At 42.1% G+C, this 57,671-nt stretch carries 47 protein-coding genes and 1 tRNA gene (2 of these 48 cut by a window edge); 23 read left to right on the top strand and 25 right to left on the bottom strand.

Annotated features, from left to right (window positions below):
• Positions 1–576: the beginning of a beta-mannosidase gene (locus tag C9J48_RS20355; RefSeq protein WP_006228315.1), read on the bottom strand. The gene continues 1,863 nt to the left of window position 1, outside the view; 576 of the gene's 2,439 nt are visible here — the first part of the coding sequence; the start codon lies at positions 574–576; the stop codon falls past the left edge of the window.
• 228 nt (positions 577–804) lie between these two features.
• Positions 805–1,212 (bottom strand): ribonuclease E inhibitor RraB, encoded by a 408-nt coding sequence (gene rraB / locus C9J48_RS20350; protein WP_006228316.1) that lies wholly within the window; start codon positions 1,210–1,212, stop codon positions 805–807.
• A gap of 747 nt (positions 1,213–1,959) precedes the next feature.
• Between rraB and C9J48_RS20345 the strand changes: the two genes are divergently transcribed.
• The 9 genes from C9J48_RS20345 to C9J48_RS20305 all read left to right on the top strand — a co-directional run bounded on the left by C9J48_RS20345 (position 1,960) and on the right by C9J48_RS20305 (position 12,287).
• Complete coding sequence (locus C9J48_RS20345; protein ID WP_006228317.1) at positions 1,960–3,405, top strand: YfcC family protein; 1,446 nt, start codon at positions 1,960–1,962, stop codon at positions 3,403–3,405.
• Between the two features lie 1,233 nt (positions 3,406–4,638).
• Entirely contained in the window at positions 4,639–5,859 is a 1,221-nt protein-coding gene (arcA, locus tag C9J48_RS20340; RefSeq protein ID WP_006228318.1) for an arginine deiminase, read from the top strand.
• Between the two features lie 119 nt (positions 5,860–5,978).
• Positions 5,979–6,890 carry a carbamate kinase gene (gene arcC / locus C9J48_RS20335; protein WP_006228319.1) on the top strand — a complete coding sequence of 304 codons (912 nt, stop codon included), beginning with the start codon at positions 5,979–5,981 and terminating at the stop codon, positions 6,888–6,890.
• A gap of 125 nt (positions 6,891–7,015) precedes the next feature.
• Positions 7,016–8,026, top strand: a complete 1,011-nt coding sequence (locus C9J48_RS20330; RefSeq protein WP_006228320.1) for an ornithine carbamoyltransferase — start codon at positions 7,016–7,018, stop codon at positions 8,024–8,026.
• Between the two features lie 461 nt (positions 8,027–8,487).
• Positions 8,488–9,417 carry an aspartate carbamoyltransferase gene (pyrB, locus tag C9J48_RS20325; RefSeq protein ID WP_006228322.1) on the top strand — a complete coding sequence of 310 codons (930 nt, stop codon included), beginning with the start codon at positions 8,488–8,490 and terminating at the stop codon, positions 9,415–9,417.
• Between the two features lie 16 nt (positions 9,418–9,433).
• The gene (gene pyrI, locus C9J48_RS20320; protein WP_006228323.1) at positions 9,434–9,898 is read left to right on the top strand and encodes an aspartate carbamoyltransferase regulatory subunit; all 465 of its coding nucleotides are present in this window, start codon (positions 9,434–9,436) and stop codon (positions 9,896–9,898) included.
• Positions 9,899–10,111: 213 nt separating this feature from the next.
• Positions 10,112–11,101, top strand: a complete 990-nt coding sequence (locus C9J48_RS20315) for a S1 family peptidase (RefSeq protein ID WP_006228324.1) — start codon at positions 10,112–10,114, stop codon at positions 11,099–11,101.
• 171 nt (positions 11,102–11,272) lie between these two features.
• Positions 11,273–11,752 carry an arginine repressor gene (locus tag C9J48_RS20310; protein ID WP_036802331.1) on the top strand — a complete coding sequence of 160 codons (480 nt, stop codon included), beginning with the start codon at positions 11,273–11,275 and terminating at the stop codon, positions 11,750–11,752.
• A gap of 148 nt (positions 11,753–11,900) precedes the next feature.
• Complete coding sequence (locus C9J48_RS20305) at positions 11,901–12,287, top strand: RidA family protein (RefSeq protein ID WP_006228326.1); 387 nt, start codon at positions 11,901–11,903, stop codon at positions 12,285–12,287.
• A gap of 289 nt (positions 12,288–12,576) precedes the next feature.
• Here the strand turns inward: C9J48_RS20305 and idi are convergent, their stop codons facing one another.
• The 8 genes from idi to nudF all read right to left on the bottom strand — a co-directional run bounded on the left by idi (position 12,577) and on the right by nudF (position 21,178).
• Complete coding sequence (idi, locus tag C9J48_RS20300) at positions 12,577–13,116, bottom strand: isopentenyl-diphosphate Delta-isomerase (RefSeq protein ID WP_006228327.1); 540 nt, start codon at positions 13,114–13,116, stop codon at positions 12,577–12,579.
• 137 nt (positions 13,117–13,253) lie between these two features.
• The gene (locus C9J48_RS20295; RefSeq protein ID WP_006228328.1) at positions 13,254–13,979 is read right to left on the bottom strand and encodes a 1-acylglycerol-3-phosphate O-acyltransferase; all 726 of its coding nucleotides are present in this window, start codon (positions 13,977–13,979) and stop codon (positions 13,254–13,256) included.
• 195 nt (positions 13,980–14,174) lie between these two features.
• Positions 14,175–16,445: a DNA topoisomerase IV subunit A gene (gene parC, locus C9J48_RS20290; protein WP_006228329.1), complete on the bottom strand. Its 2,271-nt coding sequence runs from the start codon at positions 16,443–16,445 to the stop codon at positions 14,175–14,177.
• A 136-nt stretch (positions 16,446–16,581) separates the two neighbouring features.
• A complete protein-coding gene (parE, locus tag C9J48_RS20285; RefSeq protein ID WP_006228330.1) occupies positions 16,582–18,465 on the bottom strand; it encodes a DNA topoisomerase IV subunit B in 1,884 nt (627 codons plus the stop codon).
• Positions 18,466–18,586: 121 nt separating this feature from the next.
• The gene (yqiA, locus tag C9J48_RS20280) at positions 18,587–19,165 is read right to left on the bottom strand and encodes an esterase YqiA (RefSeq protein WP_006228331.1); all 579 of its coding nucleotides are present in this window, start codon (positions 19,163–19,165) and stop codon (positions 18,587–18,589) included.
• Entirely contained in the window at positions 19,166–19,990 is an 825-nt protein-coding gene (gene cpdA, locus C9J48_RS20275; protein WP_006228332.1) for a 3',5'-cyclic-AMP phosphodiesterase, read from the bottom strand.
• 31 nt (positions 19,991–20,021) lie between these two features.
• Entirely contained in the window at positions 20,022–20,450 is a 429-nt protein-coding gene (locus C9J48_RS20270; protein ID WP_081450062.1) for a DUF1249 family protein, read from the bottom strand.
• A gap of 95 nt (positions 20,451–20,545) precedes the next feature.
• Complete coding sequence (nudF, locus tag C9J48_RS20265) at positions 20,546–21,178, bottom strand: ADP-ribose diphosphatase (protein ID WP_006228334.1); 633 nt, start codon at positions 21,176–21,178, stop codon at positions 20,546–20,548.
• A 254-nt stretch (positions 21,179–21,432) separates the two neighbouring features.
• Here nudF and tolC point away from each other — a divergent pair, with 254 nt between their 5' ends.
• The gene (gene tolC, locus C9J48_RS20260) at positions 21,433–22,719 is read left to right on the top strand and encodes an outer membrane channel protein TolC (protein WP_006228336.1); all 1,287 of its coding nucleotides are present in this window, start codon (positions 21,433–21,435) and stop codon (positions 22,717–22,719) included.
• Positions 22,720–22,879: 160 nt separating this feature from the next.
• On the opposite strand, the gene hldE is transcribed toward tolC, so the two are convergent.
• The 3 genes from hldE to C9J48_RS20245 form a co-directional block, all read right to left on the bottom strand.
• Positions 22,880–24,310, bottom strand: a complete 1,431-nt coding sequence (gene hldE, locus C9J48_RS20255) for a bifunctional D-glycero-beta-D-manno-heptose-7-phosphate kinase/D-glycero-beta-D-manno-heptose 1-phosphate adenylyltransferase HldE (protein ID WP_006228337.1) — start codon at positions 24,308–24,310, stop codon at positions 22,880–22,882.
• A 160-nt stretch (positions 24,311–24,470) separates the two neighbouring features.
• Positions 24,471–27,344: a bifunctional [glutamate--ammonia ligase]-adenylyl-L-tyrosine phosphorylase/[glutamate--ammonia-ligase] adenylyltransferase gene (gene glnE / locus C9J48_RS20250; RefSeq protein ID WP_006228338.1), complete on the bottom strand. Its 2,874-nt coding sequence runs from the start codon at positions 27,342–27,344 to the stop codon at positions 24,471–24,473.
• Between the two features lie 187 nt (positions 27,345–27,531).
• Positions 27,532–29,133 carry a methyl-accepting chemotaxis protein gene (locus tag C9J48_RS20245; RefSeq protein ID WP_006228339.1) on the bottom strand — a complete coding sequence of 534 codons (1,602 nt, stop codon included), beginning with the start codon at positions 29,131–29,133 and terminating at the stop codon, positions 27,532–27,534.
• A gap of 182 nt (positions 29,134–29,315) precedes the next feature.
• On the opposite strand from C9J48_RS20245, the gene C9J48_RS20240 reads away from it, so the two are divergent.
• Positions 29,316–30,107: a potassium channel family protein gene (locus C9J48_RS20240; RefSeq protein ID WP_006228340.1), complete on the top strand. Its 792-nt coding sequence runs from the start codon at positions 29,316–29,318 to the stop codon at positions 30,105–30,107.
• Between the two features lie 93 nt (positions 30,108–30,200).
• Here the strand turns inward: C9J48_RS20240 and C9J48_RS20235 are convergent, their stop codons facing one another.
• Positions 30,201–31,718 carry a CYTH and CHAD domain-containing protein gene (locus C9J48_RS20235; protein WP_006228341.1) on the bottom strand — a complete coding sequence of 506 codons (1,518 nt, stop codon included), beginning with the start codon at positions 31,716–31,718 and terminating at the stop codon, positions 30,201–30,203.
• Between the two features lie 185 nt (positions 31,719–31,903).
• Here C9J48_RS20235 and C9J48_RS20230 point away from each other — a divergent pair, with 185 nt between their 5' ends.
• From C9J48_RS20230 to C9J48_RS20220, 3 genes are all read left to right on the top strand, one after another.
• The gene (locus C9J48_RS20230; RefSeq protein WP_006228342.1) at positions 31,904–32,584 is read left to right on the top strand and encodes a TIGR00153 family protein; all 681 of its coding nucleotides are present in this window, start codon (positions 31,904–31,906) and stop codon (positions 32,582–32,584) included.
• A gap of 31 nt (positions 32,585–32,615) precedes the next feature.
• The gene (locus C9J48_RS20225) at positions 32,616–33,884 is read left to right on the top strand and encodes an inorganic phosphate transporter (RefSeq protein ID WP_006228343.1); all 1,269 of its coding nucleotides are present in this window, start codon (positions 32,616–32,618) and stop codon (positions 33,882–33,884) included.
• A 113-nt stretch (positions 33,885–33,997) separates the two neighbouring features.
• Positions 33,998–34,615, top strand: coding sequence for a TIGR04211 family SH3 domain-containing protein (locus C9J48_RS20220; RefSeq protein ID WP_006228344.1), 618 nt, complete (start codon positions 33,998–34,000; stop codon positions 34,613–34,615).
• Between the two features lie 85 nt (positions 34,616–34,700).
• Here the strand turns inward: C9J48_RS20220 and C9J48_RS20215 are convergent, their stop codons facing one another.
• Positions 34,701–35,648, bottom strand: a complete 948-nt coding sequence (locus tag C9J48_RS20215) for a general secretion pathway protein GspB (protein WP_006228345.1) — start codon at positions 35,646–35,648, stop codon at positions 34,701–34,703.
• Positions 35,648–37,315 (bottom strand): ExeA family protein, encoded by a 1,668-nt coding sequence (locus C9J48_RS20210; protein WP_036802300.1) that lies wholly within the window; start codon positions 37,313–37,315, stop codon positions 35,648–35,650. Before C9J48_RS20210 ends, C9J48_RS20215 begins: the two co-directional genes overlap by 1 nt.
• 325 nt (positions 37,316–37,640) lie before the next feature.
• Between C9J48_RS20210 and C9J48_RS20205 the strand changes: the two genes are divergently transcribed.
• Entirely contained in the window at positions 37,641–38,876 is a 1,236-nt protein-coding gene (locus C9J48_RS20205; RefSeq protein WP_006228347.1) for a multifunctional CCA addition/repair protein, read from the top strand.
• Positions 38,877–39,005: 129 nt separating this feature from the next.
• Here C9J48_RS20205 and C9J48_RS20200 read toward each other — a convergent pair whose 3' ends face one another.
• The 3 genes from C9J48_RS20200 to folB are packed head-to-tail and all read right to left on the bottom strand — an operon-like array spanning position 39,006 to position 40,665.
• Positions 39,006–39,809, bottom strand: coding sequence for an undecaprenyl-diphosphate phosphatase (locus tag C9J48_RS20200; RefSeq protein WP_006228348.1), 804 nt, complete (start codon positions 39,807–39,809; stop codon positions 39,006–39,008).
• A gap of 17 nt (positions 39,810–39,826) precedes the next feature.
• A complete protein-coding gene (folK, locus tag C9J48_RS20195; protein ID WP_006228349.1) occupies positions 39,827–40,315 on the bottom strand; it encodes a 2-amino-4-hydroxy-6-hydroxymethyldihydropteridine diphosphokinase in 489 nt (162 codons plus the stop codon).
• Positions 40,312–40,665, bottom strand: a complete 354-nt coding sequence (folB, locus tag C9J48_RS20190) for a dihydroneopterin aldolase (protein ID WP_006228350.1) — start codon at positions 40,663–40,665, stop codon at positions 40,312–40,314. The genes folK and folB overlap by 4 nt, the downstream gene beginning before the upstream one ends.
• Positions 40,666–40,899: 234 nt before the next feature.
• On the opposite strand from folB, the gene plsY reads away from it, so the two are divergent.
• Positions 40,900–41,511: a glycerol-3-phosphate 1-O-acyltransferase PlsY gene (gene plsY, locus C9J48_RS20185; RefSeq protein WP_006228351.1), complete on the top strand. Its 612-nt coding sequence runs from the start codon at positions 40,900–40,902 to the stop codon at positions 41,509–41,511.
• An 80-nt stretch (positions 41,512–41,591) separates the two neighbouring features.
• Here the strand turns inward: plsY and tsaD are convergent, their stop codons facing one another.
• The gene (gene tsaD / locus C9J48_RS20180; RefSeq protein ID WP_006228352.1) at positions 41,592–42,611 is read right to left on the bottom strand and encodes a tRNA (adenosine(37)-N6)-threonylcarbamoyltransferase complex transferase subunit TsaD; all 1,020 of its coding nucleotides are present in this window, start codon (positions 42,609–42,611) and stop codon (positions 41,592–41,594) included.
• A 251-nt stretch (positions 42,612–42,862) separates the two neighbouring features.
• On the opposite strand from tsaD, the gene rpsU reads away from it, so the two are divergent.
• The 7 genes from rpsU to C9J48_RS20145 all read left to right on the top strand — a co-directional run bounded on the left by rpsU (position 42,863) and on the right by C9J48_RS20145 (position 50,696).
• On the top strand, positions 42,863–43,078 hold the full coding sequence (rpsU, locus tag C9J48_RS20175; protein ID WP_005301411.1) for a 30S ribosomal protein S21: 216 nt from the start codon (positions 42,863–42,865) through the stop codon (positions 43,076–43,078).
• A gap of 26 nt (positions 43,079–43,104) precedes the next feature.
• Positions 43,105–43,548, top strand: coding sequence for a GatB/YqeY domain-containing protein (locus C9J48_RS20170; RefSeq protein ID WP_006228353.1), 444 nt, complete (start codon positions 43,105–43,107; stop codon positions 43,546–43,548).
• A 130-nt stretch (positions 43,549–43,678) separates the two neighbouring features.
• Complete coding sequence (gene dnaG / locus C9J48_RS20165) at positions 43,679–45,430, top strand: DNA primase (protein WP_107281227.1); 1,752 nt, start codon at positions 43,679–43,681, stop codon at positions 45,428–45,430.
• A gap of 92 nt (positions 45,431–45,522) precedes the next feature.
• Positions 45,523–47,361, top strand: coding sequence for an RNA polymerase sigma factor RpoD (rpoD, locus tag C9J48_RS20160; protein WP_006228355.1), 1,839 nt, complete (start codon positions 45,523–45,525; stop codon positions 47,359–47,361).
• Positions 47,362–47,544: 183 nt separating this feature from the next.
• Positions 47,545–47,620 (top strand) — tRNA-Ile (locus C9J48_RS20155).
• 670 nt (positions 47,621–48,290) lie between these two features.
• Positions 48,291–49,703 (top strand): pyruvate kinase PykF, encoded by a 1,413-nt coding sequence (pykF, locus tag C9J48_RS20150; RefSeq protein WP_006228356.1) that lies wholly within the window; start codon positions 48,291–48,293, stop codon positions 49,701–49,703.
• Between the two features lie 369 nt (positions 49,704–50,072).
• A complete protein-coding gene (locus tag C9J48_RS20145) occupies positions 50,073–50,696 on the top strand; it encodes an FCD domain-containing protein (RefSeq protein WP_006228357.1) in 624 nt (207 codons plus the stop codon).
• 503 nt (positions 50,697–51,199) lie between these two features.
• Here the strand turns inward: C9J48_RS20145 and ilvN are convergent.
• From ilvN to C9J48_RS20120, 5 genes are all read right to left on the bottom strand, one after another.
• Positions 51,200–51,697: an acetolactate synthase small subunit gene (ilvN, locus tag C9J48_RS20140; RefSeq protein ID WP_006228359.1), complete on the bottom strand. Its 498-nt coding sequence runs from the start codon at positions 51,695–51,697 to the stop codon at positions 51,200–51,202.
• Complete coding sequence (locus tag C9J48_RS20135; RefSeq protein ID WP_006228360.1) at positions 51,697–53,415, bottom strand: acetolactate synthase 3 large subunit; 1,719 nt, start codon at positions 53,413–53,415, stop codon at positions 51,697–51,699. Before C9J48_RS20135 ends, ilvN begins: the two co-directional genes overlap by 1 nt.
• Positions 53,416–53,971: 556 nt before the next feature.
• A complete protein-coding gene (locus C9J48_RS20130; RefSeq protein ID WP_006228361.1) occupies positions 53,972–55,786 on the bottom strand; it encodes an AMP-dependent synthetase/ligase in 1,815 nt (604 codons plus the stop codon).
• A gap of 363 nt (positions 55,787–56,149) precedes the next feature.
• Complete coding sequence (gene leuO, locus C9J48_RS20125; RefSeq protein WP_006228362.1) at positions 56,150–57,106, bottom strand: transcriptional regulator LeuO; 957 nt, start codon at positions 57,104–57,106, stop codon at positions 56,150–56,152.
• 345 nt (positions 57,107–57,451) lie between these two features.
• Positions 57,452–57,671, bottom strand: partial view of an MJ1255/VC2487 family glycosyltransferase gene (locus C9J48_RS20120; protein WP_006228363.1) — the 3' end only. It continues 893 nt past the right edge of the window; only the last 220 of its 1,113 coding nucleotides appear in the window; its start codon lies beyond the right edge, outside the window; it ends in the stop codon at positions 57,452–57,454.

Raw genomic sequence — 57,671 nt, 5'->3', positions numbered from 1 at the left:
CACCTGTTGAATAGGCTGAAGCAGAATGTCGCCATAAATACCAATAACAGATAAACAAAGCCCCCAATCCCACCCTGTATGGCATTGGGTTTTACGGAGGGTATTCATATGAGGGATCTGGTTGTTACCCACCGCCCATGGGATAGGGAACGGTAAACGATCTGCACGGTTTTTAGCAGCAATATCTGCGCGATGTAATACGATTTCAATCCTATTATTACCCACCAATAAGCAGGGTAAAATATTCACTTTATGACGCATAAACATATTTTGAAAATCAGCAACACTGTGACCATTTACTCGTATTTCAGCCACGGTATCGAGATTATCTAACACCAAATCTAAAGCCTTGCAGGCTATATCATCTTCTGTCAGTTCAAAATGGCGTGAGACAACCCAATCACACTCACTGACCCATTGTACTTTAGCTTCATTATCAGCCCAGTACGGTTCAGGAATAATGCCGACATCCAGCAAGGCTGAATGTACGTCACCTGGAAATGAAATAGCGATATCTTGAATCGAGTTACGCTGCACACAAGCCAGTAACCACTGACCATTTAAAGAGATTGTCATTACGTGCTCCAGAAAAACCAACAACAACATAATAAGATGAGAATGAGATTAAAATGAGGGGCAAACGCAAGCTATAAGACATTAATAGATCGAAATAGAGGTGAGAATTGTATCTCTGTGAGCCGAGTAAAAGTTTGACAAAATTAACGACGTTAACCGATGTTCTAATCAAATTACAGACAAAAAAAAGCCGACTTCAGTCGGCTTCTTTTTAACTAACGATAAGTATTAAGCTTCTGGCTTATCTTCCGACTCATCTTCATCATCATCTTCATCAGACTCGAAGTAAGTACCCCAACCGTCATAATCAATATCATGTTTATCAGCAAGTGCAATTAGCTTTTCAGTTTGCTCGTCAATCAGTTCAGCATTCAGTGCTGACTCCATCACGGCATCAAAGCAAACAACTTTGCCGCCACCATCTTCAGGAGCTAGCTCAAGTTCTTCTGCTTCGAGTACTTCAAAGCCCATTTTAAATGCTTCTACTGCAGCAGCTTCTAGCTCAGCAAATGTATCTGCCGAGAAGTGGTGCTCAATCGTATAAAGTGCTTCAGGCTCACTGCCATCTTCCAGCAATGCTGCAATAATATCGCGGGTTTCTTCCTTTTGCTCTTCAATCAGTTCTGCATAAGACATGGGATAACTCCAATAGAGGAATAAATTTGCAGGCAAATATCGCATGGATTGATAGTAATTACCATCGGTTAGTCATACCGTTCAATAAAATTGATATTTATCAATGTTTCTTCTGATTTATGCCCTACCTTTCGCACACTTTTACCCATAAGCAGAGTGCATAAAGTTCCACCCTATTCACTTTTAAAAAACTTAAAACCTACGACTTATTGAAAAAAAACGCATAGACACGCGCTTAGTGATAACAACATAAAAAGACATAAACGCCTTATAATCACCGCTTAGCTGCATATACCCATTTCGTATTACGCATAAAACCAATTACCATAAAATATGACTAAAAGCATATTCACCCAGTAATTGTCGCAAAATACCCTAAACAACAAGCATCATCATCGGTTAAGTCAAAATGCAGTGCCAGAAAAATGTGAACAACCCCAAAGATAACGTGGCACCAGAAGACTAAAATCAGGGCGCAAAACAAAAACAGACTCGATGGCAATTAAGACTATTGAGCTACAAATAAATACAGAGAGATACAATCATGAATACATCAGATGCCGATCCTGAGGCTGAGCAGTTACACTGCATAACTGATCCCATAGGGTAAGAACCCCACCCTCGACATCCAGAATACTTTTACTGAGCAGTATGCTTAGCAAGCCCTTTTACGCCTAATTTCTGATGTGGCGTGCTGGTTTACACCGAATGCTAAAAATAATAAGCATAAGGTGCAAGGAGACAATTATGACGACTCAAACCGTAAACAAGGAAGAAAAAGGTGGCTTCTTTGCCAACTTTAAATTCCCTTCAGCCTACACAATATTATTTGGTCTTATCGCCGTAGTCGCACTACTTACTTGGATAGTGCCTGCCGGTCAATATGATCGTGAAATGAATGAAAGCCTTGGAAAAGAAGTGCCAATTACAGGTACTTATCATGCGGTTGAGGGTAACCCACAAGGTATTGTCGATGTATTGTTAGCGCCTATTGATGGCTTCTATGATCACAATAGCTACGAAGCAGCAGCGATTGATGTCTCTTTATTTATTTTGATCATCGGTGGTTTTCTTGGTCTAGTTACTAAGACTGGTGCTATTGATGCAGGTATCGAGCGCGTTACAGCCCGATTGGATGGGCGTGAGGAGTTAATGATACCGATTCTTATGGCATTGTTTGCGGCCGGCGGTACCATCTATGGTATGGCAGAAGAATCGTTACCTTTTTACACGTTACTTGTTCCAGTAATGCTAGCTGCACGTTTTGACCCTGTTGTCGCCGCTGCAACCGTTTTATTAGGTGCAGGTATTGGTACACTTGGTTCAACCATTAACCCATTTGCCACTGTTATTGCAGCAAACGCAGCGGGTATTCCATTCACTGATGGTATCGGTCTACGTATCGCAATGTTGGTTGTGGGCTGGTTAATCTGTGTTGCTTACGTTATGCGTTATGCAAAAATGGTTCGTGCAGATAAAACTAAATCAATTGTTTATGATAAGTACGAAGAAAACATTTCACACTTCCTAGGTAATCGCTCTAGCGAAATGCTTGAGTTCACAACAACACGTAAAATTATCTTAGCGCTTTTTGCTGTCTCTTTCGGCATCATGATTTACGGTGTGTCTGTTGCAGGTTGGTGGATGGCTGAAATTTCAGCGATGTTCCTTGGCGCAACCATCATCATCGGTATCATCGCTCGCATGAGTGAAGAAGAGTTCACCACCAGCTTCATTGATGGTGCTCGTGACCTACTGGGTGTAGCACTGATCATCGGTATCGCACGTGGTATCGTGGTTATCATGGACCGCGGTATGATCACTGATACCATTCTAAACTCTGCAGAGCATGCTGTAACAGGTCTGTCTTCTGTTGTGTTCATCAACGTGATGTACTGGTTAGAAATCTTACTATCATTCCTTGTCCCATCATCTTCAGGTCTTGCTGTATTAACCATGCCTATCATGTCGCCATTGGCTGACTTCGCAGGTGTTGGACGTGAACTTGTTGTGACTGCATACCAATCAGCATCTGGGGTCGTTAACCTAGTAACACCAACCTCTGCTGTTGTTATGGGTGGCTTGGCTATCGCTCGTGTTCCTTATGTGCGCTGGGTTAAATGGGTCGCTCCTCTACTTGGTATTCTTATTGTTCTTACAATGGTTATGTTAAGTGTTGGCGCAATGCTATAACCCTTAATAGAAAAGATTTATAACCTATAAATCCTAACGTTAAAGCCACCTCTGGGTGGCTTTGTTATTTCTATTCATTATCAACTCATGCCTTCACCTTCCTAATGCACTCCGTCTCTTTCCTTATGACCAAAGCATCGCTTTATACCCAAGTCACCTCAAGATGCAGGATTCAGAGTGGCCTCAACGTGTTTAATTCAAAGAAAGTATGTGTGGGAATGGCATTCCCTTTCAAACACATTTGACACGGAAGTAGACACGTTAAGTCACTCCCGAAGGGCGAGTTTTATTGGGTTTTATACAGCGTTGCTAATTTTTAACGTAGAACCAGGTCTATAAATTAGCGCCTTTCCTAAAGCCCAATAAATTCTCGCTGAAACGAACATCTTGAGGTAACTTGGGTATAGACATATCTGCCTGCTTATTAAACCCTCCCCACGATCATGCACAATAACAGGCGGTAAAGAACCAAGTGCTTTTATATTTTAGAATACTCACGCTCATCATTGTTAAATCGCACACTATTGGCAATACTACCAATAAAAATGAAACTGTTACTTACGATAAAATAAAGTCGCTATTCATCCCCCTCCCTGCACAATAAAATAAAGTCATCTTATTTAATAAATAATTTACGCTAATAAAATCACCACCAACATTTCAAATTAAAATAAAAACCAAATTAATAATTAAAGGTAAGTACAACCATTACAACAAATAATAACTACAAGTAAAAAGCGGTTGTTTAATGCATAGAATAATCATGTATTAAAACTACAAAAACGTGTCACAACAAAATAAAAAGAAAAATATTTGTTACTATTATATTAAATGTAACCTTTTATCTATATAAGCAACCACTTTAAGTGCATAAGATTATTTTTTATACAAAATCAAACTAATATCAGTATTGAATAAAACACCCAACAAAAAACCAATAACACCAAATATCAATAACTTACACGGTCAACTTTACGCATTAAGTTGATTTAATCACATAAAAACCCACGTCTGAAAACCACATACAAATGCATGAATAATGTTAATAAAACCGACACCTTAGCTTAGTGTATTAATAGGTAAAGTGTGACAAACCTCTAAGACTCTTATTAGTGAAAGAGTAGAATAAATTACAGAAACGAAGCGAAGGATTTAATTAAATAAACTTTCGACCTCGCAAAAACAAATAAAGCTGACGGTATTAAGTCGGCATAATAATAGAGAGATACGATCATGAGTAAGTTCTATGTAGGTTCTGAAGTAGGTCAATTACGTCGCGTTCTTGTTCACCGTCCAGAGCGTGCCCTAACTCACCTAACACCATCAAACTGCCACGACCTATTATTTGATGATGTACTAGCTGTTGAACGTGCTGGCGAAGAGCATGATGTGTTTGTTAAAACACTTCGTGATCAAGGCGTAGAAGTAATGCTTCTTGGTGACCTTCTTGCAGATACATTAGCAGTACCTGAAGCGAAAGAGTGGCTTCTTACTACTCAAATCTCTGATTACCGTTTAGGTCTAGCATTTGCAAATGACGTACGTTGTTTCCTTGCAGACCTGCCAAATACTGAATTATCTTCAATTCTTCTTGGCGGCCTTAGCTACGCAGAGTTACCAGTAAAATCTGCTTCAATGATGCAAGGTATGCACGAACCTACTGATTTCATCATTGAACCATTACCAAACCACCTATTTACTCGCGACACATCTTGCTGGGTATACGGCGGCGTATCAATCAATCCAATGGCGAAAGCGGCTCGTCAACGCGAAACAAACCATGTTCGCGCAATCTACCGCTGGCACCCAACGTTCGCTGGTCAAGACTTTATCAAGTACTACGGCGACGAAGAAAAAATGTACGACAACTCAACGATTGAAGGCGGCGACGTACTGGTTATCGGTAAAGGCGCAGTGCTTATCGGTATGTCAGAGCGTACTACACCACAAGGTGTTGAGCAGCTAGCATCTAGCTTATTCAAACACGGTGAAGCAAAGCAAATTATTGCAATGCAACTACCTAAGCACCGCTCTTGCATGCACCTAGACACAGTGATGACACACATGCGTGAAGATACTTTCTCTGTTTACCCAGAAGTTGTGCGTAAAGACGTGCAGTGCTGGAGCCTAACAGGTGATGAGTCTGGCGCAGTAAATGTGAAAGAAGAAGGTTACTTCGTTACTGCAATCGAGAAAGCACTTGGTGTTGATCAACTAAACCTAATCACTACTGGTGGTGACAGCTTCGAAGCTGAACGTGAGCAGTGGAATGATGCAAACAACGTACTAACTGTTAAGCCTGGTGTGGTTATCGGTTACGAGCGTAACACTTACACTAACGAAAAATACGACAAAGCAGGTATCACAGTTCTACCTATCCCAGGTGACGAACTAGGCCGTGGTCGTGGTGGTGCTCGCTGCATGAGTTGCCCAATCGAACGTGACGGTATCTAAGCCATAGTCAAGAAACCTTGAGCCATAAAAAGCTCAAGTGCAAAGCAGTAATGCTAAGCAAAAAATATGGCCGGTAGAAAATACCGGCCAATAAAAATAAAACCAAGAGAGACGATCCCATGACCAAGCAAACTGTTGTTGTTGCACTTGGTGGTAACGCCCTATTACGTCGCGGCGAGCCACTAGAAGCAGATATTCAGCGTCAGAACATTGCTACGGCAGCAAAATCCATCGCAGAAATTGCGAAAGAATATAACGTAGTGTTAGTACACGGTAATGGCCCACAAGTTGGCTTATTAGCACTACAGGGGCTGGAATACACGAAAGTAAGCCCATACCCACTCGATGTACTAGGTTCAGAAACCCAAGGCATGATTGGCTATATCTTAATGCAAGAGTTGAAGAACATTCTGCCAGAGCAGAACGTATCTTGCCTTGTAACACAGATGAGCGTAGATCCTGAAGATCCAGCGTTTGCAGACCCAACAAAACCAATTGGCCCTGTTTACAATGAAGCAGAAGCACGCGAATTGGCAGAAAAATACCACTGGACAGTAAAACCAGATGGTGAGTACTTCCGCCGTGTTGTGCCAAGCCCACAACCAACAGGCATTATTGAAGATGACGCTATCACAGCCTTAATTAACCTACAGCATCTAGTGATCTGTACGGGCGGTGGCGGCATCCCAGTGAAAAAAGAAAACGGTAAGTTAGTTGGTGTAGAAGCAGTTATCGACAAAGACATGTCAGCAGCATTCTTAGCTAAACAACTTAATGCCGATGCACTGTTAATTTTAACCGATGCAGACGCAGTGTTCCTTGATTGGGGCAAACCAACACAAAAAGCATTACGCAGCACAACACCAAGCGAATTAGCGCAATACGCCTTTGATGCGGGCTCTATGGGTCCAAAGATTGATGCTTCATGTGAGTTCATCAATCAAGGCGGAAAATTAGTCGGTATCGGCTCACTGGAAGCAGGTTTACGCATCCTTAAAGGTGAAGCTGGCACAAATATTATTGCAGAATAATGGAATAGTTATTCACAAATGCGCAATAGTACGATAAACAATACATAATACCGACCGACATTTTGCATTGTCACACATTAGACAGCTTGTCGGTCAGTAAAACTGATTCTTAAGAGGAAAACATCATGGCTTTTAATCTTCGCAACCGTAACTTCCTGAAATTACTAGATTTTACTCCACGTGAAATTCAACACATGCTAGAACTAGCTGCTGAGTTGAAAAAAGCGAAGTACAACGGTTACGAGCAGCCTCGCCTAAAGGGTAAGAACATTGCGCTTATCTTTGAAAAAGCGTCAACTCGTACTCGCTGTGCATTTGAAGTTGCTGCATATGACCAAGGCGCTAACGTAACTTACTTGGGCCCTGCTGGTTCTCAAATCGGTTACAAAGAATCAATGAAAGACACTGCTCGTGTACTAGGCCGTATGTACGATGGCATTGAATACCGTGGCTTCGGTCAAGAAATCGTTGAAGACCTAGGCGCTTACGCTGGTGTTCCAGTATGGAATGGTCTTACTGATGAGTTCCACCCAACTCAAATTCTTGCTGACTTCCTAACTATGCAAGAGCATGGTCGTGGCAAACAACTACACGAAATGACATTCGCTTACCTAGGTGATGCACGCAACAACATGGGTAACTCTCTAATGGTTGGTGCTGCTAAAATGGGTATGGACATCCGTCTAGTTGCTCCTAAAGCATTCTGGCCTGAGGAAGCACTAGTTGCTCAATGTCGTGAAATCGCTGAAGAAACTGGCGCTAAAATCACAATGACTGAAGACGTTCAAGAAGGCGTTAAAGGTTGTGATTTCCTATACACTGACGTTTGGGTATCAATGGGCGAAGCAAAAGAAGCTTGGGCTGCACGTATCGACCTAATGATGCCTTACCAAGTAAACATGGATATGCTAAAAGCAACTGGCAACCCACATGTTAAATTCATGCACTGCCTACCTGCATTCCACGGTGAAGACACTGTTGTTGGTAAAGAGCTTGCTCAAGAATACCCAATGCTTAAAGACGGCGTTGAAGTAACGGATGAAGTGGTTGAATCTAAGCACTCTATCGTATTCGACGAAGCTGAAAACCGTATGCACACCATCAAAGCAATTATGGTAGCAACATTAGGTCAGTAATCGACTCTCTTGAGTTTTAAAGATTTGACGTAGAAAGCCTTAAAACTCTTATAATTAATGCCGCCCTTCTGGGCGGCATTTGCATTTTATGCCAACAATCACATATCAAAATAGCACTATAAATACCCACGTATTCAGTAAGTTATTACTCATTATCTGCTGATAATAATACGCAGTATTTTTGCATAAAATCCCATAAAATGAATAGTTTACGCAAACGCTTGCGTTGACAAAGAATGGGCGTATAATTCTTCGCAATTTGTCAAAACAGAGAGATAACATGAACCAACTAGTTAAATATCATTTAACTCAGTACCGCCGAAAATTGGCGTTGGTTTTATTTTCTTTTGTTTCTATTTATTTTAAAAAGAGCCTCCTTTTTTAAGGGGGCTTTTTTTTGTCCGCTTTTTGCGTGAGAGCGGACATATTTCGTAACTGTATCTATATAGGGAAGAGAAGCCATGGCGAACTCGTTGTTTCAAAAGCACATCATCTCCATTCCGGAATTAAACCGAAGTGAACTTGAACTTATTGTTGAGACTGCTGGAAAACTAAAAGCAGAACCAAATCCAGATCTACTTAAAAACAAAGTAGTGGCGAGCTGCTTCTTTGAACCATCAACACGAACGCGTCTGTCTTTTGAAACGGCAGTACAGCGCCTAGGTGGTACAGTTATCGGTTTTGATAACGGTGGTAATACATCACTGGCAAAGAAAGGTGAAACTCTAGCTGACTCAGTTCAGGTTATCTCTTCTTATGTTGATGCCTTTGTTATGCGCCACCCACAAGAAGGGGCTGCGCGTCTTGCTTCTGAATTTTCAAACGGTGTACCTATCGTCAACGGTGGTGACGGTGCAAACCAACATCCAACACAAACCCTACTCGATTTATTTAGCATCTTCGAAACACAAGGCCGCTTAGATAACTTGAATGTTGCTTTCGTAGGTGACCTTAAATACGGTCGAACGGTACACTCTCTGACGCAAGCATTATCAAAGTTCAACAACATTAAGTTCTTCTTTGTAGCTCCTGAAATTCTAGCGATGCCAGATTACATTTGTGAAGAGCTGGATGATGCAGGCATCAGCTACAGCCTTCATGCATCGATGGAAGAAGTTATTCCTGAACTCGATGTTCTCTATATGACGCGCGTACAAAAAGAGCGTTTTGATGAGTCAGAATATGCACACATGAAAGCGGCATACATCCTAACAGCAGACATGCTGGCAGAAGCGCGTGATAACATGAAAATTCTGCACCCATTACCACGTATTGATGAAATCACAGTAGACGTTGATAAAACGAAGCATGCTTATTACTTCCAGCAAGCTGAAAACGGTGTTTACGCACGTGAAGCACTGCTAGCACTTGTACTTAACGAACAACTTTAAGCCGGAGATAACAATAATGACTAAGGAAACGCAACTACAGGTTGAAGCAATCAAAAATGGTTCTGTTATCGACCATATCCCTGCTAACGTAGGCATTAAAGTACTCAAGCTGTTCAAACTTCATAAAACGAATCAGCGCGTAACAATTGGCTTGAATTTACCATCATCAGCGATGGGTGCTAAAGATCTGATTAAGATTGAAAACGTCTACGTTAGCGAAGAGCAAGCAAACCAATTGGCACTGTATGCACCCCATGCAACAGTAAACCAAATTGAAAATTATGAAGTTGCAAAAAAATTAGCACTCAAGTTACCTAAAAAAATCAATGCTATTTTCGAATGTCCAAATAGTAACTGTATAACGCATAACGAGCCTGTCGATAGTAGCTTTAAGGTTATCAACAAGAATGATGATATCCAGCTAAAATGTAAATACTGTGAAAAAGTATTCTCTCGCGAAATCGTCACAGAACGAAACTAAAGTAAGCCAACGAGCTTATTCTTACGCAAGACAACATTGGCACTTGAATCTCTTATAACAAGGATTTAGGTGCACATATAAGAATGTTTACTCAGTGATGAGTAAACATTTTTTTTCTCATTTTCAACGCTAAACGTCCCCCCCGTCACCTCTACCTTTAGGTCACACGATAAAAAAGCATTTGGCTTTCATTTTTATCGAAAGGACCTAAATATGACTTTTTCTACTCGCCCATTATCACGGCTTATTAAATACAGCTTACCTTTCGCAGCCATCATTGTTATAGCAGGATGTATTCAATCTAATGGCAGTGTTAGCCATGCTGACTCAAATGAAGCCAATCATTTAGTCATTATTGGCGTGCCAATGTTACTAGGCGGGTTTGGCTCTTCAGTGCCAGTCAATGAGGAGTATCAGATCACGGCACGGCATGTTGCTCAAGTATCTTGGGATTTAGATGTAATTCATCATCCTCGCTGTGATTTATCCCTCGTTCGAGCATCATCAAGCCGTATTCCCAAATGGGGGCTGATCTACCCAGACGAAAAAGTGATCCATGAAGGGCATTCATTACTAGGCAATAAAGTGAAAGGAGAAGGGAAATACCTACAAGATGTATTCGATACTAATACAGATTGCTTATATTCCCTCAGTGACGCCCCCGTTATGTCAGGGATGAGTGGTGGGCCCGTTTTTAATGAAAAAGGGGAAATTGTTGGTATTACCGTCGCGATAGTCAACAACCCAGAAGATCTTACCAATCTTCGACCAGCAGAGCGATACAGTCAATTTGTACCTGCGACCCTTATTTTTGATTGGCTAAAACAACTCGGCGTCGATACCCGATACGCCAGCCCTGAATTAGCCAGTATCGAAGTGGCTCCCTTAATTTCTCAGCTAAATCAATACCCAGAATATAATCAACAAAATATAGAATCAGATCCAACTCTTACACAGAGTCCAACGAATTACACTTTACTTCCTTTCTCAACATTCAACCATTACGCTGCAATCAAACCCATTTTTCAGGCATCTGAGAAACAAGGTATCCAAACCAACAGCACTGTTTTGTTATCTGGTGTACAAACAGAAATTGCAACTGTATCCGAGCCAGAGATGTCACAAAAACAAGACAAAAAACACAATAAAATCAATAACAAAAATCTCATAAATGAAATGGGATATAATGCTTCTTACTGGTAGATTTATTGGTTTATTATTTGGTGACAAGGGTCAAATAACCGCACATCAGTTGCTGATATTATCCTTATGAAAGATTATGCATCATGTGCATAAATAATTTAAAGAAAACAATAACGATACGATCTTTGTCTCTCATATAATAATAAGGAGTTGCCCGTGAATGGATACGATATGCACGGCGCGATAGATTTAACAGCTGCTGACGAAAGCATTACTAGTGCATGTAAACGCTTGTTACAACAGCAAAGTTTCACAACACAAGACGACATTCGGCATCGACTAATTGAGCTAGGTTACGATGATGTTAGTCAATCAACGGTGTCACGTTTATTGTCTCGCCTAAGCGTTGCAAAAGTACCTAATGCTTATGGTAAGAAAGTTTACTGCTTAACCGTTGAGAATGAACCCGTTCAAGTCGGCTCATCAATATCATCACAAATTGAATTCATTACTCACAACCAATTGGTCGTTGTAGTAAAGACACATCCTGGTGGCGCGCAATTAGTCGCACGCTTAATCGATATTCAGCCTCACGCTGAGATACTAGGCACCGTGGGTGGTAATGATACCGTGATGGTGGCACCCAAAGATATCATGCGTATTGAAGAGTGCGAAAAGGTTGTCAAAACCCGACTGGGCATACCCGCTTAACTTACGTCACAGAACGTTGATATAGATGCATTACATCGTTTTTGCTTTGACCTAAGCGATATTGAGTTGCACACTAAGAACACTTTTAGCCAGTAATTCGATTGCTGGCTTTCATCTTTAGTTGTGAATGACTGAATAAGGATAACCAATGACTCAAGTTCTACATACAGATCAAGCTCCTGCTGCTATCGGCCCTTACGTACAAGGTGTTGACCTTGGTAATATGGTGCTTACTTCTGGTCAAATTCCAGTAAACCCTGTAACAGGTGAAGTGCCAGAAGCTATTGCAGAGCAAGCACGTCAGTCTCTAGAAAACGTAAAAGCCGTTGTAGCGTCTTCTGGTCTTAGCGTTTCAGATATCGTAAAGATGACTGTCTTTGTCAAAGATCTTAATGATTTTGCAGCGGTAAATGAAGTTTATGGTCAGTTTTTTGATGAGCACAACGCACCGTACCCAGCACGTTCATGTGTTGAAGTTGCGCGTTTACCAAAAGATGTAAAAATTGAAATTGAAGCAATTGCCGTTCGTAAGTAATTCGCTTGAATCTTGATTTATGAAACCAATAAAAAAAAGCTGCCTTTGGCAGCTTTTTTTGTTTTTCTATTCTATTAGAATGAATCGATGATTATACCATTCTGGATAAGTAAATGGTCAAATAATTGCGTAGAGAAAATGGATAATAACAAGACAGAAATTGTAGTAACTAGTGGTTCTAATTATAAAATTTCTAACGTAGTTATAAGTTATTTTAACCAGCAAGGATGATCAGATAATTGCCTAAATTGGTATTAGATACTTTCTTCGCTTGATACTACTGCTATTACTAACTTGATAACTCATTAATTACATACTGTAATACTTGAGGAAACCAAGCCGTAAATAGTTCTGGGGTATCTGCTAGCCCTAACTCAAGATCTGCTTTAGACCACCAGCGATAAGACTTCACTTCTTCAGAATTAGGAATGATCACTAATTCAGCCCCGTTGGCGATCAATACATGATCCAACTCATGCTCGATTAATTGATTATCAAGTTTTGCACGATAAACAAAGCTTGCAATATCATCCAATGATTCTAAGCCGACAATGCCCATCTCTTCGGTTAAACGACGCAAACCTGCTTGCTCTAACGTTTCACCTTGCCTAGGGTGAGAGCAACATGTGTTGGTCCATAAACCGCCACTGTGATACTTACCCAGGGCTCGCTGCTGCATGAGAAATTCTATGCCCTGCGTCGTCTCACGATACAACAAAACAGAAAAAGCCAAATGCAAAGCTCCATCACGGTGAGCTTGCATTTTTTCCTGCAAACCTAGTGCTCGCCCCTGCTGATCGACCAATACAACCTGTTCTTCAATTATCATGAGCTCTATCTTCTACACATTAAAAACAAAAAGGACATGCGAATACTCATCTGCATGTCCTTGTTAAATAGTGGCACTTTTTTATTCGAGGTCAATATCTAGCCCCGTTACTCTACAAGCCCTGCTAGATGAACCTTTTACTTTCCTGTGCGTGTCGCGACTTCTGCATCAAGCTCTATTAGCTTGTCTTTCATCATGTCGCGGCATGTCTTTAATAGCTCACGCACATCTTCTCTTGTTAGCCCTTCCGTCGATACAGGTGGCATAATTTCAACAATCACAACACCATTATTCCAACGGTTTAATTTAATCTTATCTGTTGAACTACACACGATAGGTACAACGGGTACTTCTGCACCAATTGCCGCGTGGAAAGCACCAGTCTTAAACGGTAATAAACCTCGACCTCGAGAGCGCGTACCCTCAGGGAACATCCAGACAGACACTTTTTGTTCTTTAATTTTACTGACTATTTGCCCAATTGTACCAGCGGCTTTACTACGGTTAGCACGGTCAATCAAAATGTTGCCTGTTAGCCAATAGAATTGACCAAATAGCGGCATCCACACCAAGCTTTTTTTACCGACAGTCACAGTTTTAGGCATAATTGCGCCTGAAACAGTAAACAAATCATAATTATTTTGATGATTGGCAACATACACTTTCGCTCCCGAATCATTGACACCGGCAGCATGGCGAACTTCGAGTTTTACCCCTAATATACGTGTCATCTTGCTAAATAAACGGCCTAACGTATACACATGTTTAGGGTTTCGTGGGCTAAATAAGCAGTAACCACAACCAAATACAAACATGAAAACGGCAAAAATTGCGATGGCTACAATGCGCAATAAAAATATCATGGAGCTCTCCTCAGCGTACAAGCGTTCGCTAGTATACTCAGGCAAAGAGAAATTACATCAATTATGTGTATTAATTGAACATAAACCTATTTACACGACTTTCTAGCAAACGAAACTGTTAACTGACAGACAAATAAAAAGAACAAACCCTCCATGATGAAGGGTTTGTATATAGATTAATTTCTCTAATCAGGCTTATTCAGGACTATCTGACGCCTGTGCTGTAGAGGTGATTTCCAAGCGGGTAACATTTTGAAGACCACGAGGCAGCATCGTGCCTCGGCGACCACGTTCACCACGGAAGTTATCAAGATCACTTGCTTTTAAGCCCATCTTTCGCTTACCAGCATGTATCGTGACTTGCTCTCCTTGTGGTAACACAATGAGTTGTGACAAGAACTCTTCACGCGACTTAGAACGAGCCGATGGAATATTAATGATCTTATTTCCCTTCCCTTTACCTAATTGCGGTAAATCTTTGATTGGGAATAACAACATTCGGCCTTCATTGGTAATCACTAAAATCTCATCGGTATCAAGATTCGAGATAGGCTGTGGAGCCATCACTTTTGCTTTTTCTGGTACTGTCAGTAACGCCTTACCACTCTTGTTCTTCGAGACCATATCGGTACTCTTACAAATAAAGCCATAACCCGCATCAGAGCCCATTAGCCACATCTGTTCATCATCGGCCATAAGTACTTGCCGAAGATTAGTACCTGGGGTTAAATTAAGTCGCCCTGTTACTGGCTCACCTTGGCTACGAGCCGAAGGCAAAGAGTGCGATTCCAACGCATAGCTACGACCATCAGAACCAATTAAAATCGCCGGTAGGTTACTCTTACCACGCGCATGAGCTAAGTAGTTATCGCCTGATTTATAACTCAAGCTTGTTGGGTCAACGTCATAGCCTTTCGCATGACGAATCCAACCTTTCTCAGACAATACAACCGTAATGGCTTCGCTTGGGATCAAATCTCGCTCAGTTAACGCTTTTGCTTCTGCTCGCTCAACCAATGGAGAGCGACGATCATCGCCATACTTCTCTGCATCGGCTTGAATTTCTTTTTTAATTAGAGTGCTTAAGCGGCGCTCTGACCCTAGAAGTTTCTCAAGATAATCACGCTCTTTGGCGAGCTCATCTTGTTCACCACGGATCTTAATTTCTTCTAATTTTGCCAACTGACGCAGTTTAATTTCTAAAATGGCATCCGCTTGAATAACGCTAAGTTCAAAGCGAGACATTAGCTCCGCTTTGGGGTTCTCTTCATTACGGATGATCTCAATAACTTCATCAATATTAAGATAAGCCGCGAGTAAACCTTCCAAAATATGTAAGCGCGCAACCACTTTATCTAAACGATACTGTAGACGACGGCGCACTGTTGAACGGCGGAAAACCAACCACTCAGTGATGATCTCAAGTAAGCCTTTCACCCGAGGACGGCCATCAAGACCCAACATATTAAGGTTTACACGGAAACTTTTTTCTAAGTCTGTTGAAGCAAACAAGTGGTTCATTAATTGTTCGCTATCAATGCGGTTTGAACGCGGCACAATAACGATACGGGTTGGGTTTTCGTGATCAGACTCATCACGCAAATCTTCAACCATTGGCAATTTTTTGGCTCGCATCTGGTTCGCGATTTGTTCTAATAACTTCGCACCAGACACTTGGTGTGGCAATGCAGTAATAACAATATCGCCATTTTCTTTATGCCATATCGCACGCATTCGAATACTACCACGACCACTTTTATACACTTTCTTTAGATCATGAACTGGGGTAATAATTTCTGCTTCAGTTGGATAATCCGGCCCTTTAACAAATTCCATTAATTCATCAAGATCAGCTTTCGGATTATCAAGTAAATGCACGGCTGCGTTGGCCACTTCACGAGCATTATGAGGTGGAATATCTGTCGCCATACCAACGGCAATACCCGTTATTCCGTTTAGCAAAATATGCGGTAAGCGCGCCGGTAACATTTTCGGCTCATTCATGGTGCCATCAAAGTTTGGCACCCAGTCAGCCGTTCCTTGCCCTAATTCGCTCAGTAGCACCTCTGAAAAGCGCGATAAGCGTGATTCGGTGTAACGCATTGCCGCAAAGGATTTAGGGTCATCAGGTGCCCCCCAGTTGCCTTGACCGTCAACAAGCGGATAACGATATGAAAATGGCTGAGCCATTAATACCATTGCTTCATAACAAGCAGAATCACCGTGCGGGTGGAATTTACCGAGTACATCACCAACAGTACGCGCTGACTTTTTATATTTAGCCGTCGCATTTAGACCCAGCTCAGACATGGCGTAAATAATACGACGTTGAACCGGTTTCAAGCCATCGCCAATGAATGGTAAGGCACGATCCATGATTACATACATGGAGTAATTTAAATAAGCGTCTTCGGTAAACTTCCTAAGCGGAAGCTGTTCTACGCCATCCATTGAGACATCAGTCATCGTGGGTTAATCCGTTTAATATATTTATTTTTACGGGCTGTTTGAGCACTACAAACGTACTCCAACAACCCATAAACTCAATCTTATGCATGCCGACACACAATAAAAACGTTATTAAAAGCTAGGTCTAATCAAATTAGACTTCTGCCATATCGCCTTTATCTTGCAACCAAAAACGACGGTCTTCTGCACGCTTTTTACCTAGCAGCATATCCATCATTTCATTGGTTTTTGTATCATCATCAATCGTTAACTGCACCAAACGTCGTGTATTTGGATCCATTGTTGTTTCACGCAATTGCAGTGGGTTCATTTCACCCAGACCTTTGAATCGCTGAACGTTCACTTTGCCACGCTTGGTACTTAAGCGATCCAAAATACCGTTCTTTTCGTCTTCATCCAGTGCGTAATACACTTCTTTAGCTAAATCGATACGGTACAGTGGCGGCATTGCAATATACACATGCCCAGCACGTACTAAGGTTTCGAAATGCTTCATGAACAAAGCACACAACAAGGTTGCGATGTGTAACCCATCGGAGTCGGCATCGGCAAGCACACAAATTTTACCGTAACGTAAGCCGCTAAGATCATCGCTGTCTGGGTCAATACCCAAAGCAACAGAAATATCATGCACTTCTTGTGATGCCAGCACTTGATCAGCAGACACTTCCCAAGTATTTAGAATTTTACCGCGCAATGGCATGATCGCTTGGAACATACGATCACGAGCTTGCTTCGCTGAACCGCCCGCCGAATCACCTTCCACTAAAAAAAGCTCGGTGCGATTAAGATCTTGTTGAGAACAGTCGGCCAATTTTCCTGGAAGAGCTGGTCCTGAAGCGATTTTTTTACGAACCACTTTTTTGCTGGCACGCATACGTCGATGCGCATTCGCAATACACGTTTCTGCTAGTTGCTCTGCAAGTTGTGGTCGTTCGTTCAACCAAAGGCTAAAGGCATCTTTTACAACACCAGACACAAAGGCTGCACATTGACGCGATGACAAACGCTCTTTCGTTTGCCCTGCAAACTGAGGATCTTGCATTTTAACCGATAGAACATACGCACAACGATCCCAAATATCATCGGCCGTTAATTTTACACCACGTGGTAGTAGATTACGGAATTCACAGAACTCACGCATGGCATCTAATAGACCTTGGCGTAAACCGTTAACATGCGTGCCGCCTTGCGCGGTCGGAATTAAGTTAACGTAGCTTTCGGTGATTAATTCACCGCCTTCTGGCAACCAAAGCAACGCCCAATCAGCCGCTTCAATTTGGCTGGTAAATACGCCAACAAAAGGCTCTTCAGGTAGCAAGGTATACCCTTTTACACCTTCAAGCAGGTAATCTTTTAATCCATCTTCGTAGCACCAACGAACGGTTTCATCAGCAATTTTATTGGTGAAAACAATCTCAAGCCCTGGACATAAAACCGCCTTGGCTTTTAAGACACTTTTTAGCCGTGTAACCGAAAATTTAGCGCTATCGAAATATCTAGCATCAGGCCAAAAATGCACACGTGTACCTTTCGCACGACGTCCACAGGTACCAATCACTTCAAGCTCTGATACTTTATCGCCATGTTCAAATGCAATTTGATAAATTTGACCATCACGTTTTACGGATACTTCAACACGTTTAGACAAGGCATTTACAACAGAAATACCTACCCCGTGCAAACCACCAGAAAACTGATAGCTATCATTCGAGAATTTCCCTCCCGCATGCAGCTTACATAAAATAAGCTCAACACCAGACACACCTTCTACAGGGTGAATGTCTACAGGCATACCTCGGCCATCATCGATCACTTCGAGTGACTGGTCAGCATGAAGGATCACTTCTACTTTTCGGGCATGACCTGCCAGCGCTTCATCGACGCTGTTATCAATTACTTCTTGACCAAGGTGATTAGGCCTAACCGTGTCGGTATACATACCTGGGCGGCGGCGTACTGGCTCAAGGCCATTTAGAACCTCAATGGATCCGGCGTTATAGCTTTGCTCTGTCATATTACGGAAGGCTACTAGAAATTTGGCAACAATAGTCAGTAACCTCGGCTTAGTTGTCAAGCGGAGGTCAACGGTAAAACTCACAATTGTGAGTCGAACTATAACCTTAAATTATTTATGGCTATAGCTTTAAGAATTGAATTACATCGGCAGGAAAGCGTTCAAAATCAACAAAACTGTGGTCACCATCAGGCTCCACTGTTTGTTTACTCGCGGCATATTTATCTACAGCTTGGCGATAATCTAAGACTTCATCACCCATTTGTTGTAACAACCAAAAGTGTTTTGGATCAGCAAGTTGTTTAACATCCATGGCTCTCAACTCATCAATATGCTGAGGCTTCAGCCAATACTTTTCACTGGTATAAGGATTTACTTGTTCACCAAGATAATCTTGCAGTAGTTCATAAGGCTTTACCGCAGGATTAACCAATACAGCAGGAAGCTGATGACGACTATTTAACCATGTCGAAATATATCCACCTAATGAGCTACCGACTAAGCCTATCGTATAATCTTGCTTAAAGTTGCTAACTAAATCATCAATAAATTTGGCGGCTTGTGCTGGATAGCAAGGCATTTGCGGGATCTCAACACGGATATCGGGTCGATGTTGCTTACAGTACTCTGCCATTACCTGCGCTTTTAATGACAAGGGAGAACTATTGAATCCATGGATATAAAGCAACAACGGTTTCATTTAATAGCCTGCTGAATTAAACAAGGGAATAAAGCGTCTACCTTGTAAGCGACAAACATCAGTATTTAACTGCCCTTCTCGGGTTAATTCAAGGTAACGCCAACCAGGGTTAGTTTTGTCTAAAGCAAAATCATTTGAATCAGGTAAAAACTGAATACAAGTTGACGGTGTCGCAAGCACACGCACGCCATGATATATACAATCAAGTTCTTGATGGATATGCCCACACAAGACTGCACTCACCTTAGGGTACTTATCAATGATTTGCCAAAAGGCTTCATTATTGTGCAGCTGATGCTGATCAAGCCAAGCACTGCCCGCCACTAATGGATGATGATGCAATAATATTAAAGCATGACGTTCTGGGTATGCCTTTAACGTAGCGTCCAGCATTAACAATTGTGCTTCACTTAGCTCACCATGCGGTACACCCTGAACTTGGCTATCAAGTAATATTACCTGCCAATAATCCCCTGCAAGCACTTGCTCACACGATTTAATTTGTGGCGATGGCAAAACAGAGTGCATAGCAGGCTGATAATCATGGTTACCTGGCAACCAAAAACAAGGTTGAGACCAGCGGGAAATACCATCTGAAAAATGCTGATAAGATTCATCAGTATGATCTTGTGAGATATCACCTGTTGCTACAATAGCTTCAAACGGGCGTGCGGAAGCATCTACAGCGTCTATCACTGCATTAAAACTATCTTTAGTTGCCACCCCCAACAAACAACCTGACTCATCTGCAAATAGATGAGTATCAGTTATTTGAAGTAGAACCACACTATTAGGGTTCGTTTGTGGCAGAGAATACTTCTGCAAAACGTCAAAAACCTTGTCTATTCTAATTCAATTAACAAATTGATTGCTTCCTGAGCCCATTCTTGAGGCAATAGGTCAGCCAATCTCCCAAAAAGCGATTAACTTGATGTTTTTCATCTTTTTGATACATACGTAAATTGGGATAATCATACCGTGGCTTAAGTCGTGAAATCTGCTGAGCAGAACACACTTCCGCCACTTTTGCATCGTGATATAACCTTACTGTTAAACGCGGCACTAAGTATTCCATTGCATCTGTTTCATTATGCAACCATAAGCAAATTACTGTGGTATAGCGAGTTGACTCAGTAATTTTAAGTCGATACTCATGTTCAAAAACTAAATACGCGCATTCATCTCCGACGTCATCACTTTTGGGCAATAATGGAAGAAGCTTCGCATAATTGGTTTCATACAAACGCATTAAACCCGTGAGATCAACAGTATATCGCTTATTCAAACGGTGTCCTTAGACCACTGAAAGTGCAATCGATTTGGTTAATATCATTCAGAACTACTTCGCCAGCACAATCCAAAATTAGCTCGCGACATTGACTATTTACTTTGCAAACGTAAGTAGTTCAGCTGCAACCATTGTAGCGCAATGATCGAGGCTGCATTCTCAATTTTTCCCGACTCTACCCACTGATAAGCTTCTTGTCGTGTTATCACATGAACGCGAATATCTTCACCTTCATCAATAAGGCCATGAATCCCTTGTGCTTGCGTACTATCAACACGACCAACAAAGACATCCAATGCTTCAGAACAACCACCAGAGCTAGATAAATAACGTGTCACTTTTTCTAAATCAGTCACCGTTAAGCCAGCTTCTTCTACCGCTTCGCGACACGCAACATCGTGAGCGGATTCACCAGGCTCAATAATGCCTGCAACAATTTCTAACTGCCACGGTGTAAATTCAGCCACCATCGCGCCAATACGAAATTGTTCCAATATCACGACTTTGTCTTCAATGGGATCATAAGGCAGCAATGCCGCAGCGTGACCACGTTCGAATAATTCACGATCAAGTGGTTTACTCCAACTACCATCAAACAATTTATGTCGTAAGCGGTATTTCACCATGTTGAAAAAGCCGTTATATACTTTCTCGGACGACAAAATTTCAACATCATCCTTGGTATAAAAAGGTTGGTTTTCACTTAAAGGCACTTTTTGGGTCATCCATGCTCTCCTTTATCCCCTATCTTTTCATTCAAAAGGGTCAGCAGCAATGATCAAATTCAACATTTATCATAAATTTTGTGAATTTTTTTAAGTAATCATTCCTAGTTGGATAGTTTACAATCACATATGATTAAATAAACAACTATATATTAAGTAAAACTACGTAATGATCAGTTCCTAGTAAGCTTACTTAAGGTACACTGATTCTTTGCGTATATTTTTATCTTTTATCAGGACCAGGAAAGGCATCCATGAAAAAATTGCTTCCGCTCATTATTAGCGTTGCGCTTGGCAGTTTCAGCCAAACGGCACTGGCTGATGATCTTGCTAACATCTACCAACAAGCAAAACAAAACGATCCTCAGTTATTAAGAGCGGCTTCAGATAAAGATTCTGCTTTTGAGGCAATCAACTCATCGCGTAGTTCACTTCTGCCACAAATTAATTTAACGGCTGGATATAACGTTGCGACTTTAGATGGTGATTCTGATGGTTTTAACGGTGGTTTGAGCCTTAGTCAGTCTATCTATAATCGCTCTAGCTGGATAAATCTCGATATTGCAGAAAAAGTGGCCCGCCAAAGCGATGCCTCTTACGCCGCATCACAGCAAAATTTAATCTACCGTGTCGCACAATCTTATTTCGATGTGCTTAAAGCAATGGATGATCTAGAGTTTGTTCGTGCTGAAAAAGCCGCGGTAGGTCGTCAATTAGAGCAAACTAAGCAACGTTTTGAGGTTGGTCTATCTGCGATCACTGACGTGCATGATGCTCAGGCTCAATATGATAGCGTATTAGCTGATGAAATTCTGAATGAGAATGCACTAATCAACAGCTACGAAGAAATTCGTGAGATCACGGGTCAAGAACACACTAACCTAAATATCTTAGATACGGCACGTTTCTCTGCTAGCGCACCACAATCGAACGTTGAAAGCTTGCTACAAGATGCAGCCAATGAAAACTTAACCTTGCTAACATCGCGTATTTCTCAAGATGTTGCACGTGATAATATTTCACTTGCTGAATCTGGTCACTTACCAACATTATCATTTGATGCGGGTTACAACTACGACGATAAAATTACTGGAACCGATGAAGGTACATTAACAGCAGGTATCAATTTAGATTTACCTGTATATACCGGTGGTAGAACAACGTCTGAAGTAAAACAGGCACAGTTTAACTATGTGTCTGCGAGTGAAGATTTAGAAGGTTCATACCGTGGTGTTGTAAAAGATGTACGAGCTCTTTATAACAATATAAATGCCACGATTGGTGCTATCCGTGCTTACCAACAATCTGTTATTTCAGCTAAATCAGCACTAGAAGCAACTGAAGCTGGTTTTGATGTAGGTACACGTACTATTGTTGATGTTCTTGATGCGACACGTCGTTTATACGATGCAAACCGTCAACTATCAAGCTCTCGTTACCAGTACATCATCAGTCAAATTCAGCTAAAACAAGCGGTTGGTTCATTGAACGAACAAGACATCATTGATGTTAACAAAGGCTTGATTGCAGCCAAAAAATAATCTTATCGTTCGCATTGCTTCTATCGAGTAGTACTTCACAGTAGGTAGTGCAACGATACAGATATAAAAAAAGCGCCATACTCTATGGCGCTTTTTTATGCTTCAATTCTAGCAAGTGGAATCAAAAACCAATATTTATCCAGAGTGAACCAGAATAGTATTAACCTTTGCCGCCACGAATCGCTTCAATGATCTTACTGGTAGAACAGCCATCTTCAAAACTCAGAACACGCACTTCGCCACCAGCAGCAACAACCTCTTTTCCGCCCGCAATATCTTCAGGTTTATAATCACCACCTTTAACCAGCAGACTTGGTAATATCTCACTGATTAAACGCTGTGGCGTCTCTTCCGTAAATGGAACCACCCAATCAACAGCACCTAAGCCCGCTAATACAGCCATACGACGATCTTCTGGGTTAACTGGACGACCAGGACCTTTTAGACCTTGCACTGAGCTATCAGAATTCACCGCAACAATTAAACGATCACCTAATTTAGCGGCTTCCGTTAGATAAGCGACATGACCCGCATGCAAGATATCGAAACAACCATTGGTCATTACAACCTTTTCACCACGTTTTCTTGCTACTGATACCGCTTGCTTAAGATCTGCTTCAACAATCACACCGTAGCCACTATCTTGGCTACCATAAATAGCTTCAGTCAGTTCAATGGTTGATAGTGTCGACGTGCCTAACTTAGCGACCACGACACCTGCCGCGGCATTGGCTAGCTTACAAGCATCCGCTAACGACTTCCCCGCAGCAACAGAAGAAGCTAATACTGAAATTACCGTATCGCCAGCACCTGTTACGTCATAAACTTCCTGAGCAAGTGTCGGCAGATGTAAAGGCGCTTGTCCTTTCTGTAGCAAGGTCATGCCATGTTCACTGCGTGTAACCAATAGCGCTTCAAAATCAAATCGTTCGATCAGCTCAAAACCTTTTGCTACTAGTTCATCATCGCTCGTCACTTTACCAGCAACAAGTTCGAATTCAGATAGATTAGGGGTTAATAATGTGGCGCCACGGTAGCGTTCAAAATCGGTACCTTTAGGATCGATAAAGACGGGCTTACCCGCTTCACGTGCTAGCTTAATCATGGCACTGACATGCTCCAGTGCACCTTTCGCATAATCAGACAAGATAACCGTTTTTACATGCGTTAAAGATTGCTCTAAACGCGGCAGAATAAGGCCCTTATCCACACCATGGAAACCTTCTTCAAAATCTAACCGGATCATCTGCTGCCCACGGCTCATTACACGCAATTTGGTAATGGTTGGGTAATCAGGCAACGACACAAAATCACACCGTACATCTAGCGAGGTCAGCTTTTCATTTAAGGCTTTCGCTGGCTCATCTATCCCTGTTAACCCAACTAAATGAACATGCCCACCTAAGGCGGCAATATTCATTGCAACGTTTGCAGCACCACCAGGGCGTTCTTCGATCTGCTCAACTTTGACTACAGGTACTGGCGCTTCAGGCGAAATACGCCCAGTGGGTCCATACCAATAACGATCAAGCATGATGTCTCCAACAACCAGAACACTAGCTTGATCATAATCAGGAAGAGTCAGTTTCATTTTTATCTCCGGGATAGTGAAAATCGCCAAATACTAACATAAAGTGAAAATGCCTTACATTACGGCGGTTTAAATACACTTAGTTGGCTTTGACCAAAAATAAGGGCTATTAATTTATTTTAAGCATTCATTAAGGTAATGATTTTTTAATAAAAACGTATTATTCATCACTACTTGGTACCAAGTATTCTTGCCAAATCTGCTGTACAGTTTCACGCTCAGTGACAAACTGTGATTCATCAACATAAGCGGGTAATCCAAGTAAGTTCAAACGGTGAATATCATCACGCATCACACAATAGGCTTGCTTCAATGCCGATGCTTGAGGCAAGCTCAATACTTCACATTCCGCCATAGTATCAAAAATACGAACATTATCGGACCAGCGTGTTAAATAAGGTTCAATATGTGAATGTTGTAGTACCAAATATTGCGCTAAAAACTCAATATCAGTAATACCGCCTTTATCTTGTTTTAAGCCAAACATACCGGCTTTTTTACTGCCTAAATGCTCGCGCATTTTATGACGCATGCTCACTACATCAGCCTGTAGTGGTTGGGGAGCTCGAGGTTGAGTTAGAATGCGTTTTCGAACATCAGAAAAAGCATCGAATAATGGTATATCGCCATAGATCATTCTGGCACGCACTAATGCTTGATGTTCCCATGTCCATGCTTCTTTTTGTTGGTATTCATCAAAAGACTCAACAGTACTTACCAATAAACCAGAGGCACCTGACGGGCGAAGGCGTATATCAATTTCGTATAACACCCCAGAAGATGTTCGCGTCGAAAACAAATGCACAATACGCTGCGCTAGCCTTAAATAAAACTGACGTCCATCAATCTCTTTTTTACCGTTGGTATAAACATCGGCAGGGCAATCATGTAAGAAAACCACATCTAAATCAGAACCGTAACCTAACTCCCAACCGCCGACTTTTCCGTAGCCAATAACACCAAAACCTTTGCCATTACGATCAACTAAATGGGTGGGCTCACCATACTTCTCGGCCATTTGTAACCAAGCTTGGTTCACCACTGCTGTGATAATTGCCTCAGCAAGGTATGTAAGGTGATCACTCACCACCATCAAGGGCAACGCACCCGCTATATCAGCTGCTGCAATGCGTAATAATTGCGCTTGCTTATACTGACGAATAGCCTCCATTTGTTGCTCCATATCTTCTTCAGGGATACGAGCAAGGTATTCACGTAACTCATCACCATATTGTTCCAATGGGGTTGGGTTATATAAATGTTGAGGATCTAATAGCTCATCAAGCAAAATCGGATATTGCGTTAACTGCTCTGCCACCATCGGGCTCGCAGCACATAATCGAATTAATTGCCCTAATGCTGCAGGGTGCTCGCCAAGCAACTCAAGATATGTGGTCCGGGTTGCAACACGCACAATTAATTTAGTCACTCGCGCCAGTACGGCCGAAGCATCAGGACGTGGAACAATACGAGATAAAACGTCAGGCATCAGCTTTGCGAGGACTTCTCGCCCTCTAGGCCCTAACGTGCGCTTCGATAATTCCGCTTTCATCCCCAATATGGTGCTAACTTGGCTAGCGGGATCTGCCGCATCGAGTTCTGCCATAATACTCAGCAGAACATCTTCATTTTTCGCCATTGCCCACATTTCATGGTATTGCTCACTAACAGAGCACCCAGCGTCATCCTCTTCAGTACCGATAATATCGTCAAACACCTGATGAACCCTACTCATATGTCGCTCTGTCGCTTCAAGCAGGGCTTGCCAATCGGCGTAGCCCATCGCAAACGCTAAGCGTATTTGATCTAATGGCTTATCGGGTAAGGTTTGGGTTTGTTTATCATCAATTGCTTGTAGTAAGTTTTCTAGCTTTCTTAAAAAGCAGTAGCCCTGCTCAAGGTGCTCAATCTGTTTTTCTGGCAGTAATGCCAATTGCTTCATTGCAGCCAAGGTTTCCAATAAGCCACGACCACGTAAACTTGGCTCTCGTCCGCCGCGAATGAGCTGGAATGACTGGGCAATAAACTCAACTTCTCGAATACCACCCGCACCTAACTTTATATTATTACTGAGACCACGACGTCGCACTTCGCTGCTGATCATGGATTTCATGCGACGCAATGCTTGAATGGCACTGAAATCAATATAACGACGGAAAACAAAAGGACGTAACATTTGACGTAACTCTTGGTATTGGGTAAAGCTTTCACGCCCCATTACACGCGCTTTGATCATCGCATAACGTTCCCAATCTCGCCCTTGCTCTTGATAATAATCTTCTAGTGCCGCGTAGCTCATCACTAAAGGACCACTGTCGCCAAATGGGCGTAACCGCATATCAACACGATAACAAAAACCATCATAGGTTGGCTGATCAAGTGCCTTTATTAAACGCTGACCTAAACGGGTAAAGAATTGGGCATTTGCCATGCTACGGCGACCACCTACCGTTTCACCGTTTTCGGGGTAAGTGAAAATAAGATCAATATCAGAAGAAAAATTGAGCTCTCCACCACCTAACTTCCCCATCCCAAGCACCAACATCGGCTGCGCTTCACCTGCAGAGTTTGTAGGCGTACCCCATTCTTTACAGCATTGATTATAAAGCCATTGATACGCTTCCATAATAAGGGCTTCAGCAAGCTCAGAGAGATGTGTAAGGCTTTGCTCTAATGTGGACTTATTCGTGAAATCGCGCCACGCAATCCACACCATTTCTTGGCGTCGAAAGGCGCGTAATTGACGCATTAACCCGACATCATCTGCCGTGGCCGCTAACTTTATTTCAAGTTGTTGACGGTATTGCTCTGCGTGCTCTTTATCATCAAGATGTTCGGATAACCAAGGTAACAATTGCCCATCGCACACTAAGGATGATGCAATAAAATCACTTAAACCAATCACGGTTTCAAGTTCATTTTGACGCTCTATTGGCCACTGAGACAAGAGTTCAGGATGGGCTTGTTGAAGTTTATCTAACGCTTTGGTTGCGGCTATAGACAATAATTCAGGTCGCTCTAGGTGTTGAGTCATCGCAGTTCCTTTGATCCTTTTTCCTGATGAGCTTATCGCTCACGCCATTGTTATCACCAAATTGTTATCGCCAATAAGAGAAAGCTCGGGGATATACTAATTACGATACCACAAAGAAACGCCCACCTAGAGGTGGGCGCTTTATAAAAACATTGAAGATGAGTGCTTTCTCACTACTCGATAATTTTTACACTTTAAATGCTTGGATCTTCCCTTCCAAATCATTAGCGTAAGCTTGCATCGTGTCTGATGTTTCTGACAGCTCACTTACAACCGTCACGGAGGCTTCAACCAATTCACGAACATTGGTTAAATTTTGATTCATCTCATCAGCTACTGCCGTTTGCTGTTCAGCAGCCGAGGCTATGTGGAAGTTCATGTCATTGATTTTTTGCACTTGCTCAACGATTTTATCTAACTCGCCGCCAGCTCGAGTCACTAAATCAACCCCTTCAGCAGCTTCTACAACACTTTGTTCCATCAAATCAACCGCTTGATTAGCGCTGCTTTGTAATTGAGAGATCATCTCTTGAATCTCAACCGTGGCTGTTTGGGTTCGCTGTGCCAAGTTACGCACTTCATCTGCCACAACCGCAAAACCGCGCCCGGCATCACCCGCACGTGCCGCTTCAATAGCTGCGTTCAATGCCAGTAAGTTAGTTTGCTCGGAAATACCTTGAATAGTAACAATAACGCTGCCAATTTGATCAACACGTGCTTCCACTTGATTTACCGCACTAGCCGATTGCGTAATATCTTGAGATAGTTGATTAATAGTAACGATGGTTTTCGAGACAAACTCTTGCCCCTGTGCCGCTTGCTCAGAGGTACCTTCAGTGGTATTTGATGCATCACGAGCATGCTCAGCAACTGTTTGTACCGTCGAGGTCATTTCACTCATTGCAGAAGCAAGTTGATCAATTTCAGTAAATTCTTCTTTGGCCGATTCTTTCGTTTCCACCATACTGATCGACATAATCTCGGCCAAGCAAGACAGTTCTGCTGATGTTTCACGTTGATTACCCATCACATCACGCAGTTGCACCCGCGTTCGTTCAAGCTCACGCGCCAAATCGCCATATTCATCATTGCAATCCATGTTGATCGGTTGAGATAAATCACGATCGGCCAACTTTTTAATGCTATCGGCTAAATACTGTGTCTGGCGTAGCATCACACTGGAACCACCCAATAAAATGGCCATGAATGCCACAATCATTAAACCCGTTTGCCAAGCCACCTGAGTAAGAAAACCATTGTAGTAACCATCAGCGACTGACGCAGACTGCGATGCAACAACCAACCAGTTCCACTGAGGTAATTCAATCGCATAGTCAAAACGAGCCTGATCGTTAAGAACAATAGAACCTGCACCAGTATGCTGTGAAAAATACCGCGCTAAAGAGATACCTTGATCAGTGATATCCGTTAAATTACTGATAGAACGGGCCGTAGGATGACCAATCACCTTTCCAGTATCACGCTCAACTAAATAGAGGTATGCGCCTTCTTGCCAGCTTGCAGCTTGTGTATTAATTATTTGCTCTGCCATTGCCTTGCCGCTTTCGCCTTGGGCAAGAAAACTATTTAATAACGCAGCGTTCGCTTGGGCTAACTCTTCAGAACGATCTTGTTGAATCTGCACAACTGACTGATGAAAGGTATTTGCATCCCATAATTGTTTACCAATCAGTAGCAACGTACTGAATACCATTAACAATACGAGCTTAGGCACAAGACGTATATTTGTTAATCCTTTTTCCCATGGTTTGAACACCATCTTGGTCATTTGGTATCTCCCTATTTAATTGTGCACTGGCTTCAACGATCTCAGTTGTTTATAGTGATAGCGACATCATGCCCAACAAACCGATTGCTTTACCCATTGAATCGAAAAAGCCTGAATTATTTCAAAGCTCAAAAAAACTATAGCTATATTAACTATCGGCAGCAGATTGTGAAGATTAAATAATGAAAAAGATCGACGGCGTCAAACATGAGTTGCATCCAATGAGCTTGATGGCTTTAATATTATCTTTCATGTCGTTAGCGATTGTGACCAGTTTAATATTTATTCCGCAAACAGATGATGTTTACAGACTATTTCTGGGCATTGATACATTTATCTGTTTAATGTTTTGGAGCCAATTATTGACCGATTTATGCCGTTCTAAGCAGAAAATCAACTACCTTAAAACCCATTGGTTAGACTTCATTGCCAGCATTCCAATCATTGAACCTGTTCGCTATATTCGCGTATTACAAATATTTCGCGTATTACGGCTAATCCGTTCTAGCCAGCAAGTGTTGGCTCATATCCGAAGTAATCGCAGAGAAGCGACCGTCGCCACCATTTTTTTATTAATTACGGTACTTGTAACTGTCGGTTCTGCGCTGATATTAATTTTAGAAGGTAGCGACCCTAACGCTAATATTCACTCTGCTACTGATGCAGTATGGTGGGTATTTGTAACCATTTCGACCGTAGGCTATGGCGACCACTATCCCGTTACTATTTCCGGTAAATTATTGGCTGCTGTAATTATAATCTGTGGGGTGGGTCTGTTTGGTATGGTGGCAGGTTTAGTCAGTTCTGTGATTACTGGCCCACAAAAACAGAAAGAAACGAATGAAAAAAAACGAAAGAAAGAATGGCAACAAATGCTCGAGTCACAAACGCGACTGATTGAACGATTAGAAAACTTAGAGTCTCGCCTGAATAACAATACGAGCCTTGAGCACCTCGAAAAACATAAAAAGTGAGCATAAAAAAGCGCCCAACAATAGGCGCGCTTCTTTTATGTGATTTCAAATGTGAGCATAACAATCAGACATGACGTTTAGCCAAGCTATTGTTTATGGCCAGTACGGAGTTAATTCAATCCCCATTTGACGCGTCTGATCCATCGCATGGATCAATGATTCTTCTTTACGACTCAGCCATTTTTCAATCTGAGCTTGATCTTCTTCATCGCCTTGAAGGACCACAAGAGAACGAACCACATCTAGTTGATGGAGATCTTCAATACCTTGTAAAAGGTCTTGCCATGGCATTCTAAAGTACGAGCGTTTACCTTCATCATACAGCTCAGCAAAACACATACCGCTCATCAAATTACGTAATAACCGGGGTTGTTGATCAAAATAATCAATCCGATTTAATTCACGAGAAGAAGGGAAAACATCTTGTAGCTCTTCCCATGAACGAGATAACGCACTATCAGAAAACGGTTTAATATTATCCGCTAATTTATTCCGCATTTTGTCATCAAGGAATGGCTGCCAACCTCGACTTAAAATCCAGCGGCTTAAATCAAGCAGTAAACCGCAATATCGTGCAGATTGTAATAGCTGCAACATATCACTGGCAGTCGGTAGCGCTTCAAAGCGAGCATCCAACTGCTGAAGTAATGGTTTACGGGTATTTAATTTTTTCAGTAAACTCCCTTTTTCTGCCTGAATTGCCACAATATTTGACGCTTCATTTAACCACTGAAGTTCACCTTCAAGCCACTGTAATTCTTGTCGAATTAATGCACTCGCACGGCGAGGGATCACGCCACCAAAAACAACAAAGGCTTGTCGAATTAAACTTAAGGCATTTTTAAGTTCGCTAAGCGCGGCTAGATCATGACACTCAGCAAAAATCTGCTCATGATAATGCCAATGCCCTAAAGCATGTTCTAACGTATTTACGAAAACCGTTTCAACTGAGTCTTGAGGTTCAACATTCACAAAGGTCAACGCTTTAACATCATCGCCCTCATACCCCGCAGCAAGGCGGTAACCTCGTGCCGCTTTACTTAAATTACCCAGACGCATACCGCCTTCGGTACAAAGCTCGCGAGCTAATGTAAACAAAGCATCGGTTTGACCAGAAATCAGTTCTAACTCAACTTCACAGATGGGAGTCGTTTGGCCATTGGCACTAACATGCCCCTGATCAAAAGCCAATTCAATCTGACTACCATCAGGCATTGCAACCAACCATTGTTGACGCTCAAAATCAGTTGAAAATAATGGCTGAAGTTGCTGTTGAATATCGGCAACATCTACACTTTCTGGCCATGCATCGACCGGATGTAAAGTAAGATCAGGTATCGTGCTATTGGTTTCAGCGTTGTATTCCGGACGCTGATGCAAACCCGCAACAACACGACCCGCCGTTTTTAGTGTCTGAACATATACGTCATCATAGCGACGAATACGCAAGCCTATATCGTGCTGTCGCAAAATTTGCTCGGGTGTGTCGAAGTAGACGTTGCCAAGCATGCGGCTGCTTTGCTGCAGTATTTTCGATTCAGATATTTTGCGCAATAAATGACTCGAAAATTCCGGCGAAACGAAAAGCTTCAGTTCTATCTCAGTTTCCATAGTTATACCTATAAACAGTGGCAAACCAAGGATATTTCCTTATGCGCTTGGGGGCAAGTGAGAAATATCAACAAAACCTTGATCAAAAGTGGTTCCCCTATACTTAGTTATACGTTAACATGCGCGCCTCAATGACCATCGCTCAAGAATTCGCCATTTAAGGCACTCTCTCAGGTTGATCGGCTATGCCAGTAAATACAATTATGGGGCTCTTTGCTAAATCCCCAATGAAACCACTGCAACGTCACGTTACTCGCGTAAATGAATGTTGCGATTTGCTTATACCATTCTTTGAAGCATGTAATGCTGGAGACTGGGACAAAGCGTCTCACTTACGTGAACAGATTTCGCAACTTGAAAAAGATGCGGATGTATTGAAGCGTGAGATCCGTCTAAAGCTTCCTCGTGGCCTTTTCATGCCAGTCGACCGTACTGACATGTTAGGACTTCTTACTCAACAGGATAAACTAGCCAATCTATCAAAAGACATCGCAGGTCGAGTCCTAGGTCGTAAGCTACAAATCCCTGCCGTTATGTATCCTGATTTCGTCGCATACGTCCAACGCTGCCTTGACTCAGCTGACCAAGCTCGTCGAGTGATCAATGAATTGGATGAACTGCTAGAAACAGGCTTCAAAGGCAGAGAAGTAACGCTTGTTGCCGAAATGATTAATCAGCTTGACGTCATCGAAGATGACACTGACACCATGCAGATTATCTTGCGCCAACAGCTTATGTCTATCGAAGACCAATATAACCCGGTAGATGTAATGTTCCTTTATAAAATTCTCGAGTGGGTTGGCGGTATCGCTGATCAGGCACAACGTGTCGGCTCGCGATTAGAAATCATGCTGTCGCGCTCTTAAGCACGAGAATTTAAAATAACAAGGTTTTACAATGGAAATCCTGGCTAACTACGGCACCATTCTTATTTTGGTGGCGGCTATCTTCGGTCTTTTGATGGCGATTGGTATTGGTGCAAATGATGTTGCCAATGCTATGGGTACTTCAGTAGGTTCAAAGGCACTTACCGTTAAACAAGCAATCATCATTGCGATGATTTTTGAATTCGCAGGTGCTTACCTTGCGGGTGGTGAAGTAACAGATACTATCCGTAAGGGTGTTATCGACATGTCGTTTTATACTGATCAACCAGAAGTTTTGGTTTACGGTATGATGTCAGCTCTTCTTGCTGCTGGAACATGGCTACTGCTAGCTTCTTATATGGGCTGGCCTGTATCAACAACACACTCAATCATCGGTGCTATCATTGGTTTTGCGTGTATTTCGGTTGGTACTGAAGCTGTGGATTGGCACTCGGTTCAGGGCATTGTCGGTAGCTGGCTTATTACTCCTTTAATTTCAGGTCTCTTTGCTTACCTGATCTTTATCAGTGCTCAGCGCCTCATTTTCGATACTGATAACCCCTTGATAAATGCCAAGCGTTTTGTCCCTGTTTATATGTTTATCACTGCGATGGTCATTGCGTTGGTAACAATTACAAAAGGGCTAAAACACGTTGGATTACATCTATCAAGTGGTGAAGCTTGGGCGGCATCGGCTGCTGTATCTACTCTGATTATGATTTTTGGTTATATCTATATCAGTAAAAAATACACTGACGATGGTAGCTCAGTTGATAGCAATGGCTATGCTGGCGTAGAACGCGTATTCAGCCTATTAATGGTTGTTACAGCGTGTGCGATGGCATTTGCTCATGGTTCCAATGATGTAGCTAATGCGATTGGTCCTCTATCTGCGGTTGTATCAACCGTTCAGAATATGGGACAAATTGCAGAGAAAACAACAATAGCATGGTGGATTCTACCATTAGGTGGTATCGGTATTGTTATTGGTCTAGCAACAATGGGACACAAAGTAATGGCCACCGTTGGTACTGGTATTACAGAACTAACACCAAGTCGAGGCTTTGCTGCTCAGTTAGCAACAGCATCAACCGTGGTATTAGCATCTGGTACAGGCTTACCAATCTCTACAACACAAACGTTAGTTGGTGGTGTAATTGGTGTTGCTTTCGCCCGTGGTATTGGTGCGTTGAACTTAGGTGTCGTGCGTAATATCGTCGCGTCTTGGGTTATAACGTTACCTGCTGGCGCCCTACTTGCTGTTGTTTTCTTCTACATCATGCAAGCTATTTTTGGTTAATCGTGACTCAGGTTCAAAAGAGGGAGGCTTTGCCTCCCTCTTTTCTTGCACCTAAGGCACAAAGTTTTTAGTATCTGTGCTCTTAAAGAATACGGCTCCTCAAGGATCAAATTGTGAAGCATCTAATTAGCATTTTATTATTAGCTTGCGCTGTTGTTACAGCTCCTGTGCAAGCTGAGCAAGTTCGTTATATTTCGGACAACTTATTCACTTACATGCACAAAGGTCCAAGCACTCAATTCCGTATTATCGGTAGTGTGAATGCGGGTACCAAAGTAGCATTACTGGAAACCAACAAAGAAACGGGCTTTAGCCGCGTTACCGATGACCGTGGACGCTCCGGTTGGGTAAACTCAGACTTCGTTTCTCGTCAAGTTGGCTTACAAGCTCGTGTACCTGCGCTTGAAAGTGAATTAACAGAAGTAAAAGCAGCGCTTGCTGAAGCGACAAAATCAAGCGATGAGCAAAATGCAGGTTTGAAAAATTCACTGGCGCTACGCAATACTCAAATCAGTGAAATGGAAGAGAAAAGCATTAAAATGAATGATCAATTAACGGCATCTCAAGCCGAAATTCGTGAGTTACGTGCGAAGATTGACACTCAGAAAGATGACCTACTCATGAAGTGGTTTACGTATGGCAGTATGGTGGCTGGTTTTGGCTTGCTACTTGGTCTAGTACTTCCACATATTATTCCACGTCGCCGTAAGCGTAATAACGGCTGGGCATAATAATAGATTTCCTTATAAAAATGGCAGCCTATGGGCTGCCATTTTTTTTATCTATTAACGGTATACCCAAACTACCTCAAAACACTTACCACTCAGAAAGCGCTGGCATCGAAACTAAATAACCATCAAATGCCAACACAACTTGCCGTGGATCAATTCGGTAGATTTTCACACCATCAGCGATCTCGTCACCTTCAAACACCTCTCGACCATTCACTTTCACCCAACGGCTTTCTGGCGTTGATGAGTAAATATGCTGCTCAAAATTCAGTGACGGTAAGCGCTCCTGAACGGCAACAGGCAATTGACCAAGAGGCACAATGGCTGGTTCAGGGTTAGTTTGCGGCACTGCTCGTCTTTCTGTAGGTTCGCTATCGTAATACGGCATCTCATCTGTTGCTGCAATAGCCGACTTCAACTGCTGAGCAAGCTGTGGTGATAGACCAGACAAATCAAGGTTATCCAATTGTAAAAGATCAGTCTCAGCTAATGCTGAACGATCACGACTTGCACTTTCATTGGTATAACGTTCAGCCTCCTGTCGAGATACAGGAACGCTTGCTGGTCGAGTGTCGGTCTGAATCTCAGCATAGGCTGGTTGAGCTAAATATTGGCTATCACCTAAAGGTAATGGCTCTGTCACTAACTCTGGATAGGCTAAAAACACAAATTGACCGTCTGCGCTGCTTACCCTTGCCGGCTTAACCTTTACCGGTTTAATCGCCGCTACGCTCTGTATCGCACGCTCAGGGGCAATAACGCGCACTTCCTGAGGCTGAGTCAGTGGTGCAAGCGGTTGTGCCGTAAGCTCGGTTTCAGAAGACATTTGTATCTTATAACCGACGATCAATACGGCCGGTAGAATAGCTATCACCAACGGCAGTAACCAACTGGGTACTTTCGGTGTCAGTTTATCTTGTTTTAATGAATGTACCACCGCATTGCCATGAGGCACTTGATGAGTAACAGGCTGAGATTGTTGTGCTGAGTGTCCTTGCTCTGACTGCTCTATCGCGTTCAACAAATTGGACATTAGCTTCTCTCCGGTTGCAATGTCGGGCCAGGCAGATTCAACGCAGAATCAAGTACCATTAGCGTCAAAGGACCCGCTATACCATCTGCAGCTAAATCTTGCGATCGCTGAAAACGACGCAATTTATCTAATACCGATTGACCAAAATAATCAGAATGAGTTTGAGTTTCTCCTAAAAAGGAATTGAGTTGCTGACTAAGCCATGCAACACGTGGCCCTTGCTGACCATAACGAATGGTTGTTTTACTGCCATGAGGAGGACGCCACAATAAGGTATATTCACCCTGCCAGTGTTGCTCAAACCACTCGGGTTTAACTGCAATCCGTTCTCCACCAAATAATAACTCAATGCGCTTTGCTGTAACGGCATAAACAACAGCATAAAACGTTTTTTGTTGGTTATCTTGTAAAGTCACCATCGCTGGGCGATTGATTAAACCTAATCGATTTAGATCAGTATTACCTTGATGGCAAGTCAATTGAATTCGTTGGCTCGTCGTACAATTCGCTTGGTTAAGCGCGGTGTCAAACCCCCACAATTGATAAAGCGATTGCATGGCTTGTCGTTCATGTCGACTTTGCGTTATCGCCGCTTGAAGACGTTCTACCGGTGTCGCCACTTTAACAATCTCAATCTCTTCAACAGATTCAGCACGAACAGGAGCGGGTTCGCTCACTTGAACGGTAGAAGCGGGGACTGTTGTTACAGTCGCTGTCGCGATAGAACCGTCTTCCTGCTGACTGCTCCAATACCAGCCACCACCAGCGAGTAGAACAGCTACCAGCGCTGTCGTTCCCCATCGAATGAATCCTGTTGGTATTGTGGCTGAGGAATGACGATTCGCTTGGGTAGCAGGTAATTGCCAACTAAGCACATCATCACATGCCTGAGTCATCATCACTTTGGTAACTTGGTGACGTGAATGTTGACACGCTCGCAGCATCGCCTTATCACAGACAAGGTTAATCAATCGTGGAACCCCGCCCGTTGCTTTTGCAAGCTGACGAACAACGGAAGCGTCAAATACAGGGTAGAGACAATTTACCGCACGTAAACGGTAATTCACATATTCACTGACTTCATCAGCGGTTAATGGAAGTAAGTGATAGCGAGAGGTTATACGTTGAGCCAATTGACGAAGGTTGTCTTGTTGTAACAAATATTGCAATTCAGGCTGCCCGATCAATACTACTTTCAGCAACTTACGGCTATCCGTTTCTAAATTAGTCAATAACCGTAGTTGCTCCAGCACATCAGACATTAAATGCTGAGCTTCATCAACTAACAGTAAAGTTTGCTTTCCTTCACTGTGATTCTTCAATAAATGTTGATAGATAGTGTCTGTTAAGACTTTAAAGCTCGCATTGTCCACATAACTCAACCCGAGCTCATCACAAATAGCAGCTAACAAGTCATGAGCCGACAAAGCAGGGTTAAGAATAACCGCCACTTGTGTTTCTTGGGTTAAGCGAGAGATTAATGCACGTAATACCGTTGTTTTCCCTGTTCCCACTTCGCCCGTTAATAGCGCAAAACCGCCACCATCAGACAGCCCTGCCAGCATATGAGTGAGAGCTTCCCTGTGTCGCTCGCTTAAATAAAGAAAGCGAGCACTTGGAACAATCGAAAATGGCGTTTCAGTTATCCCGAAAAAATCCTTGTACATGATTTATACTCTGCACCTAAATAGACTTAGTTCATAATCCGACACGGTTCTCTTTTATAAGTTCGATAACGCCGCTAGAAAGGCGTTAATTCTAATAATGCCTTCTGTAGATGCGTTATATCAATGTGTAGAACGTGAATGGATCGTTAATATTCAAATAGTTATTGCTGTGTTCTAATAAAGCAAAAGTACCTTTGATAGATACTATTGTATACCTTAAGGATTCAATGACACTACCAAGGAAGCAAAAGGTCTGAACTTCAAGCAATAATTAGACTTATGATACATCTTTGCTAAATAAACAGCGGGAATATAGGAGTAAATTTTGCAGACATATCTTGTCGGTGGTGCAGTACGTGACGCACTGTTAGGGTTAAAAGTCGTCGATAAAGACTGGATGGTCGTAGGGGCAACACCAGAACAAATGCTTGATCAAGGTTATGAGCAAGTGGGTAGCGACTTTCCAGTATTCTTACACCCCAAAACGAAACAAGAATATGCCCTCGCACGCACCGAGCGTAAATCCGGCAAAGGCTATACTGGCTTCATTTGTTATTCCGCTCCTGACGTGACCTTAGAGCAAGATCTAATGCGCCGCGATCTCACCATTAATGCGATTGCACAAAAAAATGATGGTCGTTTAATTGATCCCTATAACGGTCAGCAGGATCTTGATAACAAGATATTACGCCATGTTTCTCCAGCTTTTGTTGAAGATCCATTACGCGTGCTTCGTGTGGCACGTTTCTCTGCTCGCTTTGCGCATTTAGGCTTCACGATTGCTCCTGAAACTATCGCCCTCATGCAAGAAATGGTTGTTGCGGGGGAGCTCGAAGCATTAACCCCTGAGCGCGTATGGAAAGAATGGGAGAAGTCATTATCGACGGAAAACCCAGAGGTCTTTCTTACCGTATTACGTCAATGTGGCGCGTTAAAGGTGGTAATGCCAGAAATCGATGCATTATTTGGTGTTCCACAGCCAGCACAATGGCATCCCGAGATTGATTGCGGTATTCATACTTTAATGGTGGCGAAACAAGCCGCAGAGTTATCACCCAATAAAGTGATTCGTTTTGCAGCTCAAATACATGATCTCGGTAAAGCCCTTTCACCTAAAGACGATCTACCTAGCCACAAAATGCATTGTAAAGACGGGCTAAAACCCATCAAAGCCCTATGCCAGCGTTTACGCGTACCCAATGATTACCGTGATACAGCCTTAATGGTATGTGCTCAACACACCAAAATTCATCATGCCAATGAAATGCGACCTGCGACATTTATCAATATTCTGGATCAAATTGATAGCTGGCGAAAACCCGAGCGCGTTACCCAGCTTGCACTTTGCTGCCGCGCAGATGCCCGCGGCCGTACAGGGCATGAAAGCGATGCCTACTTACAAGCTGATATTTTACTCACCGCTTTCGATGCAGCCCAACAGGTTGACGTAAAGCCGATTGTTGCAGCAGGCTTCAAAGGGAAAGACATCAAGGAACAATTAGCAATTCAGCGTACCGCGGCAGTAGAGCTAGCCATAAAGCCTTTACAATCTAAAGCTTAAGCAATAGAAAATTTTCAAAAAAATAAAACCCTGTAACCGAGCCTATTTATAATAGACACGGTTACAGGGCTTTTTTATATCAGTACTCAAATGCTAGGTGCGACGTACTATTTACTTACTAAGTACTCTTTATTTACTAAGTAAGAAAGCAATAAGACCGAAACCCAGCACTAAGCGATAAATCACGAAAGGCATCATACCTACGCGTGTTACCAGCTTTAGAAATGCATGAATACACGCATAAGCACTGATAAATGACACTGCAATCCCAATACTTAATGCGCTGAAATCAATTGGTTCACCGCTTGTCACCAGTTTCAAACCAAGGTAACTGCCCGCTAACACAATAATCGGTATCGACATTAAAAATGAAAAACGCGCAGCCGCTTCACGGGTAAAACCTAAATACAACGCCGCTGTCATTGTCGCACCCGAGCGAGATGTACCCGGAATAATCGCCGCGGCCTGTGCTAAACCAATAAATAACGCACGTTTCCAACCCGTTTGATACTCATCAAATTTATGCTCTGAATGCTTATCTACCCACCATAGTAATATGGCAAAAATGATTGTTGTGGTTGCAATTACCCATGCTGAACGCAAATACAGTTCAATAAAGTCTTTCATGAACAAACCAAAAATACAGGCAGGTATTGTGGCTAATGCAATCATCCATGTCAGTTTAGACTCCGCTGTATGCTTGCCTTTAAAAATAGAGGCAATCCACGCAGAAAGTAATGTCACCACTTCTTTACGGAAATAAAGAATAACGGCAGCTAGCGTACCAACGTGTACTGCAACATCAAAAGCAAGCCCTTGATCAGGCCAGCCTAAAATTTCTGACGGTAGAATTAAGTGTGCAGAGCTCGAGACAGGAAGGAATTCAGTTAACCCTTGAATAAGCGCTAACATAAAGGCTTCAAAATGACTCATGGAGTTCAATATCCTTTTTAAACGGTTACGGCTATTTCAACAGGCCACAATGCCTGTGAATGCTCAAATGACTGCCATAGTTGGGCAACAGTACGGTCATCACCAGGGATAACACGATCAGGACAAAGTTCTGTTAGTGGCCATAATACAAAAGCAAATTTATAAATATCAGAACGAGGTAAAACGGGCGCAGAATCTCGGCATACATCACCAAATAACAAAATATCTAGATCCAACGTGCGGCTCTGATTTTTTTGTGCATTGGGCGATCGTCCATATTGCAATTCCAGTTCTTTCAACATTTGTTGCAGCGTATCAAACGAAAGCGACGTTTCTATTTCAACAACACAATTAAAAAAATTAGGCCCACTAAACCCTACAGGTTCTGCTTCAAATAAACGCGATATTCGACATGCGGAACTGATTTTTTTAAGCTCAAAAATTGCAGCGTGAATATGGTATTCACGCTGAATATTAGATCCTAGGCTGATATAAACGGTGCTCACTTCGAGCCTCTTTCAATCTGAACCCCAACACCTCGAGCATTAACCACAGCACCAGGCTTGGTTACACGCACTTTCAACCAAGGCACCGAGAATTTCTCCATGATCAATGAAGCGACTTCTTCAGCCACACGTTCAACCAATAAAAAATCATTGTTTTGTACATGTGAAGTCACAGCATTACTCACAGTCGCATAATCAAGAGCATGTATCACATCATCACTGCTTGCTGCTGGTCGATTATCGTGAGCCATTTCCAAATCGATAACGAGTTTTTGCTTAATTTCTTGTTCCCAGTCATACGCCCCTATTGTGGCAATAACCTCAAGATGTTCGATAAATACTAAATCCATTTTCAATCGCTAATTTTGTTAGAGGTCGGATACCTAATTTGAGCAAAAGCGCGTATTATCAGGTCGTAATCGTCAAAAATCATGACATTCATTCATCAGGTCATCATATTGCATGGCAACCTGAAGCGGCATTATACCACACGCATGAATTTCTGGAATGAAACTAGGTGATTATCATCAGATAAGCCGGAATGATACAACAGTGACATTATCGCGACCGAGCTGGAATTTTACATGACACCATTAGTTCTTCTGATCATCATAGGGGCCTACCTATTAGGTTCTATCTCAAGTGCGGTTTTAATTAGCCGGCTTTATCGCTTGCCCGATCCCCGAGATTCAGGTTCTGGTAATCCTGGTGCCACCAATGTTTTACGTTTAGGCGGTAAAAGTGCTGCGAGCATGGTATTGGTATGCGATGTTCTAAAAGGTATGTTGCCCGTTTGGCTAAGTTACTTCCTCGATATTAATCCCTTTTTATTAGGCATTATTGGCATTGCAGCCTGCCTTGGGCATATATATCCGATCTTTTTCCATTTTAGAGGTGGTAAAGGTGTCGCGACAGCACTCGGGGCACTGGCTCCGATTGGCTGGGATCTAAGTGGAATGCTCATTGGCACATGGTTGCTAACTGTATTTATTACTGGCTATTCATCGCTAGGTTCACTGATTACAGCACTTGTAGCCCCAATGCTGACATGGTTCGTTAAACCTGAATATACAATGGCAGTTTCGATGCTTTCTTGCCTTATCGTATTACGCCATCATGACAATCTTCGTCGATTATTCGATGGTAAAGAAACAAAAATCTGGCAAAAAATAAGCCGTAAAACCAAACTTAAATAGAATGATTTATACGGCTTGCCTATTATTAAATTAGCGTATTAAAACATCAAGTAGCGTTCAATTAACAACCACTTTAATATTTATTTTTTCAACGGTTTCAACTGATCGATCGGCCAGCGTGGATACGCTTTTACACTCAAGTCCATCAATTCTTGATTTTTCAATCGCTGCATTCCTGCATACGCGATCATTGCACCGTTATCTGTACAAAACTCGGTGCGAGGATAAAAAACCTCACCATTCAGTTTTGCCATCAATGAACCTAACTCTTGACGTAAGTAAGAATTAGCACTTACCCCTCCAGCAATAACCAAGCGTTTCAAACCCGTTTCTTTAAGTGCGCGTTTACACTTAATCGCCAATGTATCAACCACCGCTTCTTGGAAAGCAAATGCAATATCAGCACGCGTTTGTTCATCATCATCGTTGGCTCGAATTGTATTGGCAGCAAACGTTTTTAGGCCCGAAAAACTGAAGTCTAAACCAGGTCGATCTGTCATAGGACGAGGAAATTTAAAACGCCCTTTCGTGCCCTTTTCAGCCAACTTTGATAACAACGGACCACCTGGGTAATCTAACCCCATAAGCTTGGCTGTTTTATCAAAAGCTTCACCTGCTGCATCATCAACAGACTCACCTAAAATTTGATATTCGCCAATACCTTGAACTTCAACCATCATGGTATGACCGCCAGAAACCAGCAGTGCCACAAATGGGAAATCAGGAGCGTTATCTTCTAGCATTGGCGCCAGTAAATGCCCTTCCATATGGTGTACAGCCACAGCGGGCAAACCCCACGAATATGCAAGGCTACGACCAATAGTTGCCCCCACTAATAATGCCCCAACCAAACCTGGGCCAGCAGTATAAGCAACACCATCAAGGTCTGCAGGTGTTAACCCCGCTTTTTTCAATGCTTCTTTGATTAACGGAATGGTTTTTTTAACATGATCACGAGAAGCTAATTCGGGTACAACACCACCATAATCAGCATGCAATTTCACCTGACTGTAAAGCTCATGTGACAGCAAACCTTGCTCATCATCGAAAATCGCAACGCCAGTTTCATCACAAGACGTTTCGATGCCCAATATACGCATAACAACCTCTATACTATTAGGGTACCAATCTGATAAATTACGCTGTCTTTTGGAGCAAACAACGCTTCAAACTGGGATTAAGGGGAGTAATTGAAGCTTATGTTACCGCCCTTGACAGAAATTAACCAGTTCATGGTGGTGAATGCTTTACAAACACCCCTAGATCAGATTAGAATTTCGCACCATTTTTAAATTCAGCTGACTATATTGATCGTCAGTGTATAACCGAATCACTCTGAGGTGAGTATTACATGCCAGTAATCAAAGTACGTGAAAACGAACCGTTCGACGTAGCACTACGTCGCTTTAAGCGCTCTTGTGAAAAAGCAGGTATCCTTTCTGAAGTTCGTCGTCGCGAGCACTTCGAAAAGCCAACTACTGTACGTAAGCGTGCTAAAGCAGCGGCAGTTAAGCGTCACCTGAAGAAATTGGCTCGCGAAAACGCGCGTCGCGTTCGTCTGTACTAATTCACAGATAACGAAAGGACCGCGTAATGACTCTGATTGAACGTCTTAAAGACGAACAAAAAGCGGCAATGAAGGCGAGAAATAAACCTCGCCTTGGTGCCATCCGTTTAGTTCTTGCTGCTATTAAACAACGTGAAGTTGATGAAAGAATTACGCTTTCTGATGAAGACGTACTAGCAGTATTAGTTAAAATGGTTAAGCAACGCCGTGATTCTGTAGCTCAATATGAAGCTGCAAATCGACAAGACCTTGCTGATGTTGAACTTGCTGAAATTGCAGTACTTGATGAATTTATGCCTCAACCATTAAGTGATGACGAAGTTGTCGCTTTATTGGATGAAGCAGTTGCTTCAACTGGTGCTGTCAGCATGCAAGACATGGGTAAGCTCATGGGTGTATTGAAACCGCTTATTCAGGGTCGTGCCGACATGGGAAAAGTTAGCCAATTAGTGAAAGCTAAATTAGGTTAAAACTAACCCAGTTCTACCAGCAAGCCGTGCAATCCATTAGGAACGCACGGCTTGTTTGTATTTTTTCTTCACCATTTTCAATCTAATAAACACCCTATTCCTTCAATTACTTTCAGGTATCTCTCACTGTATGTCAGGAAAAATCCCTCGCTCATTTATCGATGATCTCATCACACGACATGACATCGTTGATGTAGTTGATGCGCGGGTGAAGCTAAAAAAACAAGGTAAAAACTTCGGTGCTTGTTGTCCTTTCCATAATGAGAAAACCCCATCTTTTTCTGTCAGCCAAGAAAAACAGTTCTATCATTGTTTTGGTTGTGGTGTGCACGGTAATGTTCTTGATTTCGTCATGGAATTTGATCGACTTGAATTTGTCGAAGCCATTGAAGAGCTTTCCTCACAGCTAGGTCTTGAAGTTCCGCGAGAAGACGGCGGTAAGCCTTCTGGCCCACGAGCAGCAGAAAAAAGAAGCCTGTATGACCAAATGGGGCTAATTTCACAATTTTATCAATCTCAATTACGTACACCTGATGGAAAAACCGCGATCGATTATTTAAAAAATCGAGGATTATCTGGTGAAGTTGTACAAAAATTTGGGATAGGTTATATCCCCGATCAATGGGATATGGTTCGCAGCCGTTTTGGCCGAGATCCTGAATCGCAAAAAGCACTTGTTACCACTGGAATGCTAATCGAAAACGACAGTGGCAGACGCTACGACCGTTTCCGTGGACGAGTGATGTTTCCGATTCATGATCGCCGTGGGCGTGTCATTGGTTTTGGTGGGCGAGTATTAGGTGATGGTACACCTAAATACCTCAACTCACCGGAAACCCCAATTTTCCATAAAGGTCGTGAGTTATACGGTCTCTATGAAGTGCTACAAGCACATCGAGAGCCAGAAAAGTTATTGGTTGTCGAAGGGTATATGGATGTTGTCGCACTTGCGCAGTTTGGTGTTGATTACGCCGTTGCTTCACTAGGTACAGCAACAACCAGTGATCATCTTCAAACCTTATTCCGTCAAACCAGTACAGTTGTATGTTGTTATGATGGTGACCGAGCAGGTCGAGAAGCTGCTTGGCGAGCAATGGAACAAGCCTTGCCCTTCCTGACCGATGGCCGCCAGTTGAAATTCATGTTCTTACCCGATGGAGAAGACCCTGACTCATGCATACGTGCAGAAGGTAAAGATGCCTTTGAAGAACGTACGAATCAGGCGATGCCATTAACAGAATTTATCTTTAACACCTTGATGCGACAGGTTGACACAAGCAGCAAAGAAGGGATGGCCAAGTTGAGTATTTTGGCGGTACCCCTTATTGATAAAGTACCAGGCGGAACACTCCGGCTATACTTACGTGAACTGCTAGGTAAAAAATTAGGCTTACCTGACGAAGCACAACTTCAGCAGCTAATATCTAAACAAGGTATTGAAACTAAAAAAATTGCAGCGCCAGAAATTAAACGCACTCCTATGCGTGAAGCCATCGCTTTGCTGATTCAAAAGCCGAACTTCGTCAATAGTCTTGAGTTTGAGATGACGGATTTCGAAGGGATTGATGTCCCAGGGTTAAATTTATTGCTATCAATAGTTGATAAATGTCGTACTAACCCCAATATCACTACTGGTCAGCTACTAGAGCACTGGCGTGGTAATAAGCAAGAAGCCATGATGGCCCGTTTGGCCGCTTGGGAACTGCCTCTGTCAGATGACGAGGATCAGACTCTAAATGTATTTTTAGACGCAATGGACCGAATTATTGGTCAATGTGTCAAACAACAAATAGAAAAGTTGCAGGCTAAATCGAACACTGTCGGCTTATCAGTCGAAGAGAAGCAGGAGTTACAGTTACTTATACTGAACCGTCCTGGCTAGTATGTAGTCAACAATTAAGAAATTTGTTATAATTAATGGTTTGCATTTCAGCATACTAAATTCTCACTCAGACCCGAAGTTGGATACCGTCTATGGAGCAAAATCCGCAGTCTCAGCTAAAGTTACTTGTCGCTAAAGGCAAAGAGCAAGGCTATCTGACCTACGCCGAAGTAAATGATCACCTACCGGAAGATATCGTAGACTCCGATCAGGTTGAAGACATTATCCAAATGATCAATGACATGGGCATCAAAGTTGTGGAAACCGCACCTGATGCCGATGAAATCATGATGACAGAAGATAATACAGATGAAGACGCTATTGAAGCGGCGGCTCAGGCATTATCTAGCGTAGAAAGCGAGATCGGTCGTACTACTGATCCCGTACGTATGTACATGCGTGAAATGGGTACAGTAGAACTACTGACTCGTGAAGGCGAAATTGATATCGCAAAACGCATTGAAGATGGTATCAACCAAGTTCAGTGTTCAGTAGCAGAATATCCTTCAGCCATCTCTTACTTACTTGAACAGTTTGATAAAGTTGAAGCCGATGAGCTTCGTCTTACTGACATCATCTCTGGCTTTATTGATCCGAATGAAGAGCAAACTGCTGCACCAACAGCAACTCACATCGGTTCAGAGCTAAGTGAAACAGATCTTGCAGACGAAGACAAAAATCTAGAAACAGACGAAGATGACGAGGAAGAGGAAGACACTGGTATTGATCCAGAACTTGCTCGTGAAAAGTTCCTTGAGCTACGCCACTCGTACGAAAAAATGGCATTAGCCATCAATACGCATGGTCGTCACAATGCAACGACTGAAGTCGCTGTAGGTGAGCTTTCTGAAATTTTTAAGCAATTCCGTTTAATTCCAAAACAGTTTGATAAACTTGTTCGCTCACTACGCGATTCAATGGATAAAGTACGCACGAACGAGCGTCTTATCATGCGTATGTGTGTTGATAACAGCAAAATGCCAAAGAAGACATTCATTAAATTCTTCGCTGGTAATGAGTCATCTCCAGACTGGATTGATGAAGCACTAAACTCTGGCAAGCCATACGCAGAGCGTCTAAAGATCTATGAAGAAGATCTTCGTCGTTCATCGCTTAAATTGCGTATTCTTGAAAAAGAAACAGGCTTATCAATTGAGCGTATAAAAGACATCAGCCGTCGTATGTCTATCGGTGAAGCAAAAGCGCGCCGAGCAAAGAAAGAGATGGTTGAAGCAAACTTACGTTTGGTTATTTCGATTGCGAAAAAGTACACCAACCGTGGTTTACAATTCTTGGATCTAATCCAAGAAGGTAACATCGGTCTGATGAAAGCCGTTGATAAATTTGAATACCGTCGTGGTTATAAGTTCTCGACTTATGCAACATGGTGGATTCGTCAGGCGATCACTCGCTCGATTGCTGACCAAGCACGTACTATCCGTATCCCAGTGCACATGATTGAGACGATCAACAAATTGAATCGTATTTCTCGTCAAATGCTACAGGAAATGGGTCGTGAGCCTATTCCGGAGGAGTTGGCTGAGCGCATGCAAATGCCTGAAGACAAAATCCGTAAAGTGCTTAAGATTGCGAAAGAGCCAATCTCAATGGAAACACCGATTGGTGATGATGAAGATTCACACCTAGGCGACTTCATTGAAGATAACACGCTACAGCTTCCAATGGATGCAGCAACAGCAACTAACTTGCGTGCGGCAACTAACGATGTTCTAGCAGGCCTTACGCCACGTGAAGCGAAAGTACTTCGTATGCGTTTCGGTATCGATATGAACACTGACCACACTCTTGAAGAAGTGGGCAAGCAGTTCGATGTAACGCGTGAGCGTATTCGTCAAATCGAAGCCAAAGCATTACGTAAACTTCGTCACCCAAGCCGTTCAGACGTGCTACGTAGCTTCCTTGACGAGTAATCCTAGTCATTGGTAGTTAATAAAAAGCGAGCAAATAAGCTCGCTTTTTTTATGACTGTGAATTAGAAACACTTTATTTATAAGCCTTTATAAATAAAGTGTTAACTGCCTAAAAAGCAAACAGAACATCAGCTTTATTCACTAGACAAGCTCGAAAGCATCCCCTATAATCTCTCGCACACTGGCCCCTTAGCTCAGTGGTTAGAGCAGGCGACTCATAATCGCTTGGTCGTCTGTTCAAGTCAGACAGGGGCCACCAAATTCTAAAAGCCTGATGAAGAAATTCGTCAGGCTTTTTTTGTTCTAGTGCTAATCGCTTTCAGCCTCTCGCAATTCTCCATGCCATTTAACCGATAAAACGGTATTCCCCAGCAGCATACTAATCATCGATATGTAACAATATTTCGATACCCTGAGTCTTAATAACAATTTTAATGACGAAAAAATGCAGCGTTGTAACGAAATAAGGAAGGCGGTTTGTCATAAAATAGAGAAAAACCGCTCAACAATTGACGAATGACAAAACTTTATTCCTGATAACATACATAATTGCCCTACATTGCTTTAAGTATTCACACAAAAAGCATGACAGTTATCACAAGGTGATAACTGATAGTAAATCTGCTATACTAGCGACTTGTTTATCACTTGACTTTATGAGCATAAAGGCAATAAGTGAAACAGTATAGAGAGAAGATTACAATTTATGATCAACAGAGATGCCTTATGAAAGTGAATAACTTACTTTCATAAGGCAATATTTTTGTAAAAATTTTGTATTATCATCGCAGTCGAAAGCCAGCAAGTCGCAGTTTTGTGATTAGCCTCTCAACTTGAGGTCATTATTCAACATTATTGATGCCTCGCTTTCAGGTATAACACTGTGATTAAATTTCCCTTGGGTAAAGATTGTCTGGAGACTGTCCTCAATGAAAAAGACCAAGATCGTATGTACGATTGGACCAAAAACTGAATCTGTAGAAATGCTGACTAAACTAGCTAACGCTGGTATGAACGTAATGCGTTTAAACTTCTCTCACGGTAACTTCGAAGAACACGGTCAACGTATCGAAAACCTACGTGAAGTAATGGCTGCATCTGCTCAGCCTCTAGCAATTTTGCTAGATACTAAAGGTCCTGAAATTCGTACTATCAAACTAGAAAATGGCGAAGATTTCGCTCTAGTTGCTGGTCAAGAATTCACATTCACAACTGATATTACAGTTGTTGGTAACCAAGACCGCGTTGCAGTAACTTACCCAGGTTTCGCTAAAGACCTTACTAAAGGTAACATCATCCTTGTTGATGATGGTCTTATCGAAATGGAAGTACTAGAAACAACTGAAACTGAAGTTAAGTGTAAAGTACTTAACAACGGTGACCTTGGTGAAAACAAAGGTGTTAACCTACCAGGCGTTTCTGTAAAGCTTCCTGCTCTTTCTGAAAAAGATAAAGCAGACTTAGTATTCGGTTGTGAGCAAGGCGTTGATTTCGTTGCTGCATCTTTCATTCGTAAAGAAGAAGATGTTAAAGAAATCCGTGCTCTACTTACTGCTAACGGTGGCGAGAAGATTCAAATCATCTCTAAAATCGAAAACCAGGAAGGCGTTGATAACTTTGACTCTATCCTAGAAGCTTCTGACGGTATCATGGTTGCTCGTGGCGACCTTGGTGTTGAAATCCCAGTAGAAGAAGTTATCTTTGCTCAGAAGATGATGATCGAGAAATGTAATCGCGCACGTAAAGTTGTTATCACTGCAACTCAAATGCTTGATTCAATGATTAAGAACCCACGTCCAACTCGCGCAGAAGCGGGTGACGTTGCTAACGCAATCATGGATGGTACTGATGCAGTAATGCTTTCAGGTGAATCAGCTAAGGGTAAATACCCAATTGAAGCTGTAACTATCATGGCTCAAATCTGTAACCGTACAGATTCAGCGTTAAAAGCAGAATTAGGTTCTCGTCTAGACAGCTCTCGTCTACGTATTACTGAAGCGGTATGTAAAGGCGCAGTAGACACTTCAGAGAAGCTAAATGCTCCTCTAATTGTTGTTGCGACTGAAGCTGGTAAATCTGCACGCTCTGTACGTAAGTACTTCCCAACTGCAAAAATCATTGCAATTACAACAAACCAGAAAACAGCTGCTCAGCTTTGTCTAACGAAAGGTGTTACACCTATCGTTGTTGATGCTATCGACAGCACTGATGCATTCTACACTCGCGGTAAAGAAATCGCGCTAGAAACTGGTCTTGGCGCTAAAGGCGATATCGTTGTTATGGTATCTGGCGCACTAGTTCCTTCTGGTACAACTAACACAGCTTCTGTACACGTACTTTAAGTCGTATACTGAGTTTTAAAATGGGAGCTTCGGCTCCCATTTTTGTATCTGAATACTTATAACGAATCGAATACTCACACTTTTTTCTATCCTCTCTATCCGCATTTACTCACAAATTCATCTTTTCTATATCGCACCCTAACCTCATAAATCGTATACTTAATAACAAGTAGATACTCCTAGGGTATAAATTGTCACTCGCTGGTATTACAATTTCCATCAGAGCGACTAGCCTAATAAGTAATACTTTCTTGCTGACTAATATTCATCGAAATATCCTATGCAAATGAAAGCTCATACTTAGCATTAGGGAATAACAATAAAAATGAGAGGAATTTAGTGTCTAGCCCTACTTTGACTAATAAGATTATGGAAGTTATACGACAAGATATTCTGCTTGGAGAGCTTTCTCCGGGCCAAAAGCTTGTCGTTGCCGACTTAAAAACACGCTATAACGTCGGAGCCTCACCCATTCGCGAAGCGCTGGTTCAATTATCATGGAAAAAATACGTCAAATTCGCCCCTCAAAAAGGCTGCTGGGTTGCACCAATTTCGGTAGATGAACTTGAAGATCTGTTTGAGACTAACCTGATTTTATCTCGCGTATTATTAGAACGAGCAATCATCAATGGCGACGAGGCGTGGGAACTCAATATTCTCACGACCTATCACAAGTTAAGCAAAATAAATCCTGCGGCATCAGACGTTGATTTTACGGAGTGGGAAGATCGACACAGCGAATTTCACCTCGCTTTACTTGCGGGTAGCCAATCACCGGTAATGCTGGAACTATATCGTGAAGTTTATGAGCAGATTGAACGTTACCGTCACGTTTGGGTAAGCCGCAACCGCCACTATGAAGAACGTTATCATGATAATGGTGAACATGACGCAATGATGAAAGCTGTGCTAGGGCGAGATACACAACGGGCTCTCGATTTACTTAATAATCATTTTAAGCGAGCGGTCGAAATCATTAAGGCATACATCTAATCATATCGATTGCCATTTAGCTAATACCGATAGAAAAAGCTCGATCTCCATGATCGAGCGTTCTGCAACCGAACTCATCACCGTCACATACATTACATAAGCTACCAGCCAAACATTTCCTTATGATGCGTATTCAATAAAAGTACCGCGAGTAGAAAGTAAATAGCACTCACCTTAAACCCAAGTATCAATAAACACAGGCTCATAAATCGCACTAGAAATTTGTTTACCATTATCAATCCTCCTCTATAAGCAAGAATCCTTTCCACTAACTTCTCTGCATTCCATACATAGCTATAGACATTGAGTATCAAGATTTAACCAATACAGAGTCACTATTAGACTTTAGTCTAATAGGCGTACTTTGAGCACTGTTTGTATCAGTATCACTATTTATTAACGATAGAAACTTACTCTCCCTGATGGCGATTAATGACAGGCAAAAAATAAGCCCGATATAGGATTTACCTACATCGAGCTTATTTAGTATGCCTTATTTAATGTTACGCTTTTAGTGCGCGCTCTCCACGAGCAAGACCGACAACACCACTCCGTGCGACTTCAACAATATCTGTAGCCTCGCTTACCGCAGCAATGAATGCATCTAACTTTTCACTCGTACCTGCAAGTTGAATCGTGTAAATCTGGCTTGTAACATCAACGATTTGACCTCGAAAGATATCTGCAGTACGTTTCACTTCAGCACGGGCAAAGCCACTCGCTTTCACCTTAACTAACATTAGCTCTCGCTCTAAATGTTCAGCTTCGGTGACATTACTCACTTTCAAAATATCAATGAGCTTATGTAATTGCTTCTCAATTTGTTCATAAACAGCATCATCTTCAACATGAGTCGTAATGTTTAAACGTGATAATGTTGAATCGTCTGTCGGCGCAACAGTCAGTGTTTCAATGTTATAGCCGCGCTGAGAGAACAGGCCGACAACTCGAGAAAGTGCGCCGGGTTCATTTTCTAGTAATACCGATATAATTCTGCGCATTATGTTCTCTCCGTTTTGCTTAACCACATTTCGCTCATTGAACCACCACGGATCAACATTGGGTATACATGCTCGGTTTCATCAATACTAATATCAACAAACACCAACTTATCTTTCATGGCTAGCGCTTTTTCCAGCTCGCTATCCAGTTTTGCTGGATCTGAAATACGTACACCAACATGTCCATAAGCTTCGGCGATTGCTGCAAAATCAGGCACTGAATCCATGTACGAATGTGAGTGGCGACCTTGATAAATCATATCTTGCCACTGCTTCACCATACCAAGGAAGCGGTTATTTAGGTTGATAATTTTAACCGGAATATCGTACTGAAGTGCCGTTGATAACTCTTGAATATTCATTTGAATACTGCCGTCACCAGTCACACAAACGACCTCTGCATCAGGTAAGGCAAATTTTACCCCCATGGCAGCAGGAAGACCAAATCCCATGGTGCCAAGACCGCCTGAATTAATCCAACGACGTGGTTTATCAAAAGGATAATACAATGCAGCAAACATCTGGTGCTGACCAACATCAGAAGCAACGTAAGCGTCACCATTGGTTAGCTTATAAAGCGATTCGATGACCTGTTGAGGCTTAATACGCTCATTATTAGTCTCATAGCTTAAACACTTACGTGAGCGCCATGATTCCAGATCAGCCCACCAACCTGCAATTGCCTCTTGATCATTACTGCTCTCTTGCTCATCGAGCATTTTTAGCATGCAATTTAGAACCGTTTCAGCAGAACCAACAATTGGGATATCCACCGCAATTGTTTTTGAGATAGAAGATGGGTCGATATCGATGTGCATGATCGTGGCATTAGGACAATATTTTTCAACATTGTTCGTTGTTCGATCATCAAAACGAACACCAATACCAAAGATCAAATCTGCATTATGCATCGCCATATTAGCTTCATATGTGCCGTGCATGCCTAACATACCAAGACAATTTTTATGTGTGCCTGGGAATGCACCCAACCCCATTAATGTATTAACCACCGGAAGATTCAACGATTCAGCTAATTTTAAGATTTGTTGTTCACACTCAGAGATAACAGCACCACCACCGACGTACAGAACAGGTTTCTTCGCAGATAGTAATGCTTTTAGACCACGTTTAATCTGACCTTTGTGCCCTTGCGTTGTTGGATTATACGAACGCATTGCAATCGATTCTGGGTATTGATAAGGGAAGGTTTCAGCTGGATTCAGCATATCTTTAGGAATATCGATAACAACAGGACCAGGGCGGCCGCTAGAGGCGATATAAAAAGCTTTTTTGATAATCTCAGGGATATCTTCAGCTTTTTTAACTAAGAAGCTGTGCTTAACAACAGGGCGAGAAATACCCACCATGTCACACTCTTGGAAGGCATCATTACCAATCAAATTACTCATAACCTGACCAGAAAAAACAACCATAGGGATAGAATCCATGTAGGCCGTCGCAATACCCGTGATTGCATTCGTCGCACCAGGGCCAGATGTAACAAGTACGACACCCACATCACCTGTAGCACGTGCATAACCATCAGCCATGTGTACAGCGGCTTGCTCATGGCGGACGAGTACATGTTCGATATCACTCTTCTCATGCAGAGCATCGTAAATATCGAGTACTGAACCACCAGGGTATCCGAAGATATGCTTTACGCCTTGATCGATCATTGAACGAACAATCATGTCTGCGCCAGACAACATTTCCATATTCTGTCTCCAGGTTGATTACACCCTCCCGTATAGCTAATTATTCTCTAAACACTCTTTTACTATTTACGTTGCGACAACACATTCAATTGAGAAACGTTGTGACGGTAATCGTACGTTAAGGCTGTCTATGGTGTAAGTAATTAGCTATACGGGCTGATATAACATAGTTAGGGCTTATTTTTAGCCTAAGTTGAAATCATCATTTTTTCATTCTATGCGAACGACCACTATCAATAACAAGTTGTCGTTACCCGCAACAACTGTAACGCTTTTTTAGCAATTAAGTCTATCGGGGAAAGTGACTTCACATCATTGCTCTATAAGTTAGTTAATTTCACTGTATTCATTTCAACCCATGCGATAAAAACAGATCCTATAAACTGTCATTGATTATAAATTTAGTGAATAACGCTTTTAGAAAGGTTGTATAGGGGAATAAAAAATTGGCATAAATAGGTAATATGATGATGTGTCTGCTTATTCAGCAACAATACCTCAGTCCAGATACAACAAAGGAGCCATTCGGCTCCTTTATGTAAATAAATAACGGCGTTTATTTTTTGGCTTTTCGATGGCTCTCTTCGTACATTCGCTCAATTTCTTGATGGTAGCGATCATGAATCACTTTACGACGCAATTTTTGCGTGGGTGTAAGTTCACCTTTATCCATTGAGAAAGCCTTAGGCAGCAAGGTGATTTTTTTCACTTGCTCAAATCGTGCTAAATCTTTTTGTAACTCAACAACACGTTTTTCAATTAGCTCAACAATTTGGCTATTTTTAACCAATTCAAGACGATCGTGATATTTGATATTCAGTTCTCGAGCATGCTCTTCCAGCGTATCAAAACAAGGGACAATCAGGGCCGATACAAATTTTCGGGTATCAGCAATAACAGCGATTTGTTCAATGAAATGATCTTTACCAATGGCACCTTCAATCACTTGTGGTGCAATATATTTACCACCAGAAGTTTTCATCAACTCTTTAATGCGATCGGTAATAAATAAGTTGCCTTGCTCATCAAAATGACCCGCATCACCGGTTTTAAGAAAACCATCTTCAGTGAAGTTCTTCGCCGTTTCTTCTGGCATATTATAATAGCCGCGCATCACCATCGGGCCACGCACGAGTATTTCATTATTTTCGCCGATCTTAATTTCAGCACCAGGCATAGCCATGCCAATTGAATCAGGATTAAAACACTGATCATCCCAGCACGATACGGTTGCCGTTGTCTCGGTCATACCGTAACCAAGTTTCACGTTAATCCCGATAGCATGGAAAAATCGCCCAATGCTTTCATCAAGTTTAGCACCACCACATGGCATGAATTTGATGTTCCCACCCAGAATATCGCGTAATTTTGACAGCACTACCTTATTGGCAAGATTATGACTCATGGTGAGTAACTTCGACGGCTGACGGTGTTCTTGATGACATACAGCCATACGTGCCCCCATATTCACCGCCCAAGTAAAGACTAATTTACGGTGAAAGGGTGCACGAGATACTTTGTCATGCACTGTCGAGTAAATTTTTTCATATACGCGTGGAACAGCAGCCATCACATTGGGTTTAACTTCTGCTAATGCTTCTTTCAGCTGATTAGTATCAGTTAAATAATGGTTTATCGCACCACGATGCAGAACATAAAACGTCCATGCTCGTTCAAATACATGCGATAAAGGCAGAAAACATAAAGACGTATCGCCTTCATCTAACGACAGATTCTGATCATGTCCGACTAACTGAGCGGCAATATTAGCGTAATCAAGCATGACACCTTTTGGCGTACCTGTTGTGCCAGAGGTATAAATCAGCGTCAGCAAGTCATCCATCGCGGTGTCATTAAGACGCTGCTGAAGTTCAGCCTCCAGCTCTGGAGTAGCAGTACAAAGGAAATCATTAAAACTGCATACTAGAGAATTATCAGGTAGCACCAAATCATCAGATAAAGTGATAATACGCTCTAAATTTGGACACCCTTCAGCAATACCAATCGCGGCATCAAGTTGCGCTTGTTCACCAACAAATAAGATACGGACATCGGCATCATTAAGCACATACGCTGCTTGCTGAGGTGTATTCGTCGGATAGATAGGAACAATAACACAGCGGTTATAAAGCGCGGCAAAGTCAGTTACCGTCCAACGGGGCATGTTGTTAGAGAAAATGGCGACTTTATCTTGGACATTCATACCATGAGCCAGCATTGCAATTGCTAATTGCTGGATCTGCTCACCAAACTCATTCCAAGTTATATCTTGCCATTGTTCCTGTGCCTGATGACGCAAAGCAACCTTATCGCCTAAACGAGCAACTTGGGTACGAATTCGGTTTACTATATGAAAGTCGTGTTCAGCCATAACTACCTATCCATTTTAGCTTACACTTGTAAGCTCACTTGAGTTTTGAAGTCTACAGTTGGTATAAAAAAAGGCAACCATAAAGGGATATATTTTATCTTTTATGTAGTTTTGATCTCAGTAGTAACCCTTGTCAGTACAGGCTTTATACGAGTTTTTAATAGAAATTAAACAAGTGTAAGAAAGTGCAACAAAGTAAGAATATAAGCCGATGTTAAAACACAGCGTAAAATTAATTATTCATATAAGTTTAGCGGGTATGTAGAGATAGAAATAAGATGAAAAAGTGATTACGACCGGCTGTTAATAATAAAATAAAAAAGCCGACTTTCGTCGGCTTCATGTATTCAGATGTGAACAATCTTAAGCAGTCGTATCACCACAAATACTTAATAACTGATCACGCATCCAAATATGACCCTTATCTTTTTGTGAAGACTCATGCCAGCTTAAGTAACCACTTACTGTTGCAGACTCAAATGGTAGAGCCAACACTTTAAGTTGTAGATTTTCTGCAACTGATTCAGCTAACCAACGAGGAGCTACAGCAACTAATTCAGACTGACCAACCACATACATAATGTTGCTTAGGCTAGCGCCTTGGTAAGCTTGCTGACAAGAAACCTGCTTATTATAGATATGATCTGCAAACATCTTTACACCTGGCATCGACTTTAATACTGCATGCATTTCTGATGTAAATTCTACTTCAGAAATACTGTCGCCAATACGTGGGTGGTTGCCAGCAGCAATCACCACAAGTTCATCGCTAAATAATTCTGTACTACAAAAACCAGGTTCATCGAAGCGCACGTAATCAATAACAAAATCGATTTCTTGGTAACGCATTTTCTGTGTTAATTCTGCATCGAGTTCCGCTTCAAGCTGCATACGAATGCTCGGTGCTTGCTCTGTTACATCACGGAAAATTCGTGGCGCAAAACGCATATCTGATGGGCTACATAGCGCCAGCTTAAAAGTACGCGTTGATGTTTCTGGCGAAAAAATTGACGACGGTAATTCGTTTTTTACCAATTGCAATGCTTGACGAACAGGACCAAATAATTGCTTTGCACGTTGTGTTGGCTGAATACCACGTCCATGACGAATAAAGAGTTCATCGTTAAACATGACTTTAAGACGCGCAACCGCATTACTGACGGCAGGTTGAGACATACCTAGATTATGAGCTGCTCGAGTAATATTCTGCTCTTGCATAACAGCATCAAAAACAGTCAACAAATTAAGGTCAACACTTCTTAAATTTGATTCCATCGTGTAATTATCAGTAGGGTGAATAGAAGAGCTTCTACGCGTCATGTCTTGCCTCTAAAATAAATATACTGGGGCGCATTAGGAATGCCATTGCCTGAATTTTAAGAGCCAATAACTTACTCTCAAATATGTTCCCTTCAGTAGGGATGCCCACAGTATTATTCAAATAGATTGATGAAACCAATACCCAGCCTCATGCAAATGTAACCATCGATGAATAAGAATCTAAATTCAGAATACAAACCAATATAATTCATGATGATAAGTACGATCTAAAAAGATCAAAAATAACTATAATTAATATAAATATATACTTATAAGCAATGTTTTCTCTCGTTTTAACGAATTCAACCACAATTAAAAGCATCATATCCATCACAGCCGCGCTCATTAATAAGTGTCAGTTATTAATAATGAGCAATGAGAATTCCAAGTCAGTGGGTAGTTTTCAGTCATATTTTCACTGACTACATCAGGAAAAACCACTTGCCTCCAGAGGTGTTTCCATAATTCATCACAGTGATACCACTCACCCTCCAATACCCAACGAGCAATGTGCAAAGCAACATCTGGAAAAATGACTTGCCCGACAGAATATGTCTCTAACCAT

The sequence above is a fragment of the Photobacterium profundum genome (genome assembly GCF_003026285.1).
GTDB lineage: Bacteria > Pseudomonadota > Gammaproteobacteria > Enterobacterales > Vibrionaceae > Photobacterium > Photobacterium profundum.
This window is presented reverse-complemented; position numbering and strand designations above follow the sequence as displayed.

Bases quoted from the DNA above. Each gene is read 5' to 3' on its own strand.
- hldE (WP_006228337.1), bottom strand. From the start codon at position 24,310: ATGAAACTGACTCTTCCTGATTATGATCAAGCTAGTGTTCTGGTTGTT.
- yqiA (WP_006228331.1), bottom strand. From the start codon at position 19,165: ATGAAACCGTTGTTGCTTTATATCCATGGATTCAATAGTTCTCCCTTG.
- leuO (WP_006228362.1), bottom strand. From the start codon at position 57,106: ATGACGCGTAGAAGCTCTTCTATTCACCCTACTGATAATTACACGATG.
- C9J48_RS20240 (WP_006228340.1), top strand. From the start codon at position 29,316: ATGAAAAAGATCGACGGCGTCAAACATGAGTTGCATCCAATGAGCTTG.
- nudF (WP_006228334.1), bottom strand. From the start codon at position 21,178: ATGACCCAAAAAGTGCCTTTAAGTGAAAACCAACCTTTTTATACCAAG.
- arcC (WP_006228319.1), top strand. From the start codon at position 5,979: ATGACCAAGCAAACTGTTGTTGTTGCACTTGGTGGTAACGCCCTATTA.
- C9J48_RS20145 (WP_006228357.1), top strand. From the start codon at position 50,073: ATGGAAGTTATACGACAAGATATTCTGCTTGGAGAGCTTTCTCCGGGC.
- plsY (WP_006228351.1), top strand. From the start codon at position 40,900: ATGACACCATTAGTTCTTCTGATCATCATAGGGGCCTACCTATTAGGT.
- tsaD (WP_006228352.1), bottom strand. From the start codon at position 42,611: ATGCGTATATTGGGCATCGAAACGTCTTGTGATGAAACTGGCGTTGCG.
- glnE (WP_006228338.1), bottom strand. From the start codon at position 27,344: ATGACTCAACACCTAGAGCGACCTGAATTATTGTCTATAGCCGCAACC.
- C9J48_RS20130 (WP_006228361.1), bottom strand. From the start codon at position 55,786: ATGGCTGAACACGACTTTCATATAGTAAACCGAATTCGTACCCAAGTT.
- C9J48_RS20315 (WP_006228324.1), top strand. From the start codon at position 10,112: ATGACTTTTTCTACTCGCCCATTATCACGGCTTATTAAATACAGCTTA.
- parE (WP_006228330.1), bottom strand. From the start codon at position 18,465: ATGACAGAGCAAAGCTATAACGCCGGATCCATTGAGGTTCTAAATGGC.
- C9J48_RS20215 (WP_006228345.1), bottom strand. From the start codon at position 35,648: ATGTCCAATTTGTTGAACGCGATAGAGCAGTCAGAGCAAGGACACTCA.
- parC (WP_006228329.1), bottom strand. From the start codon at position 16,445: ATGACTGATGTCTCAATGGATGGCGTAGAACAGCTTCCGCTTAGGAAG.
- tolC (WP_006228336.1), top strand. From the start codon at position 21,433: ATGAAAAAATTGCTTCCGCTCATTATTAGCGTTGCGCTTGGCAGTTTC.
- C9J48_RS20225 (WP_006228343.1), top strand. From the start codon at position 32,616: ATGGAAATCCTGGCTAACTACGGCACCATTCTTATTTTGGTGGCGGCT.
- C9J48_RS20245 (WP_006228339.1), bottom strand. From the start codon at position 29,133: ATGACCAAGATGGTGTTCAAACCATGGGAAAAAGGATTAACAAATATA.
- C9J48_RS20135 (WP_006228360.1), bottom strand. From the start codon at position 53,415: ATGGAAATGTTGTCTGGCGCAGACATGATTGTTCGTTCAATGATCGAT.
- dnaG (WP_107281227.1), top strand. From the start codon at position 43,679: ATGTCAGGAAAAATCCCTCGCTCATTTATCGATGATCTCATCACACGA.
- C9J48_RS20170 (WP_006228353.1), top strand. From the start codon at position 43,105: ATGACTCTGATTGAACGTCTTAAAGACGAACAAAAAGCGGCAATGAAG.
- C9J48_RS20200 (WP_006228348.1), bottom strand. From the start codon at position 39,809: ATGAGTCATTTTGAAGCCTTTATGTTAGCGCTTATTCAAGGGTTAACT.
- C9J48_RS20295 (WP_006228328.1), bottom strand. From the start codon at position 13,979: ATGATATTTTTATTGCGCATTGTAGCCATCGCAATTTTTGCCGTTTTC.
- C9J48_RS20235 (WP_006228341.1), bottom strand. From the start codon at position 31,718: ATGGAAACTGAGATAGAACTGAAGCTTTTCGTTTCGCCGGAATTTTCG.
- arcA (WP_006228318.1), top strand. From the start codon at position 4,639: ATGAGTAAGTTCTATGTAGGTTCTGAAGTAGGTCAATTACGTCGCGTT.
- C9J48_RS20210 (WP_036802300.1), bottom strand. From the start codon at position 37,315: ATGTACAAGGATTTTTTCGGGATAACTGAAACGCCATTTTCGATTGTT.
- C9J48_RS20345 (WP_006228317.1), top strand. From the start codon at position 1,960: ATGACGACTCAAACCGTAAACAAGGAAGAAAAAGGTGGCTTCTTTGCC.
- C9J48_RS20330 (WP_006228320.1), top strand. From the start codon at position 7,016: ATGGCTTTTAATCTTCGCAACCGTAACTTCCTGAAATTACTAGATTTT.
- ilvN (WP_006228359.1), bottom strand. From the start codon at position 51,697: ATGCGCAGAATTATATCGGTATTACTAGAAAATGAACCCGGCGCACTT.
- rpsU (WP_005301411.1), top strand. From the start codon at position 42,863: ATGCCAGTAATCAAAGTACGTGAAAACGAACCGTTCGACGTAGCACTA.
- rraB (WP_006228316.1), bottom strand. From the start codon at position 1,212: ATGTCTTATGCAGAACTGATTGAAGAGCAAAAGGAAGAAACCCGCGAT.
- C9J48_RS20305 (WP_006228326.1), top strand. From the start codon at position 11,901: ATGACTCAAGTTCTACATACAGATCAAGCTCCTGCTGCTATCGGCCCT.
- folB (WP_006228350.1), bottom strand. From the start codon at position 40,665: ATGGATTTAGTATTTATCGAACATCTTGAGGTTATTGCCACAATAGGG.
- idi (WP_006228327.1), bottom strand. From the start codon at position 13,116: ATGATAATTGAAGAACAGGTTGTATTGGTCGATCAGCAGGGGCGAGCA.
- rpoD (WP_006228355.1), top strand. From the start codon at position 45,523: ATGGAGCAAAATCCGCAGTCTCAGCTAAAGTTACTTGTCGCTAAAGGC.
- C9J48_RS20230 (WP_006228342.1), top strand. From the start codon at position 31,904: ATGCCAGTAAATACAATTATGGGGCTCTTTGCTAAATCCCCAATGAAA.
- pyrI (WP_006228323.1), top strand. From the start codon at position 9,434: ATGACTAAGGAAACGCAACTACAGGTTGAAGCAATCAAAAATGGTTCT.
- pyrB (WP_006228322.1), top strand. From the start codon at position 8,488: ATGGCGAACTCGTTGTTTCAAAAGCACATCATCTCCATTCCGGAATTA.
- pykF (WP_006228356.1), top strand. From the start codon at position 48,291: ATGAAAAAGACCAAGATCGTATGTACGATTGGACCAAAAACTGAATCT.
- C9J48_RS20310 (WP_036802331.1), top strand. From the start codon at position 11,273: ATGCACGGCGCGATAGATTTAACAGCTGCTGACGAAAGCATTACTAGT.